Here is a 56706-nt window from a genome sequence, read left to right on the forward strand (position 1 = left end):
GGGCCGCCACCGCAACCGAGCATGCCGGCAATTAGGCAAGCGATCCTCAACCTCTTCGCACGGCCCCCGCCTCTACGATGCCCTCACTGTGACATGCTCTTTACAAAATACGCCAAACAAAAAGTGCCAAAGTAGTGCTAGGGGGGCAGGCCAAATTAATAAGGCATTACTCCTATCTGAAAAGTAGATAGAATTATTTTTACCGCTTCTAGCTATCGGAAGGCACGAATATCGAGCTGATCCTACGAGAAAAAATGAACGCCGCCCAATAACTGGGCGGGTTTTTCTAGGGCCCTTCGGAAGAGAGCGGCTCTCTGGCGGATGGGCGTGCTGTTAGGAATTGGTGCGCCGGCCAGTTGGGAAACTGGGGGGCAACTTCATTTTTTAATATTCGCGAACGAATGGAATGGGCCGGGCGTAGCAATGGCACGCCAATGGTATCGAGTAGGTCGCGGCGCTCGTCACTTGAAAAGCGAACGGACATAAAAAAGTTAAAGTTCGAGTTCTCGCATGGCGGGAAAATGTTCTTTGCTCGATGTGATCTGCTTTCTTGATAACATCGCATGTCACCGAAAACGCGAAAAAATGTTAGTTATCGAAATATTTTATAGATGCCGTCTGGATAGACATCACACACTTATGGTTGGCGTAAATAACAAGAGATTGACAACGCGTGGTTGAAATTTAACACAGCATTAAATTAACGTCGCTCATGGATTGTTAGGAGAATAGGGAGGGTCTAATTTTTGAAACATGTGGCTGGTATTTTTGCGATGTTTTTTTTGGCGCTGACGGCCGTTTCTCCGGCCTTGGCGGCGCCTGCTTATCATGGTGCTCCCGCCCGTGCGGCCGCAGTACGGGCCGGGGCCATGAACCGTCCGGGCGGTTTCAACGCACGTGGCGGGCTTGATAACAGAGGGTTTGCGCAAAATCGCGGTTTCGTCGGAAATCGTGGTTTTGGATACCGTGGTGGCGTCGTCGGCCACGGCTTCGGTGCCGGTCCGCATAGCTATGCATTTCGCGGCCATGATGTGCGTCACTTCGACCACGCCGATCTGGCGCGCTGGCGCGGCGGACACTGGCGGCATACATCCTGGGGCGGCCGCTACGGATGGTGGTGGTACGCGGGCGGAGCTTGGTATTTTTATGACCAGCCGGCCTATCCTTATCCGCAGGCCGTGGGCACCGTCACTTATGAAGAGCCTATGGCCGCGGGCCAGCCGGCTCCTGTGGTTGTCCAGCCGCCGCCGACATTTAGATATTATTGCGCCAATCCTGCTGGTTACTATCCGCAGGTACCGACTTGCAATGGTCCCTTCCAGCGCGTCTCCGGTGGCTGATATTCCCCGTTTTGATCTCAATTAGGAATTGATACGATGTATAAAAAACTTCCTGTCTGTTTAGGGGGTTTTGCGTTGCTGTTGCTCGAAGGTTGCGCAACGACCCCGATGGGGCCGACAGTGCAGGTTTTGCCGGCTGCGAACGAGCCGTTCTCGGTGTTCCAACAGGATCAAGCCGGTTGCGAGCAGTATGCCAAGTCCCAGGTTGCGGGGCAGGCGGACGCCGCCAATCGGCAAGCGATCGGATCGACCCTGATCGGCGCCGCACTGGGAGGCGGGCTGGGCGGTGCGACCGACGGAGGAAGCGGTGCCGGGGTCGGCGCTGCGGCAGGCGGTACCGTGGGGGCCGTCGTCGGGGCGGACGGAACGGCGAACGCGCAACAGTCGATCCAGCAACAATACGACCAGGCTTATGGGACGTGCATGTATTCCAAGGGTGATCAGGTCGTCGGAATACAGTATTCCAATCAGTCTGGCGCGCAGCAGTAACGCAGTTCTGTTAGAGAAACTTAATCTCCAGATCGACAGCGATGTCGGTCTGGAGCGCGAGCGATTTTACGCCTCGACCCGGGCGTTCAAACTAGATAGAGGTCTTTATGCATTCAACCATGTCACGAGGTCGTCGCAAGTTGCTGCAGCGCAGTGCCACAATGGCGGCGACCCTTGGCGCGATCGTCGCCGTTCCGGTCTCCTCTGATGCAGCGGCGTTAACTTCACCAGCGGCCGCCAATCAGCGCCCGTCGGTTGCCGGCATCACGATCGGGATGTCCGTGAATAACGTGCTTTCCGTCATCCATTCCGATGCCGCCGATTTCCCCGGCGCGCAGATTCGCACGGGGCAGTTTCTGAGCGCCGGCGGCAAGGTCTACGTGGGCTACCTGAACGTGAACACGCAACCGGTCGAGGGGCCTGCCGGCGGCAGACGTCACAGAGCTACTTTATGCAGTTCACATCTGACCTCTCGGGAAACACGGTAGTCGGCCTGAATCGGCAAGTCAGCTACCCGGCCTCCTTGGCGCAAATCACCGACGCTCCGACGTTTCGTGACACGCTCGCGGCCCTGATCCAACATTTCGGCTATCCTCAAGGCTTCACGATCAATGAGCCGACCTGGGTGGACCAAAACCCCGATCACACGCCGCTGGACACCGTGCTCGGCGTCACGTCTGGGTGCATCTTGCCCACCGCTGTGCTCGGACTTCCAAGCCAGCTATACAGTGGTGTCAGAGGCTGTCCGGGCACCCTGGCGGTCAATCAATGCGTCCTACCCAAGCCACCCGCAGGGGCTCTCGGAACTGCTCATTGATACCGGTACCATCTACAACGATATCGCGGCGCGGAATTCTCTTGCCGCGGCGAACACCTCGCATCAGGAAACGCTGTCGCAACACACGCAGGCGGCGGCCCCGACACTCTGATTTGGTGGGCCGGAGCAGTTTCACCCCGGACCGTCCCGGTCGACGATCTCGGACAGAGGAAAGTGGCCGCTTTTTAAAAAAAACGCCGCAAAAACTTATTCTCCGCTAAGAAGGTCGACAGACGCGCCGACAAAATCGCCGACGCAATGCGCCGTAAGCCGTAAGGAAAATTTGGAGATTGCCGTTATGCCCGAAAATGGCCTCATCACGCTGCGCAGCGCCCATGATTTTTCGACCACGCTTGAGCGGTTATCGGCAAGTGTGCAAGCGAAAGCGATCACCGTCTTTGCGCGCGTCGATCATGCGGCCGGTGCGGCAAGCATCGGGCTGTCTCTGCGGCCCACGACGCTTCTCATGTTTGGTAACCCCGCTGCGGGGACGCCGTTGATGCAGGACGTGCAGACCGCGGGTATCGATCTCCCGCTCAAGATGCTGGTGTGGCAGGATGCTGATGACGCGGTCATGCTCAGCTACAATGATCCAACTTGGATCGCGGCTCGGCATGAAGCTGGCAATGACGGCCATCGCGCGGCTGCCGCCATGGCTGCAAACCTCGCGGCGCTCGCAATGCATGCGACAGGTGCCTGACACAGGAAGGTTCTCGCTCAGACCCGGCGTGAGTTCAGCCGGTCCAGGCGCAGCCGGTCGCGGTGATCGGTCAATTTGAAAATCACCAGGTAAACAGCGGTGAAAGCGCCCAGGCAGTTGCCGCCGACGATGAGGAACATGAGCAGGATCTGATATTTCGCGGCACTCACCGGGTCCATGCCGGCGAGCAGCTGGCCGGTCATGATGCCGGGCATGGTGATCAGCCCGGCGGCGGTCATGGTGTTGATCGTCGGGATCAGCGCGGTGCGGATCGCCTGCGCGGCGAGGCCGTGCAGCGCGAGGTAGCGGGGCTCGCCCAGGGCCAGGCGCGCCTCGATGGCATTGCGCTCGCGCTTCACGCTGTTGAAGAAGGAATTCAGCGACAGGCTGACGGCGTTCATCACATTGCCGAGGATGATGCCGGTGAGCGGCAATGCCTCGCGCGGATTGTACCAGGGCTCGGGCCGCAAGGTGGTGATCAGCGCGAGAATGGTGATGACCAGTGTGGCGAGCACGGTGGCGCCGCCGCCGGTGGCGTAATGGCTGATCGGCGCCAGGCGTTGCTGTTGGCGCGCGCCGACCTCGTAGGTCGCGGCACCGGCCATCACCGCGGCCACCAGCACCGTCGCCCAAGGATTCATGGTGACGAAGACGAGGCGCAGCACGTAGCCGACCAGCATCAGCTGGACCACCATGCGGACCGCCGACCAGAGCAGCGAGCGGTGCACGCGCAAGGACAGAAACAGCGACAAAGCGGCGCTGAGCAGCACCAGGCCCGAGGCGATCGCGAGATCGAAAACGGTGAGATCGATCGGTTTCACAGGCACGTCTCCAGTTCGGTCAGCGCGCCGAGGGTCATATGCGCGCGCCGCGTGGCGATGCGCTCGGCCTGCTGCTCGTTATGCGAGACCACCACCAGTGCGGTTCCGGCGGCGGCGAGTTCGCTCAGCAGGGTTTCCACGGCCAGCGTGGAGGTCAGGTCGAGGGCCGAGGTCGGCTCGTCGAGCAGCAGCACCGCGGGCTTGCGGATGATGGCGCGAAGCAGCGCCATGCGCTGCCGCTCGCCGGTGGACAGTTGGGCGACCGGAGCATCGAGCAGCTCCGCGCGCAGGCCGAGGCGCGGCGCCAGGGCGGCGGCTTCCGCGGCCGGCTGCATATGCTCGCGCACCGTCTCCGCCCACCAGCCGGATTCCGCGGCGACATACATCACCTGCCGCCGCCAGTTCGGCGCCGGCATGGAGTCCCGCGCCACGCCGTTGAGGCGGATCGTGCCGGTGTTCTCATCGAGATCGGCGATCATGCGCAGCAGCAGGCTTTTGCCGATCCCGGACGGGCCGGAAATGACCAGGCGGTCGCCGGCCTCGAGCGTCAGATTGAACGGCCCGCCGGGAGCCCCGGTCAAGTCACGGATTTCAAGCAACATGATGGTCCTATTCTTTGTCGCGCGGATAGAGGAAGATTTTGTCTCCCGATATAGTCAGTCGGGCTTCAGCGCCGGGTTTTTGCGTCTCACGGCTGCAAATGAGGGAAAGGAGGCCGGCGACGCGCCAATAAGCGAGCCAGGCGCCGGCCTCGAACACACAATGATCCAGAATGGCCGGTAGGCCCGGGCCGGTCGAGCACGCCGGCTGGGAGAGGACATCTTGCGGGCGGAAATAGGCGATACATTCCGGTGCGCAAGCATGGTCCAGGGGGGCGGGAAGAAAAACGTCGCCGAGCCGGACGCCGGTTGTGCTGCCCACCTGGGCCGGGACCGCAGGAAACCCGCCTTGGGCGCCGCTGAAGCGTGCCACATGTGGTGTGGCGGGGCGGGTGAAGAGCGTTTCGGGCGTGGCGAGTTGGATGATGCGTCCGGCCTCCAGCACGGCGACGCGGTCGGCCAGGCGCCAGACATCGGCGGGGTCGTGGCTGACCAGCAGGGAAGCCGTGCCGGTTTCGCGCGCCAGGGCGCGGATGTCGTTGCGCAGCTGGTCGCGGATATGCGGGTCGAGGCTGGAGAATGGCTCGTCGAGCAGCAGCAGATCCGGCCGTGCGACCAAGGCGCGGGCGATGCCGACCCGCTGCTGCTGGCCGCCGGAGAGGCGCGCGGGGCGGCGCTGCGCGAGGGCGCCGATCTGCATCCGCTCCAGCATTTTTTGCGCGCGGTTCAGCCGGTTCGGGGTGCGTGCGGGCAAAGCGGTGGCGACATTGTCCAGGCAGGAGAGATGCGGCCAGAGTGCGTAGTCCTGGAACACCATGCCGAGGCGGCGCTGCGCGGGCGGCACGAACAATGTGGCTTGCGGGTCGTCGACAATGTCCTGGCGGAGGGTGATCCGGCCGGCGGTGACGCGCTCCAGCCCCGCCGCGGCGCGCAGGAGGGTCGTTTTGCCGGAGCCGGAGCCGCCGATCAGGACCAGGAATTCGCCGGCCTCAAGGTGCAGCCCGATATCGTGCAGGGCCGGGGTCTGGTCGTAGCGCTTGCGCACATTTTCGAGGCGGAGAAGGGTCATGAACGCTCCTGCGAGGCCAGGGCCGGGGAGGGATGATCGGCGGCGAGCAGTGCGGCCACGCCGATGGCGGTGAGACAGACGAGAATGCCGCACAAGGCCAGCCGCGCCTCGGTGACGTAATTGAGGCTCTGGTCGAGTTGTAGCAGCTGCACGCCGAGCGGGGTGCGGCCGGCGGGATAGAGCAATTCCGAGACCGGCAGCTCGAACAAGATCTGGCTGAAGGCCAGGCACCAGCCCCACAGCAAAGGTTTGCTCAGCAACGGGACACAAATGCGTTGCAGGCGGCGGGGGAGGCCGAGCCCGTGCACCCTTCCGGCATCGGCGAGGTTGATGTGCAGCTGGCCGAAAGCGGGCTGCAGGAAGCGCACCAGCATCGGCGCATGGGTGGCGACATAGCCGACCACCAGCAGCAGCGGCGTGCCGTAGAGCGGCGCCCAGGCATTGTTGAAGGCGATCACATAGGCGGCGCCGAGCACCAGGCCGGGCACGGCCATGTTGCCGAGGGTGATGACGTCGAGCGCGTGGCGCAGGCGGCCGGAGCGCCCGGCCCGGGCCGCGAGCCCGGTTGCCAGCAGGATGGCGAGCGAGGCGGCGACGCTGGCATAGGCGGCGGAGTTGCCCAGGCTGGTGAGCGTCCCCAGCGGCAGAAAGGCGCCATGAGTGGGCTGCAAGGCCTCGGCCAGCAGGGCGCCGAGGGGCACGGCGAGGCCCAGCGTAATCAGGGCGGCAAGGCCGATGGTCGCGGCCACGGCCTCGGCCCCATGGCAGGAAGGTCGCAGAACTTCGCGCTGCCGGCCATGCACAAGGGCGCTGGTGTAGCGCAGCGAAATCCCCAGGTGCAGCGCCACGGCGAGCCCGGCGAGCAGCACCAGCCACCAGCTGAGCCGCGCCGCGGCGGCGAAATCGATTGGCATGGTCGTGAGCTGCTCATATATAGCGTAGATGATCAGCGGCAGATGGATCTGCGCGCCGAGCGTCGCGGCGATGCCGAAATCCTGCAGCACTTCGACAAAGACGATGACAAAACCGGCGCCGGCGGTGGGGAGCAGCAGGCGCAGCAGCACCCGGCGGTGCCAGGAATCGTTGATGTGGATGCGCGCGGCGTCGCCGATTTCGCCGCCGATCGCGCGCCAGCCAGTGCGCGCCGCCAGCACGCAGAAGGGCAGGCCCTTGAGGGCGAGCAGCAGCACGATGCCAGGCGCGCTGAAGAACAAATGCTGGACCAGGCTGCCGCGCAGGACAGCCCAGCCGAGCAGAATCTGAAAGCCGGTGGCGATGAGATAGCTCGGCAGCACGAAGACCAGCCACAGCGTCATGGCGAGCACGCGGTTGCCGGGCCAGGCGCGGCATTCCAGCAGGAAGGCGAAGAGAATGCCGGCCGGGACGGTGACCGCGGCCGTGACCAGGGCGAGCTGCAGCGTGTCGAGGATGGCGTGCGCCGACAGGAAATTCTCCGGCGCCGCGATGCCGACAGAGCCGAGAGGCCCCAGCGCCGGGACCAGCGGCAGGAGCAGAAAACGCAGCAGCGGATAGACGAACAGCACGCCGAAGACGAGCAGGATCGGCACGCCGGACAGGTTGCGCAGGTGCGCGGCGGGGGCAGAAAAAGTCACTGCAGCGCGGTCAGTCGGTCGAACCAGGCGCCGATTGCCGCCTCCTTGGCGCCCCATGTCGCAGGGGTGAGGATCGTCACGGGCAAGTGGTCGAGCGGGGGCAGGCCAGGCGGGCTGGGGGTGTCGGTGGTGACGGGCCAGTACAATGCGTCCGAGGAGGGGCTGGCCTGGCGCAGTGCCTGGATTTTCGGGGTTATCGCGAAGCGGATGAAGGCCTCGGCCGCTGCGTGCCGGCGGGGCGGCAGGTTGGCGGCGATGGCGATCACGCTGGGCAGGATCGCCGGGCACGGCGGCAGGACCACCGCGAACGCAGGGTCGCGTTTCGCTAACGCGTAGGCAGCGGAGCTTTGTGCCACCGCGAGGTCGATCTGGCGGGTCTGCAAGGCGAGTTCCGTGCTCGGATTGGTGGGGTAGAGCCGCATTCCGTTCCGCTGCAAGGCACGCAGGAAGCCTTGGCCCTGCGGCCAGCCGCCGTGCAGTTCCAGAAGGTTGGCGAGGAGCAGAAAAGCGGGCCCGGAAAGCTGCGGGTTGGACAGGCCGAATTTGCCGGCCTCCGCTTGTGTGAGCAGCGTGTTCCAGTCGAGCCTTTCCGCAGCACGGCTCTTAGGCACCGAGAATACGCCGGCCAGGGTGACGCCGGTCGGGGTATAGGCGCCGTCGGCGGGCAGCAGCGTCTGGCCGAGCCTGGTCCAGGGCAGAGTGGGTGTGGTGTGGTGCGCCAGTAGGCCGCTCTGGTCGAGTGCGGCGGCGGCGGCGGCGCCGTCGAACCAGACCAGCGACCAGTCGGCGCGACTTCCCTCGGCCGAGACGCGGGCCAGCAGCGGGCCGGTCGACATGTTAATAATAGTGACGCGGATTCCGGTCTGCTTCATAAAAGCCCTGACCACTTGGGGCGCGTAGCCGACCGCGGTGTAGAGCACCAGCGTGGAACCGGCAGAGACCGGGCGGAAGGTCCAGACCGTGCCGAAGCCGAGCAGCGCCACGCACAAGGCGAGCACCGCGCGGCGGTAAATCTGCATGAGGCGGAGGGCCGACGGCGCGCCGCGATATTGACATGAGGAATTGAGCATCGTCTATGTAGCGTCTATTACGAATACTTCCGGACCATCCGCAACGCTACGAGGTTGACAGTTTCATGACGCGTTCGCGACTTGCCCCGAAGCCGAAGCTGTCAGGGGGCGCGCAAGAGGTGCCGGCCTCGGCGGCCGATGCCGAGCCTGACGATCGCTTGTCGGCGCAGGTGCACGCGCTGAAGGCGGAGCTGTCGCCGACCGTGTTGCGCGTGGCGCGTTATCTCGACCGCAACCGCGTCGTGGTGCTGACGAACTCGGCGGCGGAGCTGGCCGCGAGCATCGGGACCTCCGATGCGACCGTGGTGCGCACGGTGCAGATGCTGGGGTTCCAGGGACTGGGCGAGCTGCGTCAGGCGATCGCCGCCTCGATCAGCGGCTCGACCACGCCTTTGGACAATATGCGCCGGACTTTGCAGGATTTGAGCGGACCGGCGGAAACGGAGGCGATGAAGGCCGCCGATCTGGTGCTCGACACGCACCGCGAATCGCTGCGCCAGACGCAGACAGCGGGTGGCCGTGCGCCGATCCATCAGGCGATCGCAGCACTGCATCCGGTCGAACGCATCGTTATTTATGCGGCCGGTCCTTCAACCGCGATCGCCGCGTATCTCGAGGTGATGCTGAACCGTCACGGGCGGCGGGCCAAGGTGATCGGGCATGGCGGGCTGGGCCTAGCCGACCAGCTGCTCGATCTGTCGGCGCAAGACGGGCTTCTGATGCTCTCTTATGGCGAGTCCTATCGCGAGGTGCTGCTGACGGCATCGGAAGCGGCGGCGCGGCAGATCCCGATCGTGCTGGTCACCGACAAGCCGGAGACCAAGCTCGCCAAGACGGCCGCCGTGGTGCTGCCGGCGCGGCGTGGCCGGGCGGAGCAGGTGGCGCTGCATGGCGCCACGCTGATCACCTTGGAGGCTCTGCTGATGGGGTTGGCGGTGGCCAACCGCGCGCACACGATCGAAACGCTGGAGCGGCTGGCGGGGCTTCGCGCGGCGCTGGCCAAGCCGAAATAAGATTGTGCGGTTGAAACCTGCTTAAGGAGTGAAGAGGAAGACTTCTTTTTGTGAACAAAAAGAAGCAAAAAACTTTATTAATTCTGGGTCATGGGCGTTGTCGCTGACAATGCCTATGACCCAACGTGGCCAAAAGTTTTTGCGCCGCTTTTTTCAAAAAGCGGCTGCTTTCTTCTGCATAAAACGCAAGACGACTTTCTGCCATAAATCTATCACACCGCGCATCGTGGACTTGCTGTATCGGCCACTCGTAAAGACGGAGGGATACATTTGTCGTACGCTTATATCATTCACCTCGCCGATTATTCGGATGGTGTTCTCTACATCCTTGCGGCGCTGCTGCTGATCGCGCTTGCTGTGATCATTGACCGTTCCTGGTCGTTGCGCAGCACGATCGTGCGCGGCAAGTCTATCATCCATGCGACCGCCGCTCGCGAAACGCTGACGCAGCAGGATCTTGCCGATCTGCTCTCGCACGCCCGCAATCTGCCGGAAGCCGCCCTGCTGGCGATCGCGCAGCGTCATCTGCACGCGGTTTCCGCCGAGGCGATGGCCAACCGCCTGGACGAATCGATCATGCTGATCGCCCCCTCGGTCGATCGTCGCCTGTGGGTCCTCGACACGGTGGTGACCCTGGCGCCGCTGCTCGGCCTGTTCGGCACGATCATCGGCATGTTCCATGCTTTTTCCGTGCTGGCGCAGCCGGGCCATACCCCGGCTGATATCACCGCCGGCGTCGCCGACGCGCTGGTTGCCACGGCGTTCGGCATTTTCATCGCCATGCTTGGCCTGACCGGCTACAACGCGCTGACCAATCAGGTACGGCTGATCATGCACCAGCTGGAGTCCATGAAAACATTGATCATCAACCGCACCGACGCGCCGGCAGCATCCGGGGCGGCGCTGCGCAACCCGGCCATGGCGCGCGTTTGAGACGATGAAAATGCGCTATTTCGAGCATAGGAAGGCACGCATCGAGATCATTCCGATGATCGACGTGATGCTGTTTCTGCTGGTGTTCTTCATCATCATCACGCTGCAGATGATCCCCGACAAGGGCGTGAACTTGCAGCTGCCGGTCTCCAGCCAGACCGATGTGCTGCCGCATCCGAAATTCACCGTGAACGTGCTGGCGGACGGCACGATCAAGGTGAAGGACGACGTGATGACGCCGGATCAGCTGACCGCGATGTTCGCTGCCGATGGCGCGCCGGACAAGACCGAGCTGACCATCGCCACCGACAAGGCGACGGCGTTCCAGCACTTCATCACCGTGATCGATGCGGCGCGGAAGGCGGGGGTGACCGATATCGGCATCGCCGCGCAGCCGGGAACGCCGGCCGACTGACCCGCGCCGGGCGGCCCGCCCGCAGTACCTGACGCCAAGTGAACACGCGGAGAGCGATCTCCGCGTGTTTTTTTGTGCGCTGACGCAAAAAAAGTAGTCATTACTACAAGATTGAATTCAAATGAAAATTCGTAAAAGTCGTTATTTTATGACTTTCGGTTAATATATATTACGAAGTGTGTCATCAAACTTTCTTCGAAATGAAAGAGAATATTTACATGAGTTCAGCTACTTACCTAGAAGTACGCTGAAAAAGTTGTCCTGGCGTCAGGTGAGAACTTCAATCTGGGAGCTTAAATTTCGATGGTCCATCATTTCACGCTGCGCCGCGTTCTTGGGCGTGCGTCGTCGTACCGGGCGCTCGGCCTGGCGATGTCGGGGTTTGGTGTAATGCTTGCTACTACGCCGCTGGCCGTACCGGCGCAGGCGCAGAGCGTCACGCCGCAGAGCGCGCCGACGGTCGGCGCCACCGGCACGACCGTTTCCACGGGCTCGACCAATCTCGATCTCGGCGCTGTGCTCTCGACCGGCTCCGGCAGTGCCGCCGATCTCGCCACCACGCCCGGCACCGCGCCGTATGAAGCGCCGTCGCTGACGCCACTCAACTCGATCCAGCCGACCTCGGTGATCAACCAGAGGACGATCCAGAAGCAGCTGATCGGCTCGGAAAGCTACGCCGATGCCGCCGCTCTTTCGCCCTCGGTCTCGACGATTTCGCCCAACGGTCCGGGCCTGATGGAGAATCAGGGTCTCACGATCCGCGGCTTTCAGGACGGCCAGTTCAACGTCACGTTCGATGGCATTCCCATCGGCGATTCTAACGACTTCACGCATCATACCACCTCGTTCTTTATGAATAACGATATCGGTCAGGTGATCGTCGATCGTGGCCCCGGCACGGCGGAGACGGTCGGTGACGCCACCTTCGGCGGCACGATCTCCGTCCGCACCAAGGATCCGCTCGCAACGCCGACGGTCACCCCCTATGGCGAGTACGGCAGCTACCATACCAATCTCGGCGGTATCGAGCTCGATACGGGCGCGATTCAGTCGGCCAATGGCACTTCCGCGATTATCGATGTTGAACATTTGGGCACCAGCGGTGCGCTTCAGGGCGCATCTCAGGAGCGGAAGAACTTTTTCGGCAAGGTGGTCGTCCCGGTCAACGCCAATACGACCGTGACCGCGCTGGCGATGTACAATGACACTTACCAGAACCCCTCCATCGGCGCGACGCTCGACCAGATGGCGGCCTTTGGTCACAATTTCGCGTATAGTGGCGACCCAAATTCGCAGGCCTTTAACCGCTTCAATAACGACCATATCACCACCGATATGGAATATCTCGATGTGACCTCCAATCTCGGTGACGGTTGGCAGTTCGACGGCAAGCTCTACACTTATGGTTATTACCATCACGACCTGAACGGCATTGATCCCGGCGACCAGCTTCCCGGTGGCGTCACCGCACCCGGCGGTGTACCCAATGAGGTCGTGCTCACGCCGGGCGGCGTGCCGCAGCCTGGCGTACCCGGCAACAATTTCACCAACTCCTATCGCTCGGTCGGTACGATCGACCGGTGGCAGAAGAATTTCTCGGTCGCGAACATGCCGAGCGATTTCAAGTTCGGTGTCTGGTTCGATCATCAAGTAAACACCCGCGCCGTTACCAACGTCGACCTCACCGATGGCAACGTCGTTGACTTTTCGCAGGGAAGTCCGCCCGTCGTCCGTGCGCAGGAGAACCAGCTCTATACGTTTCAGCCTTACGCCCAGCTCGACGTCACGCCGATCCAGAACCTCACGCTTACGGCGGGCGTGAAATACGCGTTCTTCCGGCGTCAGATCAAAGACGCTTTTGCCACCACGTCGCTGCCGAATATCGGCTTTCAGCATAATTGGGATAAGCTGCTGCCCAGCGCCGAAGCCCGCTACAGCTTCTCGCCCAATCTGTCGGCCTATGTGCAGGCGGCAGAAGGCTTTCTGGCGCCGAACGTCAACTTCCTGAACACCGCGAACGACGCCGGCAATTCATTCAACCCGGAGACGACCTGGAATTACCAGACCGGCTTCGCCTATCAGAGCCAGCATCTCGCGCTCGGCGGCGACATCTACCTGATCCACTTCACCAATCTCGTCGCAACCGGACCGACCGTCGACGGTATAACGAATTTCTTCAACGCCGGCGGTGCGATCTATAAGGGCGTCGAGGGCGAGGGCACCTATACATTCGACAACGGCATCAGCGTGTTCGCCAATGGCGCCCTGAACAAGGCGGGTCTCACCGCCAGCAACGATTACATCGCCGAGGTACCGCAGTTCACCTCGAATTTCGGGGTCATCTACAACAAGAACAATATCTACGCCTCAGTCGTCGATCAACTGGTCGGTGGCGAGTATGACGGCAACGGCTCTGGAAACGGCGGCACGCCGCTGAGCAACCCGCGGGCGCCGGGCGCGTGGTACGATCCGTACAACATCGTCAACCTCGTCGGCGGCTACACCTTTGTCCATCCGTTGCCGCATGTGCAAGCTTTGGACGTGAAGCTCAACCTCGACAACATCACCAACCAGCAGCAGATCATCTGGAGCCCCGGTGCGGCCTCGAGCGGGCAGGACCTGTATTACGTCCTACCCGGTATTTCGGCCTTCGTGTCGGTGTCGGTGCCCATCGGCTTCTGATGTTTACCAGGCGGGGTGGCTCGTTCGCCCCGCTGCCTGTGACAATTCGAAGAAAGACAACAGGAGTCCGGCGCGAGCCGGGCTCCGATGCGTTACAAGATCTTGGCTGTGAGGTTGGATTTCATGTCGGTTTCGATGCGTTCTGATGGTTGGATGAAACCCGAGGCTGATGGAAGGCGCTTCGCCGTCGCCCTAGGCATCGGCCTTTTGGTGGAACTGGGCGGGCTCGGCCTGCTGCTGCCGGCAATGTCGCACAGGGAATCGCCGGCCACGACCCCGGCCACGGTGAAACTCTCGATCATCGCGCCGGCGCCCGCGCCAAAACCGCCGCCGGTGACCAAACCGCTGCCCAAGCCGGTGCCGCCCAAGCCGGTGACGCCGCCCCCCGTCCCGGTGCCTCCGCCACCGCCTTTGCCGATGGCGCCGCCCATGCCACCCCCGCCGCCGCGTCCGGCCGAGCACCACATCACCCGCCGTTACGTCGCGCCGCGGCCGAAATATACGCCGCCGGTTCCGCAACCGCCGCGGCCACAGCCGCCGGTGGCGCAGACGCCACCACCTCCACCGGCGCCGCCCGCGCCGACCGGCGGGCAGGTCGACGCGTTCAGCGCCGCGATCAAGCGCGCGCTGCAGGCGCATGCCAACGAGGTCTATCCGCAGGCCGCGCAGATGGCCGACGAGACCGGCGCGCCGCAGCTCACCTTCACCTATCTCAACGGTGTCGTGACCGGCATCACGCTGACGCGCTCATCGGGCTATCCGCTGCTCGACAGAGCGGCGCTGGAGGATGCGCGCATCGCCGCCTACCCGCCGCCACCGCGCGGGTTTCAAGGGCGCACCTACAACATCACCGTCACGGTGACGTTCCAGATGGCAGCGCCGGACGTTGACGGAGATTAAGTAAGCGGCCGCTTTTTAAAAAAAGCGGCGCAAAAATTTTTGTTGTGCTGGGTCATGGGCGTTGTCGCCGATAACGCCCATGACCCAAAGGCGCAAAAGACTACTTTTTGTTCACAAAAAGTAGTCTTCCTTTGGCTCTCCTTATTCTGTGAACAATAAGAACTTTTCTGGGTTAATCACGATATGGCCTGGGCCGGTCGATACCGGCTCCGGCTCAAAAGTGACAAGTGGCTGGGGCAGGCCTGGCACTTTCCATCTCACGCGAAATTTTCCTGCGTCGAAATGTGTCGAAATCGCCTCCGCGGCGATGCCTGTGCCGTCGCCGCTCATGCGGACACCGCCGTCACGCCAGAACAGTTTTCCGCGCGGTGTTGTGATCTTATCTGGAATGCGGATCAACGCGCCGCCGATCTCAAGCGCGCCATCGACGACCGGCACGGAAAGACCGCCGGCAGCGCCGGTGAAACGGGCGATATAGGCAGAGGCCGGGTGCATCCAGAGGTCGCGCGGGGCGCCGTGCTGGCGAATGACACCGCCTTCCAGCACCGCCACATGGTCGGCCAGTTGCCAGCAATCCTCCGGGTCGTGGCTGACGAGGAGCGCAGAGATGCCGGCTTCGCGCACGGTTTCCAGCAATTCGTCGCGCAGCTTGATGCGGGTTTCCATGTCAAGGCTGGAGAGCGGTTCATCGAGCAGGAGCAGATGCGGTTTGGCCGCCAGCGCGCGGGCGATCCCGACGCGCTGCTGCTGGCCGCCGGAGAGCTGAGCCGGCCGGCGCCGCGCGACGGCGGCAACCCCCAACCGGTCCAGCAGGGCCATGGCGGCGGCGTTGCGGTTGGCGGTGTCGGGCGGGGTCGCGAGCGCTACATTCTCCAGGCAGCTGAGATGCGGCCACAGCGCGAAGTCCTGGAACACCATGGCAAGCTTTCGCTTATCCGCAGGCACGAACGCGGCTTTTGCATCATCCACCAGTCTGCCGTGGATGTGGATGCTTCCGGTGTCGGCGCGATCCAGCCCGGAGGCTAGGCGCAGCAAGGTGGTCTTGCCGGAACCGGACTCCCCCGCGAGCACCAGGAACTGGCCTTGTCCCAGCGTCAATGAAATGTCCTTGAGGACAAGACGCTGCCCGAGCTTGCGGCTGACGCCGGTGATGGTGAGGCTGGCGCTCATGGGACGGCCTCTGTTTCCGGCTGTTGGCGGGTGACGAAGTTCAGCGCGACGCTGAGCACAGCCGCGAGCACGCCGAGGCTGAGCAAGCCCAGCAGCGCCAGGCGGGCGGCCTGGCCATATTCCGCCATCATATCCGCCGAAACGATCGCCACACCTAAGGGCGTCGCACCGGGGACGTAGAGCAGCTCAGAGATCGGCAATTCATACATCACCGAAGCGGTGACGAGGAGCCAGGCATAGAGCCCGGGTTTCGCGAGCAAGGCGGCTTCGATATCAATCAGTCGGACGAAGCTGGGCAGCGCGAAGATGCGCGCCGCCTCGTCGAGTTTCTTGTCGAGCTGGCCGATGGCGGTGCCCATCAGGCGGATGGCGATCGGCAGCGCGGCCGCCGTGTAGGCGATGATCAGCAGCAGCACGGTGCCGTAAAGCGGCAAGAAATCATTGTTGAAGGCGATGACATAGCCCGCCCCCAGGATAAGTCCGGGAACCGCCATGTTAGCCGAGAGCAGGACCTGCAGGAGCGCCGGAAACCATCTGGCGCGGCCGGCTTTCAGCTTGAGCACGATGACACCCAGAGCGAGCGCGAGGCTCGCGGCCAACATGCCGTAGCCGAGCGAGCGCGGCACGGAATCGAGCATGTCGGTCGCGCTGATGTCGCCCGACAGGGCGGTGTCGATCAGGGCCAGCATGGGTGCTGCGACGCCGAGGAGCCAGAGCAGCGCGGCACTGCCGCCGAACAACATCGTCTCGGAGGCGGCGCAGTCTCGCGGCGGATTGCGGCGCGCGCGGCCATGGGTAAGTGCTGCCTGGTGGCGCGCCTGCACGCTAAGCTGCATCACTGCCAGCAGGCCCGCCGTGAGGATGAGCCACCAGCAGAGCGCCGCAGCACCCGCGAAATCCGTCGGCGTGGTGTTGAGCCGCTGATAGATGGCATAGGTGATGATGGGAAATTTGGTCGTCACGCCCAGCGTGGCGGGGATGCCGAATTCCTGAATCGTCTCGATAGCAGCGATGGTGAAAGAGGCGGCGATCGCGGGCAGCGCCAGGCGCAATGCCAGCAGGCGGCGGCGCCAGGGGATAACGCCCAGCACGATGGCGGCCTCCGCCAAGGAGGAGCTGGCCTGCGCGAAGGTGGCCCGGGCGACGAAGGCGGCGAACGGAAGGGCCTTGAGGCAATAGAGAAAGATCAAGCCGCCAACGTCAAGAAACGCGTGGCCGAAGGCGCTGTTGCGCGCCACCGGCGATGTGAAAATCACCAGCCAACCGGTGGTTAGAACATAACCAGGGGCCAGGAACAGCACCCAGAGGGCAAAGCCGAGTGCCAGGACGGCGCGGCCTTTCAGCACCTCCAAAGCGTGGGCGAACAGAGCGCCCAGCGGCGCCACGATGAGGCCGACCAGGACGGCAAGCCCCAGCGAGTTGAGATAAGCGTGGCTATCGATTCCCCCTGGCGAGGGCACGAAGAACGGAAGGCTGAGCAGGCGCTCCAGCGGGTAGATGAAGAGGCATGCCAGCAGGGCCAGCAGCATGCCGCGCAGAAGACTCATGAGTCCGTCATGGCCTTTGCGAACCAGCTGTTGATGGCGCTTTCCAGCCCGCCCCAACGCGCCGGGTCCAGCGTGACGGTGTCGAGCGTGCCCAAGCCCGGCAAACCGGGCAGCGGGGCCGGGGCATCGGTGGTGATGGGCCAGTAATCGCCATCGGCTTCGCCATGGGTCTGGCGGAGCTTCTGGATGTCCGGACGCATGACGAAGGCCATGAACTTGGCGGCATCGGCACGCTGCCGGTCTTTCAGGCCCGCAGCTTCGACCATCACGTTGGGCAGCGCGAAAGCCGGGCTGGGGAAGATGACCTTCAGCGCGGGGTGCGCGGCGGCGAAATAAACCGCGGCGGAGGATTGCACGATGGCAAGGCTGATGGCCTGCGATTGCAGGGCGGCCAGGGTGGCGTCGTTTTTATCGAACATGTGCAGGCCGTCGGCCTTGAGGGCCTCTACATAGTTCTGGCCCTGCGGCCAGCCGCCGGCATTGCTCAACATGCCGGCGAGCATGGGGTAGGTGGGGCCGGAGATCGAGGGATCGTTCATGCCGACCTGCCCCTGATAAGCGGGCTGAGTCAGATCGCTCCAGCTGGTGGGCGGCGTCGCCAAGCGTGCGGGATCATAGATGAAAACACCTGCGAGGGTCATGCCGGTCGGGATGTAGGCACCTTGCGAACTGAGCATGGTTTTGCCGGTGGCATTGAGATTGGTCGGAGCCGGCAGGTGGTGCGCGAGCAAACCAGCCTGATCCAGCGACATGGCGGCGGTGGCGCCGTCAAACCAGGCGAGGTCCCAAGCGGGATGGTGGCCTTGCGAGGCGATGCGGGCCAGCAGGCTGCCGGTGGAGAGGCGGACGATATCGACCTTGATGCCGGTTTCCTTGGTGAAGGCGGCAGCGACGGTCGGCCCATAATCAAGCCCTGAATAAACGACGAGTCCAGCATCCGGCGCCGGCCACAACAAGACGGCGCCGATGACGACGATAACGGCCACAACAACACCCGCAAAGAGCCTGCGCATAATTCCCCCGGAATGGATAGGAGGTCGGCATAGAGAGAGAGGCTCAGCGGGGCAATGAAATGCGACAGGTTGCTTTCGCAGTTCATCAAAAATTCAAGGAAATTTACACAAATGTTAAAGAATCTAGCCGCCCTGTTTTGACAACAAGCGCACCGCTCCGTCATTCAAGTCTGTGATGGCGGCAGCCTTCGCCTTCTACCTCAAAGACTAAGTGCTGACCTTAGACCAACCACCACCGAGCGCCTCGTACAGTTCCACAAGGGATTCGAGATAAGCGACCTGTGCCTGAGCCTGGCTTTGCTCAGCGGACAAGACACCGTCCTCTCCGTTCAGGACACTCAAAACCGTTGTTGTTCCGCCCTGAAATGCCTCCTGGGACATCTCATAGCTCGCGCGCGCGCTTTGCACATTCTCATTTTCCGCCTGCTCCTGAGCGGAAAACTGAGTGGTTGCGTCCAGCGCATCCTCGACATCGCCAAAGGCGGAGAGGGCCGTTTTCCGATAGCTCTGGAGCGCCAGCTGGTAGGCGCCCTTGGCATATTCTGACTGCCCTCGCAGATACCCGCCATGAAAGAGCGGCTGTGTTAGGGAGGCCGCGAGCGTGTAAATGCCTAACGGGGGGACCGTAAATTGGCTAAGCGTATAGCTCTCGATCCCGCCGGAAGCGGTCAGATCGATGGACGGAAAGAAATCAGCTTGTGCCACGCGAACATTGGCATTGGCCGCCTTCAGCTTCGCCTCCGCCATTTGCACGTCTGGGCGGCGCAAGAGCAGTCCTGACGGAAGCCCGGCAATAACCGCCGGCATCTTCAGCGCATCGAGACTCTCCGGCTGCAGATGCAGGTTCTCCGGCAGCACGCCCACGAGAATCGCCAGCGCGGTGTGCAAATGTTCAATTTGCTGGACCAGAGGGGGAAGTGTCGCGGCCAGGCTATCGACCGTCTGGCGCTGCTGGGCAACGGCAAGGAACGGGATCGTGCCGGCTTGCTGCATTTCCGTCATGCCCGCGAGCATGTCCTGTTCCCGCTTCAGGTTGGTTTGCAGTATTTCTAACTGATCCTGGAGGCCGAGAAGGCTGATATAGGTGGTCGCCACGCTGGCCGCCGTTGCCAGGCGCACAACCTGCGTATTGAATTTTGCCGCATTCGCGGTGTTTTCGGCGGCCTCAAGCGCCGAACGGTTTTTTCCCCAAAAATCCAGCTCGTAGCTCGCCTGGAGAACACCCTCGTCGAAAATGTGATGGCGCTCATGGCCGAGCATGCTCAGCTGGCGCGTCTCACCGCCGCCGACACCGGCGCCGATGGAGGGAAGGAGCGCCGCACCGGCTTTGCGCGCCTGGCCATTGGCCATCTCGATGCGCGCCATGGCCGCCGCGATATCGAGATTCCCGGCCATCGCCTGCTGCATCAAACCGTCCAGCTGCGCGGAGCCAAAACCTGTCCACCAATCGGAATTCGGCCAGTCATTTGCGGCGTCGAGGGGCATCGCGGCCCATGTCTTTGGCACCGGGGTATCGGGTTGGTGATAGGCCGGACCCACCTGACAACCTGACAGAGCCAGCAAGCCGGCAAAACTTCCGAAGAGAGCCTTCCTCATGGCGCGTGCTCCAATGCCTGCTCCTGTCTCGGCGCCGTCCGTTTTAACATTCTGCTGAATCGATCCATGTAGAGGTAGACCACCGGTGTTGTGAACAAGGTAAGAACCTGGGAGACGGCGAGGCCGCCGACGATGGCAAGTCCCAGAGGCTGGCGCAGTTGCGAGCCAATGCCTTGCGCGAGGATCAGCGGCACACCGCCGAGCATGGCGCAAATTGTCGTCATCAAGATCGGCCGGAAGCGCAACAGGCACGCCGAGCGAATGGCTTCAAGCGGCGTTTTTCCCGCGCGCTCCTCGCTTAGGGCAAAGTCCACCATCATGATCCCGTTTTTCTGAACGATGCCGATGAGGAGAATGATGCCGATGATCCCGATGACATCGAGCGGCATGCCAGCGCCCTTCAAGGCCAGTAACGCGCCGAGACCGGCTGACGGGAGCGTCGAGAGGATGGTGATGGGGTGGACCCAGCTCTGATAAAGCATGCCCAACACCAGGTAGACCGCCACGATCGCCGCCGCGATGAGCGGCAGCTGTCCGGCCAAGGCGGTTTGGTAGGCGTGCGCCGAACCCTGGAAGCCGGCCTGGATGGTCAGCGGGAAATGCATCTGCTTGGCGGCAGCGGTAACATCATTCACCGCGTCGCCGATCGAGTAGCCCGGCTTCAGGTTGAAAGAGATTGTGACAGACGGAAACTGGCTTTGATGATTGATCACCAGAGGCTCAGTGGCCATATGAACCGTCGCAACCTGGCTTAAGGGGATGTCTGTTCCGCTTAAGGCGTGAACGTAGATATGATTCAGCGCATCGGGCCCAAGACGGTATTGCGGTGCGACTTCGACGATCACATCGTACTGCCCGAGATCGGTGAAGATTTTCGTCGCCACACGCTGGCCGAACGCATTGTAGAGCGCATCGTCGATGGCTTTAGGCTCGACCCCCAAGGCCATCGCGGCGGTGCGATTAATCTCAATGTCGAGCGCGGGTCCACCGGAAACCGCGTCGCCGCTGACGTCGGTAAGCGCTTTGATCGTCCGCAATTTGTCCACAAACTTGGTGGACCAATAGGCCAGTTGCGTCGGATTAACGTCCGTCATCGTGTACTGATACTGCGATTTCGCGACCCGCGCGCCAATCGTCAGATCCTGCGCGGCCTGCATGTAAAGATGGATACCCGCGACCGGTTGCACCGCCTTGTCCAGGCGGGCGATGACCTGCTGGGCCCCGGAATCGGGACCACGCTTCGACAAAGCCTTCAAGGCGATGAACATGCGTCCTTGGTTGGGCGCGGCATTCGAGGGGCCCGGCCCGATATAGCTCGCGACACTTTGAACGGCATGGTCGCGCAGGATGATGCCGGTGAGCTCTTGCTGCCGCTGGGCCAATCCGGCGGAGGAGATATCTGGCGCTGCCTGGGTCGTGGCGAGGATCAGTCCCGTGTCCTGCTCGGGGAAAAAGCCTTTTTGGCTGGTCGTGTAGAGCACGCCCGTGAGCGCCATCGTCGTCAGCATGGCGAGCATCGTCAGACGTTGATGGCGGAGCACGATATTGAGGCCTTTGCCGTAGCAGCCGGTCAATCGGTTGAAAGCAGTCTCCATGAACGTATACAGCCTGCCATGCTGCACGCCGCCCTCCGGCTCGTGCTTGAGGAAGCGGGCACACATGACCGGAGTTAAGGTGATGGACACGAAGACCGACATCGCAATGGCAACAACCACGGTGACGGCGAATTCCTGCAGCATTTTACCGACCACGCCGCCCATCATGAAAAGCGGAATGAAGACGGCGCACAACGACACCGAGATGGCAAAGATGGTGAAGGAAATTTCACCGGCGCCGGCCAATGCAGCTTCAAGGGGTGATTTTCTCTCCTCGATATGGCGGGAAATATTTTCGATCATCACAATCGCATCGTCGACGACGAAGCCGACCGCGATCGAGAGCGCCATGAGCGAGAGATTGTCCAGAGAATAACCCAGGACATGCATCACCGTGAAGGTGCAGATGATCGAAAAGGGGACCGACACGCTCGGAATGATCGTCGCCCAAAAGGAGCGAAGGAAGATGAAGATCGTCATGACGACCAGTCCGATGGTGATGAGCAAGGTCTTTTTGACGTCTGTCACCGAAGCGCGGATCGTGGCGGTTCGATCGGAGACGACCGACAGCTTGACCGCGGGTGGAAGCGCTGCGGTCAGTCTCGGCAGCTCGTGCTTGATTTGCGAAATGACGTTGATCGCGTTGGCGCCCGGCGCCAAAAGGATGTTGACAATGATGGCCTGTTTCTTGTCGTACCAGCCTTCCAGAAGCGTATTTGCCGGTCCGATTTGAGCGGAGCCGACGTCGCGGACGCGTATGGGCGCCCCGTTTTTGTAAGCGATCACAAGATTATTATAGGCTGCCGTCGTCGTCAGCTGATCGTTATCCAATATGCCATAGGACGAGTCCCGCCCCTGCAAGACGCCCTTGGCGCCGTCTATGGTTTCATTGATGACCGCGTTGCGGACCTGCTCAATGGTCAGATTCTGGGCCGCGAGCTTCGACGGATTGAGTTCGATGCGCATGGCCGGCGTTTGCTGTCCGCCGATGGTCACCAATCCAACACCGGGCACTTGCGACAGTTTCTGGGCGAGAATCGTGTCGGCGTAATCGCTGACGGTCGTGAGCGGCAGCGTCGGCGAGGTCAAGCCAAGGATCAGGACCGGCGTTTGCGCGGGATTGGTCATGCGGTACACGGGCGGTTGGGCCATCGCCTTGGGAAGGTTGGCGGCGGCCGCGTTGATCGCGGCCTGGACCTCGGTCGCGGCCAGCGCCACCGGCTCCCCTAAGCGAAACTGCACCGTTACCTGCGCATAACTATTGGCGCTGGACGAGGTCATCTGGGTGACACCCGGAATTTGTCCGAGCTGCGCTTCCAATGGTGTCGTGACCGCCGAAGCGTTCGTCGTGGGGTCGGCGCCGGCCATCTCCGCGGTGATCAGGAATGTCGCGACATTGACATTCGGCAGCGAAGCGATGGGCAGGCTGCGATAAGCGAGGATGCCAACGATCAGCAGGCCAATCATCAACATCACGGTGGCGATGGGCGCGCGGATAAAGGGGCCGGACAAGCCGCCGCTCGGGGCCTTTTCGGGGGGGATGGCGGCTTGTGTCATGGCGCGATTCCCACCTGATTCGTGCCCGCGTTTTGCAAGGCCGTGCCGTCCTGCGACGTGGTTCCCGGGGCTAGAATTTGCGTATGAGCACCGTTCACAAGTGCGAACTGGCCATTCGTGACGACGCGCTCGCCGGGTTCAAGCCCCGAACTGATAACCGCCTGTCCATTGGTGCTTTCGGCAACCGCGATCGCCGCCTGGTGTGCCGTGCCATTCGGCGCGACGGTCCAGACATAGGTGCCGTCAGGTCCGCGTTGGATTGCAGCCAACGGCACCGCCACGGCATCGTGCTGAACTCTGAGAATGATTTTCAGATTAATGAATTCACCTGGCCACAATAAGCGGGCCTTGTTGGGAAACACGGCTTTCATCGTGACCATGCCGCTTCCCGGGGAAATCTGATTGTCGATCGCTTCGAGCGTGCCGGTATCAAGCTTGACGTTGCCTGATTGCGACCATGCCTCCACGGTCAGCGGCGACGAGCCCGCTGCCGCCATGGCCTGCTGGACTTGCAGAAGTTGCGGGGCCGGGAAGGGGAAGAGGGCGGAGATCGGCTGTTCCTGCGTAATCGTGACGATGGGCGACGGCTCCTGAGGCGTGACGATGTTCCCTGCCGTGACCTCTTGAAGGCCGGCGATGCCGTTTATGGGAGACGTGATCGTCGTGTAGCCGAGTTCCACGTTGTCGCGGCTGAGCACGGCTTGATCGGCCGCGAGCTTGGCTTGGCCGACGGCCACTTGCGCCCTGTCTGCCTGAAGGGCCTGTGCGGAGACAAGTCCTTTGGAAAAAAGCGGCGCCGCGCGCGTGGCGACCATTTCCTCGTTATCGAGAGAGGCTTTGTCCTGAAGGATGTTGGCCTTCTCCTCCGCCACTTCCGTCTCGAACAGTTGCGGATCGATCCGGGCGATGACCTGCCCCGCCTTGACTTCCTGACCCTCCTGGAAGCCGAACGAGAGCAATTGCCCCGAAACTTGCGGGCGTACTTCAACATTGTTTAGTGCTTCAACATGCCCAATCGCGTCGACTTCAATCGGCAAGTTTTGCGCCGCGAGGGTTTGCACAACGACCGGTACTGATGGGTGATCCGGAGATGTAGCAGCCGAGGCTGTGCCCATTCCAAGGCACGACAGCGCGCAAAACGTTAAAAGACTACTTGCGTATGAAGTCGGCCACCGCATTGATTTATCCTGTTCGACGAAGCTGATGAATGAATAGGAACGTGATCGCCTAACCCTTATGGGCCGACGATTCTTGGATCGGAATTTACAAAGGGTTTTGCCGCCATGGTGGCGATCTTGGCGTCGTGATCCTTATTTGGATCACGGGCTGAAATCTGGCCTCCCGCATTTTTCAGAACGTTGCGACATATCAAAGTCACCGTATCTGTTGCGAAAGAAGCGGACAAAAAATGCGATATCTTAAGACATGCTTTTGAAGTTTTTCATAAGAACGCCTTATGGCATTGGTCGAATCCCTTTCAAAAAATAACGAGATTTGCAAACTATGCTATGGTTCGCGGAACCTGCCAAATGAATCTCCATGAAGCAAATGCATTATCAAGAATGCGCACATGTGTGATTCTGATGATGGTGCTGGTCAAAGGTAATGGAAATGATTTCACTTTTCATCATTGTTTGATGCTCTCATCGGCATCAGCGTTTCCAGGATGAAGCTTTTGTCATCGGGAAGGCAGCGTCGTCCATGTTGTTGGAAGGCCTTTATCGAACCGACGCATGTGGACAATAGCAAGAATGCATTTGCCTTATCAACGGGCCTTTGGCAGTCATCGTACAGCTGACGGTCGTATCAACGACCTGTTTCACATTGGAGTGACTTTGGCCATGCGTAAATTTGTGCCCGTGCTAGCAACCCGTCTATGCCTAGGAGCTTTCGCAATGAGTTCTGTTGCCGCCAGTGCCCATGCGGCGGCGCCCTTGACGACGACATACACGGTCCTGACCAACGCAGGTGCGCAAGCCGCCGTGAAGGCCGCGGAACACATGGCCGCTGAATTGAGTGCGCCTTCCGCGATTGCCGTCGTCGATCCGAGCGGCAATCTTCTGGCTTTCGAACGTCTCGACGGCGTGCGCATCGGCAGCATCGAGCTTGCCATCGGCAAAGCGCGCTCTGCTGCGCTCTTGCAGCGGCCCAGCGAACAGATCGAGGATAACATCAATAAGGGGCGGCTTGCTTTCGCGACCGCCGGCTTCCTGTCGCTGCGCGGCGGCATTCCCATCAGCGTGAATGGCCAGGTTGTCGGTGCGGTCGGCGTTGCCGGCATGAACAAGGACAACGACGTCAAGATCGCCACCGCCGCCGCTCAGCAAGTCGAGGCCGCGTTGGAAGGAACCGCGACGCATTGACGCAAGGAGGGCTGGCCGCCGCCGTCACCTGACAGCGCGCCTAGGCATCCCGTTAGAGCGTTTATCGGTACGATGAATGCTCTAACTTATTTTTGGGCCCGCCAACTTTGCTAAGGTTGATGCCCCTTAAGTCGGTGCCGGTGAGCAGCCTGCTTTGCGCGGTTCCCGCATATCGCCATGCTGCACCAGCGGCGGGCGTGGCCTCGTGTGTGGTCGGCGAAGAGAAGCGTGCAGGCTGGCCCTTCGCAGGCTTTCACGTTTGAGAAATCCTCAGTGCAGACAAGTTGTGCCAATGCCTCCCCGATAGGGAGCAGAAGGGCCTCGGGCGTTCGCCACCGGCGAGCCATTTGAAGCTGGAGAGGTCCGCCGCCGTCGGGCCGCCGAACGATCCGGCGGAACGATTCATCACGCTCCAGTAGACGATTCAGCGGATCCAATTCGGCGAAGGCCTCCGCCGTCAGGGGACGCCCCTTGTGCTGCCGCACGAAGCCTCTGAACCATTCGCGCAAGCTCCTCGCCTGATCCGCCACCTTGTCGAGCTCGCCAGGGAGCGCGCGCGCCCGGATCGTCTCGAGGGCATCGGCCGGCACAGACTGGGCTTGCTCCAGCCAGCTCAACAAGCCCTCGCCGTCATCGATCCAGTCGACTTGCGTATCGACCGGCGTCGCGAGCGAATTGAGAAAATCCAACCCAAGCGCGTCGCCAAGGAAAATCGCAGGAGGCCACCGACCCATCTCAACTCCTATCCCGGCCTCGTGACCTGCTGCCCGAGCGCCATCCATGAACATGAATTTGAAATAACCCCTAAAACTATCATTGACAAGTTACGCTCAGCTGACGTAACCCTGTTGGCATTGACAGCACGGTTATGGCCGCCCAATCCCCCTTGGCAAGGAGAACAAAAATGTCCCCGAACGATGTGAGCGTGGTACTCGTCCATGGCGCCTGGGCTGACGGATCAAGCTGGGCAAAGATCATTGCACCCTTGGCGGCCGAGGGCATCAAGGTCGTGGCCGCGCCGCTGCCGCTGACATCGTTCCGCGATGATGTGGCCGCACTCGACCGAACGCTCGAACGCGTCACCGGGCCGGTCGTCCTGGCGGGCCACGCCTATGCGGGCGCCGTCATCGCGGCGACGCGCAGTGAGAAAGTGAGGGCGCTTGTCTATGTGGCGGCACTCGCTCCGGACGAAAGCGAGACGGTGGCGGATGTCTTCTACCGTACCGCGCCGCATCCGCAGGCCCCCAAGCTGGCCCCCGACGGAAACGGGCTGATCTATCTGCCCGAGGCGGCTTTCGCCGCCGCCTTTGCCCCGAATGCCTCTCAAGAGGAGCTGGTGGTGTTGGCTTCGGTCCAGCGGCCGATTTCGCCGGCCTGCCTCACCGTTGCGATGGAGCGGCCTCTATGGAAGGATCGGCCATCCTGGTTCCTGGTGGCCGAGCAGGATCGCATGATCGTCCAGGAAACTCAGCGGTTCATGGCCGAGCGGATGAAGGCTCGCATGCCGTCGATCACACGCCGCTTGTGACCGCGCCCTCATACGTTCTGGACATCATCCGCGAGGCGATCGCCCAAACCGCCACAGGCTGAGCCAGGACGGGCGAAAGAAACCAATTTTCACGCGCGCCGAATGTAACCGCTATAATAGCACCAATCAAGTTATAAATGTGTGCAATGGACCTCCGAAATACCGCATAAACGGCCACAATTCAGAGAGGAAACATCACCATGACTGCCATCACCTATCGCACCGCCGACGTGGACGGGTTCCGCATCTTCTATCGCGAGGCGGGTGCGCAGGATGCGCCGAAGCTGCTGCTGCTGCACGGCTTCCCAAGCGCCAGCCACATGTTCCGGGACCTTATCCCGTTGCTCACCGACCGCTTCCACATCATCGCCCCCGATCTGCCGGGCTTTGGAAACTCCGACATGCCAGGCCACAGCTGCACCTTTGACCAGCTGGCGGATAGGATCGACCGCTTCACCGAGATCGTCGGCTTCGACCGCTATGCCATCTACGTGTTCGACTACGGCGCGCCGACCGGCTTCCGGCTCGCCGTCAGGCATCCGGACCGGATCACGGCGATCATTTCCCAGAACGGCAACGCATATGAGGAGGGCTTGAGCGACGGCTGGAACCCGATCCGGGCCTATTGGCAGAAGTCCTCGCCGGCCAACCGCGAGGCCCTGCGTGCCTTTCTGAAGCCCGAGGCGACCGTCTGGCAGTACACTCACGGCGTTCCCGACGCGACGCTTGTCTCCCCGGACGGTTCCGCGCTCGACAATTTCTACCTGGCCCGGCCCGGCGTCGACGAAATGCAGCTCGACTTGTTCGGCGATTATAAAAGCAACGTGGCGCTGTACCCGGCCTTCCAGCAATATTTCCGGACCCACAAGCCGCCCTTCCTTGCAGTGTGGGGCAGGAACGATCCGTTTTTCCTGCCGGCGGGCGCCGAGGCGTTCAAGCGCGACATCCCGGATGCGATCGTGCGCTTTTTCGACACCGGGCATTTTGCGCTGGAGACCCATGCCGCCGAGATCGCGGCGGCGATCCGCGACTTCCTTTCCCGCTAACTTTGCAAAAAGGAGACTTCACATGTCCAATTCCGTCGCCATTGTCACGGGCGCCAGCCAGGGCATCGGCCGAGCGACGGCGATCCGGCTTGCGCGGGACTTCTCCGCGCTGGTCCTGGTCGCGCGGAGCCGCACCAATCTGCAACAGACGGCGGACGCCGTGAAAGCCGCCGGCGCGCAAGCTTTGGTCATCGATGCCGACCTGGCGCAGCCCGAAGCCGCGCAGGAAGTGACCGATCAAGCCCTGGCCGCGTTCGGCCGCATCGACGCGCTTCTCAACATCGCGGGCGCGGTGCCGCAGATCGACCTGTTCGAGATGACCGACGCCCAGTGGGAAGGCGGCCTGGCGCTGAAGCTGCATGGTGCGCGGCGCCTCACCATCGCGGCGTGGCCGGCATTGAAAGCGGCGAAGGGCGCCGTGGTGCTGATGTCCGGCAACTCCGCACTTTTCCCGAAGGCGCCTTATGCGGCCGTGGGCACGATCAATGCCGCGATCGTTGCCCTGGCGAAGGCGTTCTCCGATCGCGGCATCGCCGACGGCGTGCAGGTCAATAGCGTTTTGCCTGGCCCGGTGATGACCGGCCGGCGCCGGTCGTATCTCCAGCATTGGGCGCCGCTGCACGACATGACGGTGGAGGAGGCGACGGCCAGCTTCCCGAAGGAGGCAGGCATCGCCCGATACGGCGAGCCCGAGGAGATCGCCGAACTGATGGCCTTCCTGGTATCGCCGGGCGCGCGCTGGATGACCGGCTCGACGCTACGCATGGATGGCGGCGAAGTGAAAACGATCTGACGTATAAGGAAAGCGGCCGCTTTTTAAAAAAAGCGGCGCAAAAATTTTTGTTCCCCTGGGCCATGGGCGTTGTCGCTGACACCGCCCATGGCCCAGCATTAACAAAGTTTTTTTGCTTCTTTTTGTTCACAAAAAGAAGTCTTCCCTGCGCTTGCTTAACTGCGCTCAATCGCGATCGCTGCGCTATCGAGCGCCTCGGCAATCACGTTGATCTGCACCTGGGTCAGCGGGCCGCGTGCCTGCCGCAGGCGCAGCGCGAGTTTCAGGTTTTCAATGGCCCGAACGATTTGCGGCGCCGGACCGCCGCCATGAACCGCGCGCACTTCGCTCATGCGCGCCAACGCGGCATCGACGGTCGCTTGGTTGGCCGCAAGAAATGCTGTGCCTTCCTCGGTGATGGCATAGCATTTCTTGCCATCGCTCTCGGTTACTTCGGCATGCCCAAGTTCCTCGAGCAGGGTCAGCGTCGGATAGACGACGCCGGGGCTCGGGCTGTAGCTGCCGGCGAGGCGATCCTCGATCTCTTTGATGATTTCGTAGCCATGCCGCGGCTTCTCCGCGATCAGGCCGAGCACGACGAAGCGCAGTTCGCCATGGTCGAAAATCCTGCCGGACCGTCGGCCGCCGCGACTGCGCCGTTGATGCCGGAGGTCCTCCCCGTGTTCGTCTCCCGGCCTGCCATGGTCGAACCCATCGCGGGCGAACCGCCGGTCTGGGCCTCGACTTGAACGTCTATGATGCATGTCTGCTCCTGATACAGTTTAGATATAACTAAATTACAGATATATCTAAATCATATCTTTTGCAAGATGTTTCTGATGCTCACCTAAATTTTTTGCCGGAGCCCAGGGGAGGCACAATTTCAAGGCTGTGCGCTTGCGCCGCCCGGTCCGAGAGCGGGCTGGGCATGTTCGCAGGATGGCGAGCTTCCGGACAGATGGTTGGCGCCAAGCGCGCTGAGTTGCGCTTAGCTTGGCAGAGGTCGTAGCCTTGGCCCAGGACTACGAGGCACCCGCGCAGGGTGCGACGATCGCTCGACCTAGGCAGAGTCAGACACCCATTGGGACGAAATAAAAATGCCAAAATTGCCCTCTCGATGGCGGTCAAATCCATCAACGATTTCGCGCTATGTCATTGCAGGGCTCTTTGTTGCCGTAACATTCTTGGCAATAAAATTTCTGTTTTCCTATGTGCATACGGAACCGTTTGTATCTTTATTTGTTTGTTCGCTCATGTTCGTTGCATTGCGCTACGGCATCGGTCCGGCACTGTTCGCAACCATCCTCTCCATCGCGGCGTTTTATTATTATTTAGTTACCCCGATCAATTCGTTTACGCTCAAGCCTGACTTATTCACTCTGGATCCTGATCAGCTACCGCGCATCATCCTGTTCGCGGTTACAGCCCTCTTTGTGGTTTTTTTGAGCGCATCACAGCGAAGATCTGCAGAATCTCTGAGGCGATCCCGCAATGACCTTCGGCGCAGCAAGGCCTTCCTGGCCGAAGGGCAGAGAATAAGTCACACCGGCAGTTGGAGCTGGAACATTTCTTCGGGAAAACTCATCTGGTCCGATGAGCATTTTCGAATCTTCGGTGTCGACCCGCAGCAGACGGAGCCAACGTTCGAATTATTCCAAAGCAGGGTCCATCTGGAGGAACGCGCTCTGGTACAGCGAACCTTCGACAGAGCAATTCTCGAGGGAAGCTCCTTTTCACTGGATTATCGAATCATCCTTCCCGATGGGTCCGTTAAGCATGTCCACGCCGAAGGCCGCCCCGTTTTAACGGAAGCAGGTAATATCGATGATTTTGTTGGAACGACGATGGACATCACCGAGCGTAAGCGGAGCGAGGAATTGCTACGCAACGCCCAAGCGGATCTGGCACGGATGACGCGACTGACAACGATCGGCGAGCTCGCAGCATCCATCACCCACGAGATCAACCAGCCGCTCAACGCCATCGTTGCCGGAAGCGGCGCCTGCTTGCGCTGGCTTGCAAGGGACAAACCGCAACTCGATGAGGCTCGACGGTCCGCGGAGCGAGTCATCAGGGATGCCCATCGTGCGGGCGACATTATCAAGAGCGTCCGAGCCATGGCCGGGAGTTCCCCACCGGAGATAACGGAACTCGACATCAATGCCACGATTCACGAGGTTCTCAACCTCATCAGCAGCGAACTGCACGAACATCGAATTGAGCTCGAAATCGAACTATCTACCGGGATGCCCCCGGTCATGGGTGACCGGATCCAGCTGCAGCAGGTCATCGTGAATTTGCTTATGAACGCCGTTGAGGCGATGGACACGAACACAAACGAACCTCAAACGTTGTGCATCCGATCTCGGCGCGACGGCCCGGGAACGGTACTGATTGCGGTTGAGGATTCCGGTCCGGGAGTGGCACCTGAGATCATGGATCGTCTGTTCGAAACCCTTTTCACGACGAAGCCCACTGGCATGGGCATGGGACTTTCGATCTGCCGCTCGATCGTCAACGCCCATGGCGGTCGTCTCTGGGTCTCGCCGGCATCACCCCGGGGCGCCGTCTTCCAATTCACCGTGCCAACCGCCGCCCAAAAAGGGGCTTCTGATTAAGATCGCCGGGATGGCCCAGGCCGGGTTCTGACCGACCTTCAGACGGGATGTTCCGCGAAGTACAGCCGGCAAGGTCCCCGCAGATCCGCACCGTCCCCTGTCAGAATAAGTCGCGCATTGCTGCCGGCTTCCCATTCGGAAACGGCCTGGCCGCGAACGTGAATCTCTTTGATCCGCAAATCAGTGGATCTTCTCCCCTCTTCGGCCCACATGGAAGATCCCGCGACTTTAGCGACCATGGCCATCTCGTTGAACTGGTCGCCTACGCGTAAATTGACCATGCATTGGCCTGCGACATGCCATGTGTCTCCGATTTTCACGGGCGCTTCCGTCACTGTAAATACCAGCTTCACACCCGCAGCTGCGTCACGATCATGCTGCACAGTCACCTCCTGGGCGTCCACCATTCCGATCGAAGTTCCATGCCCCAAAGTAGCCTCAAATGCAGAGATCACCCGAGCAATCGCTTTCGAATCGATAACCCCGCGCAGAACGTCGCGATTGAATGCCAGCCCCTCGAAGTTCACCGTGGCGGTATCGAGGGCTTTACCCGCGACCACCGCTGTGGCTGACGAAATCTCGCCGGTTCTCGACTTGACCTCTACGAAATAGGTGTGAGTGGCTTTGTGGGTAATCCGGTAGAGCGTCTTGATGGTCTCGGCCGGCGCCGTGGATGTGGAACGCAGCGACATGATGGTGAGTGTCTCCGGTGTTATTGTGTCTTGGCCGTTTCGAGCTTCTGGTCTTGCCAAGGGAGCTAGACGTCTCGAGCCAGACTCTTTACCGCAGAAACAATAAGATCAACAGCGTGACAGCAAGCGAGGGAAGGCTACTTTTTGTGAACAAAAAGTAGCAAAAAAACTTTATGAATCTGGGCCATGGGCTTTGTCGCCGACACTGCCCAGGGCCCAGCACAGCGAAAGTTTTTGCGCCGCTTTTGATCGAAAAAGCGGCCTCTTCCTGGAGCATGACACCTATAACCAGGTGTTACATCTCCCCCGAGCCCTTCGTTGACCGCGCGGCCGTCAGATCAGCCTCCAACTCAGCCTCGCGACGGCGCACCACTGCGGCGGCGATCCGCCAGTCGAGGAACCGCGCCGCATCTGTGTAAAAATGCTTCTCCTGCCCGTCGGCGTGATGCATGACCACGTGGACGTGATCGTGTTCTTTCCAGGCATTCAGGGCCAGTTGGGCACGCAGGGCGCGCAGCTGCTTTTCGGTTGCGGTATGGCTGATTTCGATCACGTTCTGGCTCCTTTCGGGTTCGGCTCACGCGGTGAGTTTCAAGGCGTGTTTTGCAGTGGGCTTTGCCCATAAGGATGTTCTGTACCGCTTCAGGAACGGTCTGTGTGATAACGTTCCTGATACCGAGGGTTGTAAGCCAGAGTTTTGTGTTGAAATTACGGCTTGCGCATCAATCATTAAGATAAATGCATCAAACATTTTGAATTCGGAAATGTTGATCAGTGCGCCCTGTGAACAGAAGGAAGGCTTCTTTTTGTGAACAAAAAAAAGCAAAAAACTTCATGAATCTGGGCTATGGGCGTTACCGCCGACACCGCCCGTGGCCCAGCATAATAAAAGTTTTTGCGCCGCTTTTTTCAAAAAGCGGCCGCTTTCTTCTTTTCATGCCACGGCGTCCCTCAGCGCCATGGCATCGAAGCCGCTCTGCTGTTTCTGCAACCCAGGATCGAATAAATGAAAGGGGAAAGCGCCCCCATACTCCTCTTTGTGCAGTTGCAAAAAGGGAGGGGATGCCTTATCTGTTGCACCGCAGCATGAGCATGGCTCTGCTGCAGGACGTTTCCTCCCTAAACTTGGCGGTGCTTAGGCACCGCCTTTTTTTATTTGCGCCCAAAATTTTCAAAAAGGCAATGCGAGTCGTGGTGGGGGTCGGCTCGAAAGCTGGCCCAAAAATTCGTGAAGGAAATGGCCGCGATGCCTGCCTATTTCGGCGCATGATTGCGGCTGAAAAGTCATAAATGCCAATTGAATACCGGCGCGGTCCGATCATTTCCCCACCTCCTATTCAGGAGGAGGGCGTTTCCCCAGCCCCTCCGCAGGGGTTTACGTGAAAAATTGATCCGCACTATGAGACCACATCGCAATAAGGATCCTGTCTCATCGTGTCCCTTCCCATTAAAAAAACCCTGGACCGGCTGCCCGGCGGGATGATGATTGTTCCGCTGGTCATCGGCTCGGTGATCGTAACGCTGGCCCCGCATACGGCAAATTTCTTCGGATCCTTCACGGGCGCCCTGTTCACTGGCGCCCTGCCGATTCTCGCGGTCTTCTACGTCTGCATGGGGTCGACGATTTCGGTCGGCATGCTGCCCAACGTGGCGCGCAAAGGCGGGGTTCTGCTGGCCGCCAAAATCCTGCTCGGCATCGTGGTCGGCGTGGTCCTGGGGCATTTCCTCGGCGAGGCGCCGATCAGCAAAGGCTGGTTTGCCGGTATCTCCACGCTGGCGATCGTCGCCGCGATCAATGACACCAATGGCGGCCTCTATATGGCGCTGATGGGGCAGTACGGCACGGCGGACGAAGCGGCAGCCTATTCGGTCATGACGCTGGAATCCGGGCCGTTCCTGACCATGGTCACGCTGGGCGTCGCCGGCCTGGCGGCCTTTCCCTGGGAGACTTTGGTTGGCGCGATCCTGCCGCTGGCCTGCGGCATCCTGATCGGCAATCTCGACCGCCAGATGCGCGATTTTCTCGGCCGCGCCGCACCGGTGATGATCCCGTTCTTCGCGTTCGCCCTCGGCACGACGCTTAATCTGCATCTGGTGTGGCGTGCCGGCCTGCTGGGTCTCGTGCTGGGGCTGGTGATCGTGCTCGTTTCCGGCATCGTCATGGTGATCGCCGACAAGTTCACGGGCGGCAACGGCACGGCGGGCGTCGCGGCGGCCACCACGGCGGGCAACGCCGCGGCGGTTCCGGCCCTGGTGGCGAGCGCCAACCACGCCTACGCGGCGGCGGCGGCGCCGGCGACGGTGCTGGTGGCGGCTTGCGTGATCATTTCCAGCATCGCCGCACCGCTTCTCACGGCCTGGTGGTCGAAGATGGTGAAGAAACCGGCAACAGGCGCGGTCTGACGGATGCCGACAACGCCTGAAATTCTGATCGTCGCCGACGATCTTTCGGGGGCCGCCGATTGCGCGATCGCCTGTTTTGCCGCCGGGATCGACAGTTTCGTCGCCCTCGACGGCAATCAACCCGTCCCGGCGGCGGGGGCGGTCGCGGTCGATACGGATAGCCGCCGCTTGCCCGCAGAGGCGGCGGCGGCGGTGACCGCGCGCATGCTGCGCCGCCATGTCGGCCCGCAAACAAGGCTGATCTACAAAAAGATGGATTCGACGGCCCGCGGCAATTTTGCCGCGGAAATCGCCGCCAGCCTGGCGGTGGTCCGCAACGAGCTGAACGCGCCGGAAGCGGTGGCGATTCTGGCACCGGCCTATCCTCGGAACGGCCGCACCACCAAAGGCGGTCACCAATATCTGCGCGATGTGCCGCTTGAAGAGACGGAAACCTGGCGCCATGACGGCATTTCCGGCCGTGCCCATCTGCCGGAAATCATGGCGCGAACCGGCCTGCGGGTCGGCCTGGTCGAGCTTGCGATGCACGGCGCCACTTTGCCCGAAACGCTGCGTGACATGAGCCGCCGCTTCGACGTGCTGGTGTGCGACGCCGCCGTGGAGGAAGATCTGCGGTCGATCGCCGAGGCGGGGCAGGCGCTCGGGCCGATGACCGTGTGGGCGGGCTCCGCGGGCCTCGCCCGCTATCTGCCGCAAGCCGCGGGCTTGGCGCGCACGATGGCAGCGCCCGCGCATCGGGCGGCCCATGCCGGCCCGGTGATCTGCGCGGTGGGCAGCCTGTCCGAGGTCTCACGCGGACAATTCGAAACGCTCCGGGCGGCCGATGGCGTCGCCGGCTTTGTCGTGCCGCCGGTGCTTCTGCGCCTGGGCGAGGGGACGGACGATTGGCACGCACTCAGCGCGTCGATTGCAGCTTCGGTCGCCGCGGGGCAGGATATCGCCGTGCGCATCGGCGACTCCGATCATCTGGATACCAGCGAGGCGCTGAAACTCGCCACGGTTCTGGCGATGCTCCTGCAGCCGTTTCTGGCGCAGGCGCGGGGGATCATCGGCACCGGCGGGGAGACGGCGCGCGCCTTGCTGCGAACGCTGGACGTCGCGGCGCTGCAACTCGCCACCGAAGTCGAACCCGGTGTGCCGCTTTCGGTCGTCGGCCACGGCCCTGCCGCCGGCTTGCGCGTGATCACCAAGGCGGGCGCGTTCGGCACGCCGGAGACGCTGCTACGCTGCCGGGACCATTTGAAATCGTCTCTTTTCTCTTGAAGGTGAAACCGATGAGCTTACCCCGTATTGCGATTACCATGGGCGATGCCGCCGGCGTCGGCCCGGAAGTGATCGTCAAGAGCCTTGCCCACGCCGAGCTGTATGACACCTGCCGCCCAGTGGTGATCGGCGACGCCGCGCGCCTGCAAAAGGCGCTGAACGTCACCGGGGTGAAGCTGACGATCAACGCGCTGACCCGGGAGACGATCGGCGCGGCGCGCTATACGCCCGGCACCGTTGACGTCGTGGACCTCAAGCTGATCCCCGCCGACTTGCCGTTCGGCCAACTCTCGGCCGTCGCCGGCGATGGCGCCTACCAGTTCATCAAGGTGGCGACCGAGCTGGCGATGGAAGGGCAGGTGGAGGCCATCTGCACCGCGCCGCTGAACAAGGAAGCGCTCCATGCCGGCGGCCATATCTATCCCGGCCATACGGAAATGCTCGCGGCCCTGACCGGCACCGAGGAAGTCTCGATGATGCTGACCGCGCCCGGATTGCGCGTCATTCACGTCACCACCCATATCGGCCTGATGGATGCGATCCGCAAAATCGAGCCGGGCCTGGTGGAACGGACCATCGCGCGCGGCCATCAGGTGCTGGTGAAGGCGGGGCTGAAGCGCCAGAAAATCGGCGTCTGCGCCATCAACCCGCATGCCGGCGAGCACGGCCTGTTCGGCCAGGGTGAGGAAGAGCAGAAAATCACCCCCGCCATCGAAGCCTGCCGCGCCAAGGGCTGGGACGTCGAAGGCCCGCTGCCGGCGGACACCTTGTTCTTCCGCGCCGGTCGCGGCGATTTCGACCTGGTGGTGGCGATGTATCACGATCAGGGCCACGGCCCGGTGAAGGTGCTGGGCATCGAAGCCGGCGTGAACATCACCGTCGGTCTGCCGGTGATCCGCACCTCCGTCGATCACGGCACCGCCTTCGACATCGCCGGCACCGGCAAGGCTGATGAGCGCAGCCTGCTGGAAGCGCTGCGTCAGGGCATCGAGCTAGCCCCGCGGCCGAATTAAGGAAGTAGCCGCTTTTTAAAAAAAGCGGCGCAAAAATTTTTGGCTATGCTGGGCCTGGGGCGTTGTCACCGACAACGCCCCAGGCCCAGCATTAATAAAGTTTTTTTGCTTCTTTTTGTTCACAAAAAGAAGTCTTCCCTTCGCTTTTACGAAAGCGCGTAACGCCATGGCGCGGCCTTGCCGGCCGGCCTCGTCACGGGTTTGGCCTTATCCTCATCCTGCAGGCTCCGTTCGGAAGCGGAGATTTCCCCACCGGTGCCTTTGGTTGAGACCCCACGCGCCGGGCCGCCGCGGTGAAACCGCGGAATGGCCCAGAGCACAAAGCTATAGGGTTTCTGACGCTTCTGACTCATGCCTCTCTTGTCTCCGCTGCCTCTGAGTTGAACCCCGGACATGGTGACCTTCTAGCGTCGATCACAGCCGTTTATCGTTATGTTCTTATTAAAAGAACTTATCATACGGCTGTGTAAGTAAATCATTTTTTACGGGTTCGTCAGAACCGTCAGCGCCGGATCAGGTCTGCAGCGGCTTCCCGGGCACACGGGAAAACAGCTGCTTCGGCAGCAGATTCCCGAACCAGGCGAGGGAAGCGAGCCAGTGTGGGAAGGTGATGCTCCGCTGCCCCCGGGCGATGCCGGTGGCGATGATCTTGGCCGCCTGCTCGGACTCCATCAGCCCCGGCATGGCGTAGGGATTCTTGGCCGTCAGCGGCGTACGGATGAAGCCCGGACGCACGATGGTCAGAGTGATCCCCTCCCGGGCCGCGCGCGGCGCCACCCCCCGCACCCAGAAATCCAGTGCCGCTTTCGCCGCGGAATAAGCCGGGGAGGTGGGCAGGGCGATCAGCCCGGCGATCGAGCCGATGATGACGATATGCCGGCACCGCCGCTCCAGTGCCGGGAGCACGGTGTTGAACACGCCGTCCACATTGGTCGCGAACACGGCGCGGGTTTGCCCGCTGCCCTCGAAATGCCCCTGTCCCGGCCCGGCGGAGATCCCGGCATTGGCGATCACCAGATCCAGCCCGGGAATGCCTTGCACCCAGGCTGCCATGGCGTCACGGTCGGTGACATCGAGCAGCATTTCCGTCGTCCCGGCCCCCCGGGCCTGCACCTCGGCCGCGACGGCGCTCAGGCGGGCGGCATCGCGGCCGCTCAAATGCAGGGTGACGCCGGGGGTGGCGAGCTCAAGCGCCAGCGCCCTGCCCAACCCACTCGAGGCGCCGGTCAACACGATGTTTCTGTATGACATATGGGCAGCCTAGCAGCCTCCTGCTAAGAGGCCAGCCTATGAGCGAGAAAATTCTATTGGCCTCCATGACCGGCTTCGCCCGCTGTCAGGGCGAGGTGGGCGCGGTCTCCTGGACCTGGGAACTGCGCAGCGTGAACGGCCGCGGCCTCGACATCAAATTGCGTCTGCCCAACGGGCTGGACGCGCTGGAACTGCCGCTGCGCGACCTCGCCGCCAAGCGGCTCAAGCGCGGCAACGTCTCGGGCACACTCACGATCAAGCGCGAGGCCGCTTCCGGCCTCACCGCCGATCTCGTGGCCCTCGAGCAGATCAAAGACCTGGCCATCGACCTCGCCGACAACATTCCCGGCGCGCTGCCGCCGCGGGCCGAGCTTTTGCTGGCGCTGCCCGGCGTGATGCGCAGCGTCTCCGCGCAGGACGATACCGAAGAGATGCAGGCCGCCTTGCAGGAGGATGTCCGCGCCGGTTTCGCCGCGGCGCTCGAAGACCTCGTGGCGGCGCGGGCCGGGGAGGGGGCGCGCCTCGCCGGCATCGCCGCCGTGCTCCTCACCGAGATCGAAGCCCTGCACGAGGCCGCCACGGCCGAAGCCGCGACCCAGCCGGCTCTGCACAAAGCCCGGCTCCAGGCGCAGCTTGCGGAAATCCTCGGTAGCACGCCGGCTTTGCCGGAGGAAAAAATCGCCCAGGAGATCGCGCTGCTGGCCACCAAGTCCGACGTGCGCGAAGAGCTCGACCGGCTGAACGCCCATATCGGCGCGGCCCGCGCGCTGCTGGCGGAAGGTGTGGCGGTCGGCCGCAAGCTCGATTTCCTGATGCAGGAATTCAACCGCGAGGCCAACACGCTGTGCAGCAAATCGGTGTCGCTGCCGCTCACCTCCATCGGCCTGTCGCTGAAGGCGACCATCGAGCAATTGCGTGAACAGGTGCAGAACATTGAATAGGCGCGGCCTTTGCCTGGTCCTGGCGGCCCCGTCCGGCGCCGGCAAGACGTCCCTGTCACGCGCCTTGCTGGCGTCGGACCCGCATTTGCATCTTTCGATCAGCGTCACCACAAGGGCGCCGCGCGCCGGCGAGGTGGACGGCCAGCACTATCATTTCATCGACCAGCCGGCTTTCGACGCCATGGTGGAGGCCGGCGCGTTTCTGGAATACGCGCAGGTGTTCGGCCGCTCCTACGGCACGCCGCGCAGCCCGGTCGAGAGCGAACTGGCCGCTTCACGGGACATCCTGTTCGACATCGACTGGCAGGGCTTCCGCCAGCTGCGCGCTGCACTGACGAGGGATGTCGTCGGCGTGTTCATCAAGCCGCCCTCGCTCGCCGAACTGCGCCAGCGCCTGATCGCGCGCGGCGATGATGCCGAGCAGGTCGCACGCCGTATGTCGCATGCCGAGGCCGAACTCTCCCATGCCGGAGAGTTCGACTACATCGTGGAAAACGCCGATTTCGAGACGGCACTGGCGGATCTGCGCGCGATCCTGCGGGCCGGGCGCCTCGCCACGTTCCGGCAGTAAGGAAGCAGCCGCTTTTTAAAAAAAGCGGCGCAAAAATTTTTGCTCCGCTGGGCCATGGGCGTTGTCGCTGATAACGCCCATGACCCAGCATAAATAAAGTTTTTTTGCTACTTTTTGTTCACAAAAAGTAGCCTTCTTCTTCGCGTGTGCGCACCGGCCGCGGCGATTTGGAAGAAACCGTGATTTATGCTATCAAATCGCGTGAACTTAAGGCAAAACTCTTTATGATTTCAGCGTCTTATTTCGTGCGGCACGACTCTGTCGCGGCCCGCGCCGATGCTCCCCTGATCTGACATGAACGATATCACCGACGAGCCCGGCGGCGCCGCTCTGACGCCCCGCGGGATGGAGCCTGTCTCGATCGAGCAGGAGATGCGGAAATCGTATCTCGATTATGCCATGTCCGTCATCGTCAGCCGCGCGCTGCCCGATGTGCGTGACGGGCTGAAGCCGGTGCACCGGCGTATCCTGTACGCGATGAACGTGGCCGGTAACACGCCCGAAAAGCCGTACCGCAAGTCCGCGCGCATGACCGGTGACGTGATGGGTGCCTACCATCCGCATGGCGACAGCGCGATCTATCTCGCGGCGGTGCGCATGGCGCAGGAGTTCTCGATGCGCCTGCCGCTGATCGACGGTCAGGGCAATTTCGGCTCGATCGACGGCGATATGCCGGCGGCGATGCGTTACACCGAAATGCGCCTCGATCCGGCGGCCATGCTGCTGCTCGCCGATATCGACAAGGACACCGTCGATTTCCAGCCGAACTATGACGAGAGCGAGCGTGAGCCGACGGTTCTGCCTGCATCTTTTCCGAATCTCCTGATCAACGGCTCGAACGGCATCGCCGTCGGCATGGCCACCAACATCCCGCCGCATAACCCGTCCGAGATCGTGGACGCGGCGCTGGCGCTGATCGCCGATCCGGACATTTCGCTCGAGGCGCTGATGCAGATCGTACCCGGTCCGGATTTCCCGACCGCCGGCATCATCCTCGGCCGCTCCGGCATCCGCAACGCCTTCGAGACCGGGCGCGGCTCCATCACCGTGCGGGCGCGCGCGCGCGTCGAGCAGATCCGCAAGGACCGTGACGCCATCATCGTCACGGAAATTCCCTATCAGGTGAACAAGAGCACGCTGCTGGAGCGCATCGCCGAGCTGGTGCGCGCCAAGGAGATCGAGGGCATCGCGGATTTGCGTGATGAGAGCGATCGCGAGGGCTTGCGCATTGTCATCGAGCTGCGGCGCGACGCCACGCCGGAAGTGGTGTTGAACAAGCTCTACCGCTTCACCAACCTGCAGACCACGTTCGGCATCAACATGCTGGCGCTCGATAAGGGCCGGCCGCGGCAGATGGGCATCAAGGACATGCTCAGCTGCTTCGTGGCCTTCCGCGAGGAGGTCATTCTCCGCCGCGCCCGCTTCGAATTGTCGAAGGCCCGCGACCGCGCGCATCTGCTCATCGGCCTCGCCACCGCGGTGGCGAATATCGACGAGGTCATCCGCATCATCCGCGGCAGCCCGGATTCCAACACCGCCCGCGCGGCGCTGATGTCGCGCGACTGGCCGGCGGAGGATGTCGCGCCGCTACTGGCGCTGATCGACGATGTCGGCAACACAATTTCCGCCGAGAACACCATGCGCCTCACCGAGGCGCAGGCGCGCGGCATCCTGGAATTGCGCCTGGCCCGGCTCACCGGACTCGAGCGTGACAAAATCCAGGCCGAGCTGACTGAAGTTGCCGAGAAAATCGCGGAACTGCTCGACATCATCGGCTCGCGCATCCGCCGCCTGGAAGTCATGCGCGAGGAACTGCTCGCCGCGCGTGTCAAAATTGACTCCGTGCGTCGTTCCACCATCGAGGATCTGGAAACCGACCAGGACGACGAAGCCCTGATCGAGCCCGGCCAGATGGTCGTCACACTCACCCGCGACGGTTTCATCAAGCGCACGTCGCTGGAAACCTTCAGGGCGCAGAATCGCGGCGGCCGCGGCCGCTCCGCGACGTCTACGCGCGGCGATGACGTTGTTACGCGCAGCTTCAACGCGCACACCCATCAGTTCGTGCTGTTCTTCTCCTCCGGCGGGAAGGCGTTCCGCGAAAAAGTCTGGAAACTGCCCGAGGCGACGACGACCGCGAAAGGCCGCGCGCTGATCAATCTGCTGCCGGAACTGGGCACGGACGAAATCACCACCGTGCTGCCGCTGCCGCAGGATGAAAGCCTGTGGGAGAACCTGCATCTGGTGTTCGCCACCGCGAGCGGCGGCGTGCGCCGTAACAAGTTGTCGGATTTCAAGAATGTCCGCGCTGCCGGGCTGATCGCCATGAAGCTCGACGAGGGCGACCGCCTGATCGGCGTCGCCACCTGCCGCGACGGCGACGACGTGTTCCTCGCGACGAAACACGGCCGCTGCATCCGCTTCCAGATCACCGACGACACTCTGCGCGTATTCTCCGGCCGTGATTCGTCCGGCGTGCGCGGCGTCAAGCTCGGCGCGGATGATGAGGTGATGAGCCTCTCGGTGCTGCAGCATGTCGAGGCGACACCCGAGGAGCGCGCGGCCTATCTCAAATACGCCGCGGCGCAGCGCCGCAACGGCGATGACGAGGCCACCGAGACAGTTGAGGCCGGGGAAGAGCCGGTCTCCGACATCGCGCTCTCCGAGGCGCGCATCGCCGAACTCGCGGCGGCCGAGGAAATCCTCCTCACCGTCACCGATTCGGGCTTCGGGAAGCGCTCCTCTGCCTATGAGTACCGCGTCACCGGCCGCGGCGGGCAGGGCGTCGCCAACATCATCTTGAATGCCAGGCGCAACGGCAAGGCCGTCGCCGCCAGCTTCCAGGTGCGCGAGGGCGACGACGTGATGCTGGTCACCGATGGCGGGCGCCTCATCCGCGTGCCGGTCGACCAGGTGCGCATCACCGGCCGCTCGGTCATGGGCGTCACCTTGTTCCGTCTCGACGATGATGAGCGCGTCACCAGCGTCTTCCCCGTACTGGAGCAGGAAACCGAGGATGCCTAAATCCCGAATCGTTCTCTATCCCGGCACGTTCGACCCGATCACCAACGGCCATCTCGACATCATTGCGCGCGCCGCAAAGCTGGCGGACCGGCTGGTGGTGGGTATTGCGATGAATGCGGGGAAGGGGCCGATTTTCACGCTCGAGGAGCGGGCCGAACTGGTGCGGGCGGAGACCGATGTCATCGCCGCACGGACCGGAACCAAGATCGAGGTGCGGCCGTTCTCTTCGCTGCTGATCGCCTTCGCCCGCGAGGTCGGGGCGGGAATGATCGTGCGGGGCTTACGCGCGGTCTCGGATTTCGACTACGAATTCCAGATGGCGGGGATGAACTACCGGCTTGATCCGGAGATCGAGACAGTGTTCCTGATGGCCAGCGAACATCACCAGTTCATCTCGTCGCGCTTTGTGAAGGACATCGCCGCTCTGGGCGGTGACATCTCTTCCTTCGTGCCGAAGCTGACCGGTGAGCGAACACTCGCCAAACTGAGGAGCTGAAATGCTGAAACGCCGCACTTTTTGTTCAGCCGCCGCTGCAACCCCCTTTGTGACTGGATTGATGATGACCGAGCCCGCGATTGCCGACACCACCTCGAACACCGTGCTGATGGAGCTGAAATACGGCAACGTCACCATCGTGCTGCGCCCGGACCTGGCGCCGCTAGCCGCCGAGCGCATCAAGACGCTGACCGCCCAGGGCTTCTATGACGGCTGCAAGTTCTTCCGCGTCATTCCCGGCTTCGTGGCGCAGACCGGCGATCGGACCAATACCGGCATGCACGGCTCGGACCTGCCGAACCTGCCCGCCGAATTCACCAACGACGCCAGCTTCCTGACCGGCGCGGTCGGCATGGCCCGCACCTCGGACCCGAACTCCGCCAACAGCCAGTTCTTCATCTGCCTGGCCCCGGCCACGTTCCTCGACGGCAACTACACGCTGGTCGGCCAGGTCACCGCGGGCATGGAAGCCGTGCAGCAGATCAAGCCTGGCGCCGGCCAGAGCGGCTCGGTCACCGACCCGGATTCGATCATCAAAATGACCCTCGCGGCATAAAAACCACCTCCCTCTATTGACGGCGGGTGGCAAAATCTGGTTCACCCGCCGTCAAGCGAGACCGGCTCCGGTCTCGCAGGCGAGCCTGTAGCTCAGTGGTAGAGCATCCGACTTTTAATCGGACGGCCGTGGGTTCGACCCCCACCGGGCTCACCAATTTCCTTTAAGGAAAGCGGTCGCTTTTTGAAAAAAGCGACGCAAAAACTTTTTTTATGCTGGGCCTTGGGCGTTGTTGGGAACACAGCCTCGGGTTCATACGGGGGCTCAGGTGAAATCCTCCTCACCTTGCTTTTGTGTGTTGCGCAAGGGCAACACGAGTCCCTATAAACGCTCTCTCGGATGGAGGCGTTCATGTCGTTGGATGACACCTTGACCCGCGTTGCTCGTCTTCCCACCGCCTTAAGGGGCGATCGCGTAACGCGCTTGGCTGACCGGGATACCGCTGTTTACGTTGAGGACGGATGGATCTTCCGGGTTAAGCCCGGCGCGCCGATCGTCTGCGTGCGCGTTACAAAGGGCGCGGAAGCGCCGTTTCCGGATGGCGCTCAGCATCATAACTCCCAGAGTTAGAGCGCGCTTGCGCAGTAAGCGAAGACCTTTATGAACGCTGGTCCATGGGCGGTGTCACCGACAACGCCCATGGACCAGCATAACCAAAGTTTTTGCGCCGCTTTTTTCAAAAAGCGGCCGCTTCCTTCAGAGGGCGGCGTTCGTGGTGCGCAGGCGATGCGCCAGTTCGCCCATGACGTACCAGCAGAACATCGGCATCTCCTCGATCATGAAGCGGAATTTCTTGCGGTCGATGACCGCCAGTTGGGTGGCGCCGCTGGCGCGCGCGGTGACCGTGCGTGGCTGGTTGTCCAGAAGCGACAGGATGCCAAGCGCCTTGCCGGCGCCGATTTGATCGAGCCTCTTGTTCTGGGCAGTGATGTCGACCGCGCCACGCAGCACCACATACATGAAGGCCGGTTTATCGCCCTCGTGGAAGACCGCATCGCCGTCTTCGTAGTCCATGATGGTGCCGACGCTGCCGGCAAACTCCCTGAAATCGATTTCCGAGGTCATGGACATGGCATTCCCCCTTGCACGCATGTGTCAATTTGATGACAGCATTTGCCGCGTCCGGGAGTCAATTCATTTCGTGTGACGTCTGATCATGCTCCTGACCGGTCAACCGGTCGGTGAGGGCAAGCAGCAGCCCCAGCACCGCGAAGACGAGCACGATCACCACCTGCCAGAGCAGGTCGCGGTCTTTCTGGTTGTTGATTTCCAGAAAACTCCCCAGCAGATGTACCGCGGCGATGACCGTAATGGTCGCCAGCAATCTCAGTTTCAAACCACTGAAATTGATCCGCACCAGCCACGCCGGTCGCGTGTCGTTTTCCTTGAAGCTGACGCGGCGCACGAAATTCTCATAACCCGAGAGGATCACCAACATCACCAGATTGGCCGTCAGGGACAAATCGATGAGCGAAATGGTGAGAATGATGAGATCTTTTTCGGTCATCCCTGGCAGGGACGGCACGGCATGGATCAGTTCGCTGACGAAATACACCACCAGCATCGCCAGCAACGCCAACATGGCAAGGTAGATCGGCACCAGCAGCATCCGGCCGCTGAACAGCACCGCCTCGATCCCGCGTGACAGAGAGCTCATGCCGGGCGCGCCGCGCGCGGGGTACGGATTATTATGGGCAGCTTGGAAACACAGGCCATGCAGAACTCCGATCGCGTCAGCGGCTTAGAGGAAAGCGGCGTAAAAACTTCTGTTATGCTGGGCCATAGGCATTGTCACTGACAACGCCCATGGCCCAGATTAATAAAGTTTTTTTGCTTCTTTTTGTTCACAAAAAGAAGTCCTTCCTTCTCATGCATCCGCCGCGCATCAGATGTAAAAACCGTCGCGTTTCATTTCATGGCATTGAATGGAATAAGCGCTCAAAATTGAGAGAACCCTGATGACCCAGATGACCTTCCACGCTCCTCGCCTGATCGAAATCGGTGGCGGCACGGTTGCCGGCGCAGCGGCGCTGCTGGCCCGGCTCGGCCTGTCCCGCCCGCTGATCGTCACTGACCCGTTCATGGTCTCATCCGGCCTGCTCGAGCGGCTGACGCAGCCGCTGAGTGCGGCCGGGATCACGTTCGACGTGTTCTCCGAGACCATTCCGGAGCCCACTGACACCGTCGTCGAAGCGGGCGTGAAACACATTGCGCCGCATCATGACTGCCTGCTGGCCTTCGGCGGCGGCTCGCCGATCGACACCGCCAAGGCCATGACCATTCTCAAAGCCGGTGGCGGCAAGATGCGCGACTACAAGACCCCCGCCGTGGCCGACCAGGCGGCCCTGCCGTTGATCGCCATCCCGACCACTGCGGGCACCGGATCGGAGGCAACGCGCTTCACCATCGTCACCGATTCCGAGCGCGACGAGAAAATGCTCATCGCCGGCCTTGGCGCCATGCCGCTCGCCGCCATCGTCGATTACGAGCTCACCTTCTCCGTGCCGCCGCGCATCACCGCCGACACCGGGGTCGACAGTTTCACCCATGCGCTAGAGGCCTTTGTCTCCCGCCGCGCCAACGCCTTCTCCGATCCGCTGGCGATTTCCGCCATGCGGCTGATCGGCGCCAATCTGCGCACCGCCTTTCATGAGCCGAAGAACGTAGAGGCACGGGCGGCGATGATGCTCGGCGCCACCCAGGCGGGCATGGCCTTCTGCAACGCCTCGGTTGCTCTGGTGCACGGCATGTCGCGTCCGATCGGCGCGCATTTTCATGTGCCGCATGGCCTGTCCAACGCCATGCTGCTGCCGGCGGTCACCCGCTTTTCCCTCGACGCTTCTCTGCCGCGTTATGCCGAGGCGGCGCGCCTGGCCGGTTTTGCAGCACAGGACGATGCCGACCAGGTGGCCGGCGCCAAGCTGCTGGAAGGGCTGAGGGCGCTGAATGCGGAGCTCGGTGTGCCGACGCCGAAGCAGTTCGGCATTTCCGCGGCAGACTGGCACGCCAAAAAAGCGTTGATGGCCGAGCAGGCGCTCGCCTCCGGCAGCCCGGCCAACAATCCGCGCGTGCCGGATGCGGCAGAGATCATCGCGCTGTATGAAGGCATGTATGAATAGTTTTCTGCTCCATCGCCGATGACAGCTCCTGTCATCGGCTTTGTCACCGGCCTCACCGCCGAGGCCAAGCTTCTGGATAAATCCGGGTTTCTGGTCGAAGCCGGTGGCGGCTGGCCGGATGGCGCCTACCGGGCCGCCGAGCGGCTGATCGGGCAGGGAGCTACGGCGCTCGTCAGCTTCGGCCTGGCGGGCGGCCTGGCTCCCGGTATGCGGCCGGGAAGGCTGCTCGTGCCCGCTGCCGTGGTCGAGGGAGAGGAGCGCTATACGTGCGATCCCGCGCTGATGACCTTCCTGGGCGGGTCGAACGGCGCAAAAATCCTCGCCGGCACCGACATCGCGGCCACCGTCACGCAGAAAGCAGAACTTTATCGCGCGATGCGAATCGACGCGGTCGATCTCGAGTCGGGCGCCGTGGCCCGCGCGGCGCAGGCGCATGGGCTGCCTTTCGCGGTCCTGCGCGCCATCGCCGACCCAGCCACCCGCACCCTGCCGCCGGCGGCCTTGGTGCCCCTCAAATCCTCAGGCGCCATCGACCTGCCGCGCATCCTGCGCTCCGTCCTCGCGACTCCGGCACAAATTCCGGCCCTCATCGGCCTCGCCCGCGATGCCGGGAAAGCAAGGGCCGCCCTGGTCGCCCGCGTTAGGGCTCTCCAACGCGCTTAAGGTAAGGGAAGGGGAAGTCTACTTTTTGTGAACAAAAAGTAGCAAAAAAACTTTATGAATCTGGGCCATGGGCTGTGTCGCTGACACAGCCCATGGCCCAGCATAGCAAGAAGTTTTTGCGCCGCTTTTTTTAAAAAGCGGCCGCTTTCTTACTCGGCCGGGACGGCCGGGGCCGCCTTCTTGGCGTGGATCTCGGCCATCTTCGCCTGCACATGCTTGGAGAACACGAACTCGGCCTTGCGCGCCTTGTCCAGCGGGATCTCCTTGGCCATCGCGCCTTCGGTCTTGATGCCCTTCAGCGCCAGCGCCGCCATCTTCCAGGGGCGCTTCACCGAATCGACCACGGCAGTCGCCTCGAAGCCGGAATGCACCATGCAGTCGGCACATTTCTCGTAATTGCCGACGCCGTATTTATCCCAGTCGGTGCTGTCCATCAGCTCCTTGTAGGTCTTGGCGTAGCCTTCGCCGAGCAGGTAGCACGGGCGCTGCCAGCCGAACACGTTGCGCGTCGGGTTGCCCCAGGGCGTGCAGGCATAGGTCTGGTTGCCGGCGAGGAAGTCCAGAAACAGCGGGCTCTGGTTGAACTTCCAGTCCTTGCCGCGCTTCTTGCTCTCTTTGCCGTGGCGGAAGATCGCCCGGAACAGCTCCTTGGTGCGCTGCCGGTTCAGGAAGTGCTCCTGGTCCGGGGCGCGCTCATAGGCGTAGCCGGGGGAGGTCATCACGCCGTCGATGCCGAGATCGGAAACGGTGTCGAAGAACTTGGCCACCCGTTCCGGGTCCGCGCCGTCGAACAGCGTGCAGTTGATGGAGACGCGGAAGCCCTTGGACTTCGCCAGCTTGATCGCATCGACGGCGCGCTCGAACACGCCTTCCTGCGAGACCGCCGCGTCATGCATCTGCTTGTCGCCATCCAGATGGATGTCCCAGCAGAAATTCTTGTGCGGCGTGTACTGGTCGATCTTCTTTTCCAGCAGCAGCGCGTTGGTGCACAGGTAGATGAACTTGCCCTTGTCGAGGAGGCGGCGGGTGATCTCCGGCAGCTCCTTGTGCAGCAGCGGCTCGCCGCCGGCGATGGCGACGATCGGCGCGCCGCATTCATCCGACGCGAGCACGGCGTCTTCCACGGAAATGCGCTGGTTCAGGATTTCCGAGGGGTAGTCGATCTTGCCGCAGCCGGCGCAGGCCAGGTTGCAGCGGAACAGCGGCTCCAGCATCAGCACCAGCGGGTAGCGCTTGTTGCCCTTGAGGTGCTGCTTCATCACATAGGCGCCGACTCGCAACGCCTGGGTCAATGGCACGGCCATATTGCTTTTTACCTTTATACGTCGGCCACTTCGGCCGGAAGCTTGAATTTCACATCCTCGGGCGTTCCGGCCAGCAGTTCAATGTCGACCTGGCCGAAGCGGCGCAGCCCCTCGATCACGCCCTGGACCAGCACTTCCGGGGCCGAGGCGCCGGCGGTCAGGCCCACGATCCGCACATTCTCAAACCAGGACGGCTGCAGCGCCGTGGCGTCGTCGATCAGGTAGCTCGGCCGGCCCAGCTCCGCGCCGATTTCCCGCAACCGGTTGGAATTGGAGGAGTTCTTGCTCCCCACCACGAGGATCAGGTCGACCAGTTCGGCCAGGTGGTGCACCGCTTCCTGGCGGTTCTGCGTAGCGTAGCAGATATCGCGCACATCCGGCCCGGTGATGGCCGGGAAGCGCACCTGCAGTGCGGCGATGATCCCGCGCGTGTCGTCCACCGACAGCGTGGTCTGGGTGATGTAGGACAGCTTCTCGGGGTTCGCGACGACCAGGGCGTTCGCGTCCTCGACCGTCTGCACCAGATAGACCTGGCCATCGATCTGGCCGATCGTACCCTCGACTTCCGCATGGCCGGCATGTCCGATCAGCACGATCTCGCGGCCCTGGCTGGCATAGCGCCGGCCCTCGGCATGCACTTTCGCCACCAGAGGGCAGGTCGCGTCGATCACCGGCAGCGACCGACTCGATGCGGCGTTTTCCACCTTGCGGGCGACGCCATGCGCGGAGAACACGGTCATGGCGCCCTCCGGCACCTCGTCCAGCTCGTCGACGAACACGGCGCCGCGGGCGCGCAGATCCTCGACCACGTGGCGGTTATGCACGATTTCATGGCGCACATAGATCGGCGGGCCGAATTTGATGAGGGCGCGCTCCACAATGTCGATGGCGCGCTCCACGCCGGCGCAAAAGCCGCGTGGCTGCGCCAGGATCACACGAATCGATTTCGGTAGTTGAGAGCCATCCATAATATCAGAGTTCCTGTTGCCAGTCGGTCACGCTGTCCGTCTTTCTGGTACACGCAATAAGTCATTGCCTCCACAATTCGCAAGCTTGAGCGTAAGGATAACCGTCAGGCTACACGAGCGGATGGCCAACATGGCTGACTTGCAACAAAGAGCGGGGCGCTGGCAATTGGTTTTACAGTCCCTTATGTACTTTTGGATATGAGTGTTGCGCCGCCGCCCAGGCGGAGCTGCTCAAAAGGCTTCAACGAAGGACAAAGACGAGTATGCGGATAATAGTGGCGCGGCGTATCGGAGGATTGAACTAATGCCGCCGCGGACGCCGCTTCTGGACCGGGTGACATATCCGTCCGACCTCCGGAATTTTTCCAATGACCAGCTGAAGCAACTGGCCGATGAGCTGCGGGCCGAAACGGTCGATACCGTCTCGGTCACCGGCGGCCATCTGGGCTCTTCGCTGGGTGTGGTGGAGCTGACCGTCGCCATTCATGCCGTGTTCGAGACGCCGCGCGACCGCTTGATCTGGGATGTCGGTCACCAGACCTACCCGCACAAAATCCTCACCGGCCGGCGCGACCGGATTCGCACCCTGCGCCAGCCGGGCGGCCTGTCCGGCTTCACCCGCCGTTCCGAGAGCGAGTTCGATCCGTTCGGCGCGGCGCATTCCAGCACCTCCATCTCCGCCGGTCTCGGCATGGCGGTGGCGCGTGACCTCAAGGAAGAGCAGGACCCGCGCCAGGTCATCGCCGTCATCGGCGACGGCTCGATGAGTGCCGGCATGGCCTATGAGGCGATGAACAATGCCGGGGCGATGAAATCCCGCCTGATCGTCATCCTCAACGACAACGACATGTCCATCGCCCCGCCGGTGGGCGCGATGAGCGCCTATCTGTCGCGGCTGATCTCGTCGCGCAGCTTCATGTCCCTGCGCGACTTCGCCGCGAAAATGGCCAAGCGCTTCCCCCGCCAGCTCGAGCGCACGGCGCGCCGGGCGGAGGAATATGCGCGCGGCATCCTCACCGGCGGCACGCTGTTCGAGGAGCTGGGCTTCTATTATGTCGGGCCGATCGACGGCCATAACCTCGACCATCTGCTCCCCGTGCTGCGCAACATCCGCGATTTGGACAGCAACGAGCCGGTGCTGCTGCATGTCGTCACGCAAAAGGGCAAGGGCTACGCGCCGGCCGAAGAGGCGGGCGACAAGCTGCACGCCACCGCCAAGTTCAACGTCGTCACCGGCGAGCAGAGCAAGGCCCCACCCGGCCCGCCGAGCTATACCAATGTCTTCGCGAAGGCCCTGATCGCGGAAGCCGAGGCCAACCCGCGGCTCGTCACCGTCACCGCGGCCATGCCGGGCGGTACCGGGCTGGACAAATTCGTCCAGAAATTCCCTAGCCGGATGTTCGATGTCGGCATCGCCGAGCAGCACGCGGTCACCTTCGCCGCGGGCATGGCGGCCGAGGGCATGGCGCCGTTCTGCGCGATCTATTCGACCTTCCTGCAGCGCGGCTACGACCAGGTCGTGCATGACGTGGTGCTGCAATCCCTGCCGGTGCGTTTCGCCATGGACCGTGCCGGTCTGGTCGGCGCCGACGGCGCGACCCATGCCGGCGCCTATGACCTCTGCTATCTCGGGGCGATGCCGAACATGGTCATCATGGCGCCTTCCGACGAGGTGGAGCTGATGCACGCCGTCGCCACCGCCGCGGCGATCGACGACCGGCCTTCCGCGTTCCGTTACCCGCGCGGCGAGGGGCTGGGCTTGGCGCTGCCGGAGCGCGGCACCCCGTGGGAGATCGGCAAAGGCCGCATCCTGCGCGAAGGTTCCAAGGTGGCGCTCCTGGCGCTGGGGCCCCGCCTGGCTAACTGCCTCAGCGCCGCCGACGAGCTGGCGGCGCGCGGTTTCCCGACCACGGTCGCCGATGCCCGCTTCATGAAGCCGCTGGATACCGACCTCATTAACCAGCTGGCGCGCCATCACGAGGTGCTTGTCACCATCGAGGATGGCGCGGCCGGCGGTTTCGGTGCGGCCGTGGCGCATCACCTGGCCTGGACCGGCTCCTTCGATCGCGGGCTGAAATTCCGGCCGATGACGCTGCCGGACCGCCTCATCGACCACAATACCCCAGCGGGCCAGTTGATCGATGCCGGTCTGACCACGCAGGACATCGTCCAGCATGTGGTGATGGCTCTGGGTTCAGAATCTCTTAATGATCTGGTCGCAATTCCCGCCCAGTGATCACCTAAGTAACCTATACCATGAAAAATTTGCTCCGTTCCACGATCCTGGCGGCTGGCGTACTGCTTCCGTTCGCCGCGACGGCGGCTTCCCCGGAAGCTGCTCCGGTCCAGGCGCTCGACGACGCCCTGATTGCCACCATGAAGGCCGGCTCCGCCGGCCAAGGCTTCGACGCGCGCGTCGCAGCCTTGGGCCCGGTGGTGGAGTCCAGCTACAACCTGGCCGAGGTTGAGAAGAACTCGGTCGGTTTCCTTTGGTCGACCATTCCGGCGGCTCAGCAGCAGGAATTGGCGGCGCAATTCGAGAAATTCACCGTCGCCAGCTATGTCGCCGAGTTCGCCAAATATGGCGGCGAGAAGATCGAATTGCTGCCGACGGAAAAGACGGTCGGCGCCGACAAGATCGTCGAGACGCAGATCGTCCCGGCCGACGGCTCCGCGCCGACGCGTCTCGATTATGTCGTCTCCGACGGTCCGATGGGCTGGCAGATCACCGACGTGCTGCTCAACGGCACGATCAGCCAGGTGGCCATCCATTCCTCCGACTTCAGCTCGCTGGTGACATCCGGCGATGCCACGCAGCTGATCGACGCTCTGAAGAAAAAGACCGCGACACTGGCCAGCAGTTCGGGCAGCCTCTGACATGTTCGCGCCTTGCGAACCGTGTGCCCGCTGCGACGCACACGGTTGCCATTTTCAGACCCTAAGAGCCTGACATGGTCCTCATCGCCTGGCTCGCTGGGTTGTTCGCGCTGATCGGCGTGATCCAGCAATATATAGGCATGCTCCTGGTCCAGCGCTTCTATGCGGCGCCGGCACGGGTCCTGACCGAGCATCCGCCCGTTTCGCTGCTCAAACCGCTCTGCGGCGTCGAACCGCTCACGGAGCTCGCGCTCGAATCGTTCTTTCTCATCGACTACCCGGTCTATCAGCTGGTGTTCGGGGTCCAGAACTCGCAGGACCCGGTGCTGGAAATCGTCGAACGGCTGCGCGCCCGCTATCCGGAACGCGACGTAACCGTGATCGTCGACCCGACCCTGCACGGCACGAATCGGAAGATTTCCAACCTCATCAACATGTACCAGGCGGCGGCGTACGAGACGCTGGTGATGTCGGACGCCGATATCCATGTGCCGCCCTATTTCCTGCACCGCGTGGTCGCGGCCTTGGGCGTGCCGGGGGTCGGGCTCGTCACCACGCTCTATACTGCCCTGCCGGGCACGCCGCATCTGGCCACGCTGATGGGCGCCAACCAGATCAACTACACCTTCCTCCCCGGCGCGCTGCTGGCGCGCAAGCTCGGCCGCCAGGACTGCCTGGGCGTCACCATGGCGCTGACCAAGACCGTGCTTTCCGAGGTCGGCGGGCTGCAGGCCGTGTCCAACCACCTGGCCGACGACCAGGTGCTCGGGCGCCTCGTCCGGGCCAAGGGCTATCACCTCACCTTGGCGCAGGTGATTCCCGCCACGACCGTGCCGGAGCATGATTTCCGTGCGCTGTTCCGGCATGAATTGCGCTGGGCGCGCACCATCCGGGCCCTGGTGCCCATCCCCTACGCGGCCTCGGTGCTGCAGATCTCGCTGTTCTGGGCGCTGCTCGCCGTCATCACCAGCGGCTGCTCGCTGTGGGCCTGGGCGCTGTTCTTCTTCGTGCTGCTGACGCGCTATGCCGCGGCGCGGCGGATCGACGCAGCACTCGGCCTTGCCAAGGCCGGCGATGCGTGGCTTTTCCTGGTGCGGGATTTCTGTTCCGCGCTCATATATATCCTCAGCTACACTGGAGATAAGGTAGATTGGCGGGGCCAGATCATGCATGCCGATTCGGGTAAACCGCGGCAGGCGCCGAAAATTTGAACCGATCAGAATTTGAACCGATCAGAAAAAAAGAGTGATGCCATGTTGAAGACCCTGTTTTTGCAACCTCCTTCCTTTGACGGGTTCGACGGCGGCGCCGGTTCACGCTACCAGGCGCGTCGCGAGATCAAGTCGTTCTGGTTCCCCACCTGGTTGGCCCAGCCCGCCGCCCTGCTGCCGGACAGCACGCTGATCGACGCCCCGCCCGCGCGCCTGACCATGGCCGACGTGCTCCCGCACGCGAAGACCCATGACCTGCTGATCATCCACACCTCCACCCCCTCCTTCGGCAATGACGTGAAGGTGGCGGAGGCGTTCAAGGCCGAGAATCCGAACCTCATGATCGGCTTCATCGGCGCCAAGGTGGCAGTGCAGCCGGAGGAATCGCTCTCCCGCGCCGCCGTGCTCGACTTCGTCGCCGGCAACGAGTTCGATTTCACCATTAAGGAAATCGCCGAAGGCAAGCCCTTCGCCGAGGTTGACGGCATCATGTACCGCGACGCCAGCGGCCAGCTGATCAAGAACAAGGACCGCGCGATCCTGCACGACATGGATCAGCTGCCCTTCGTCACCGAGGTCTACAAGAAGCACCTGCGCCTCGAAGACTATTTCATCGGCTACCTGATGCACCCGTATGTCTCGATCTATACGGGCCGCGGCTGCAAATCCCGCTGCACCTTCTGCCTCTGGCCGCAGACCGTGGGCGGCCACACCTACCGCACCCGCTCGGTCGAGAACGTGGTGGCGGAGATCCGCCGGGCCAAGGAACTCTTCCCGCAGGTGAAGGAGTTCATGTTCGACGACGACACCTTCACCGACAACCTGCCGCGCGCCGAGGAGATCGCCCGCGAGCTCGGCAAGATGGGCATCATCTGGTCCTGCAACGCCAAAGCCAACGTGCCCTACAGCACGCTGAAAATACTCAAGGAAAACGGCCTGCGCCTGCTCCTCGTCGGCTATGAGAGCGGCAACCAGCAGATCCTGCACAACATCAAGAAGGGCATGCGCATCGAAGTCGCGAAGCAGTTCACCAAGGACTGCCATGCCCTCGGCATCAAGATCCACGGTACCTTCATCGTCGGCCTGCCCGGCGAAACGCAGGAGACGCTGAAGGAAACCATCGAGTTCGCCAAGGAAATCAACCCGCACACCATCCAGGTGTCGCTGGCAGCACCCTATCCCGGCACCTTCCTGTACAATCAGGCGGTCAAGGAAGGCTGGCTCGACATCGAGCACGCCGAACTGATCGACGAGCACGGCGTGCAGATCGCGCCGCTGCACTACCCGCACCTGACGCATACCGAGATCTTCAAGTCGGTGGAGACGATCTACCGCAGCTTCTACTTCCGGCCGTCAAAGATCTTCTCGATCCTGAACGAAATGATCCGCAGCCCGCAAATGATGAAGCGCCGCCTGCGCGAGGGCTTGGAGTTCTTTGCCTTCCTTAAGGAACGTAAGACGGCCTAAGGATAAAAGGCCAGGGGCGCTGCCCCTGGACCCCGCTGGGGCCGTAAGGCCCCAGACCCCTTGAGATAAGCCATGCCCCCCATTTTTTCGGCTGATGATTTTGGCCTGACTGTCTCGGTGAATGAGGCGGTGGAGCGGGCGCATCTTGAGGGTGTGCTCGGCCAAGCGAGCCTGATGGTCGCCGCTCCGGCGGCGGAAGACGCGGTTCGGCGCGCCAAAACCCTGCCGAACCTCAAAACCGGCTTGCATCTGGTGCTGGTCGACGGTGATTCCCGCCTCGGCCACCAGCTTCTGCCCACCATCACCGGTCCGGACGGGCGCTTCTCCACCGACCAGGCGGCGCTCGGCGTCAGATATTTCTTCTCCCCCGCCGCGCGGCGCGAACTGCGTGCCGAAATCCGCGCCCAGTTCGCCGCCTATACCGCCACGGGTCTGACGCTGCACCATGCGGACGCGCATAAGCACATGCATCTGCACCCCACCGTGGCACGCATGATGATCGAGGTGGGGCGGGAATACGGCCTGACCCGCATCCGCGTCCCCGCAGAACCGCCCGCCATCATGGCTCGATGCGGCGAAAAGATCACCGCCGGCGACCGCGCGCTCCACGCCTGGAGCCGCGTGCTGCGCCGCCAGGCCAAGCAAGCCGGCCTGGCCACCACCGACCACGTCTTCGGCCTCAAATGGTCCGGCCACATGACCGAGGAAAAGGTCAGAAATCTGCTCCAGCACCTGCCTGAAGGGACGGCGGAAATCTATTTCCACCCGGCGACCTACCGGGACGACGCCCTGACGCGCCTGATGCCCGGCTACGAGCATGAAGCCGAACTAGCGGCCCTGCTGGCGCTAAGGAAGGCTACTTTTTGTGAACAAAAAGTAGCAAAAACACTTTATTAATCTGGGCCATAGGCGTTGTCGCTGACACCGCCCATGACCCAGAGGAACAAAAATTTTTGCGCCGCTTTTTTTAAAAAGCGGCCGCTTACTTCGATTAATGATGCCAAGCAGCGCCGGTGTAGAAGAACTGGCCCAGTCCGATGGTGAACACCAGGCAGCCATAGAGCGCGTGTTCCATGCAGGCGAGGTAGAGCGACCGTTCCCGCGCATAATTTCGCGCGAACATGGCGCCGCCGGCGGTGGTCAGCGCTACCGCGACCGGGTTCAGAAAAATCACATGTGCGAAGCCGAAAGCCAATGCCGAGGCCACCACCACCCCGTTCTCGCCGAAGAGCGGCGCGTAGCGGTGGAACAGGAAGCGCCGGTAGATCACCTCCTGCGGCCAGACCGACAGCACCGGGTAGAGCACCATGATCAGCAGCCAGAAGAAGGGATGCTCGCGGGGCAGGGAGAGAAAGAGGTGCGGGACGATCAGCCAGGTGGCCAGGGTCAGCGCCGCGCCGCAGATGGAAAAGCGTAGGATCAGCTGCGAAATTCGGCGTGCCGCCGCTTGTTCCCCCGGGGAAGGCGGGCCGAGCAGCCGCCGCACGATAATTTGCACTTTCAGGGGCAAAAACCAGGAAGCGTTCCGCAAACGGCGGCGCCAGTCGGGCGGGGAGGGTGGCCGCGCCATTCGGCTGGCCTGATAGGTGATCGCCCCGCCGATCCACAGCGCCAGGAACAG

General features: G+C 62.2%; 54 protein-coding genes and 1 tRNA gene (1 of these 55 only partly in view). 33 read left to right on the forward strand and 22 right to left on the reverse strand.

All coding sequences use genetic code 11. The features are described 5' to 3' along the window. Positions 1-746 precede the first annotated feature (746 nt). From VGG47_RS01715 to VGG47_RS01735, 5 genes are all read left to right on the forward strand, one after another. Entirely contained in the window at positions 747-1340 is a 594-nt protein-coding gene (locus VGG47_RS01715; RefSeq protein WP_331535137.1) for a hypothetical protein, read from the forward strand. A gap of 36 nt (positions 1341-1376) precedes the next feature. Next, a complete protein-coding gene (locus VGG47_RS01720) occupies positions 1377-1829 on the forward strand; it encodes a glycine zipper family protein (protein ID WP_331535138.1) in 453 nt (150 codons plus the stop codon). 119 nt (positions 1830-1948) lie between these two features. Beyond that, complete coding sequence (locus VGG47_RS01725; RefSeq protein WP_331535139.1) at positions 1949-2317, forward strand: hypothetical protein; 369 nt, start codon at positions 1949-1951, stop codon at positions 2315-2317. A gap of 243 nt (positions 2318-2560) precedes the next feature. Further along, positions 2561-2758, forward strand: coding sequence for a hypothetical protein (locus VGG47_RS01730; protein WP_331535140.1), 198 nt, complete (start codon positions 2561-2563; stop codon positions 2756-2758). Between the two features lie 171 nt (positions 2759-2929). Beyond that, entirely contained in the window at positions 2930-3346 is a 417-nt protein-coding gene (locus VGG47_RS01735) for a DUF302 domain-containing protein (RefSeq protein WP_331535141.1), read from the forward strand. Positions 3347-3363: 17 nt separating this feature from the next. On the opposite strand, the gene VGG47_RS01740 is transcribed toward VGG47_RS01735, so the two are convergent. From VGG47_RS01740 to VGG47_RS01760, 5 genes are read right to left on the reverse strand one after another with little or no spacing between them, the layout of a single operon-like run. Continuing rightward, positions 3364-4167 (reverse strand): ABC transporter permease, encoded by an 804-nt coding sequence (locus VGG47_RS01740; protein WP_331535142.1) that lies wholly within the window; start codon positions 4165-4167, stop codon positions 3364-3366. Further along, the gene (locus VGG47_RS01745; RefSeq protein ID WP_331535143.1) at positions 4164-4769 is read right to left on the reverse strand and encodes an ABC transporter ATP-binding protein; all 606 of its coding nucleotides are present in this window, start codon (positions 4767-4769) and stop codon (positions 4164-4166) included. The genes VGG47_RS01740 and VGG47_RS01745 overlap by 4 nt, the downstream gene beginning before the upstream one ends. A 7-nt stretch (positions 4770-4776) precedes the next feature. Next, the gene (locus tag VGG47_RS01750; RefSeq protein WP_331535144.1) at positions 4777-5835 is read right to left on the reverse strand and encodes an ABC transporter ATP-binding protein; all 1059 of its coding nucleotides are present in this window, start codon (positions 5833-5835) and stop codon (positions 4777-4779) included. Further along, entirely contained in the window at positions 5832-7448 is a 1617-nt protein-coding gene (locus tag VGG47_RS01755; RefSeq protein ID WP_331535145.1) for an ABC transporter permease, read from the reverse strand. Before VGG47_RS01755 ends, VGG47_RS01750 begins: the two co-directional genes overlap by 4 nt. Then, a complete protein-coding gene (locus VGG47_RS01760) occupies positions 7445-8518 on the reverse strand; it encodes an ABC transporter substrate-binding protein (RefSeq protein ID WP_331535146.1) in 1074 nt (357 codons plus the stop codon). The genes VGG47_RS01755 and VGG47_RS01760 overlap by 4 nt, the downstream gene beginning before the upstream one ends. Positions 8519-8583: 65 nt before the next feature. Between VGG47_RS01760 and VGG47_RS01765 the strand changes: the two genes are divergently transcribed. The 5 genes from VGG47_RS01765 (at position 8584) to VGG47_RS01785 (ending at position 14461) form a co-directional block, all read left to right on the forward strand. Beyond that, entirely contained in the window at positions 8584-9531 is a 948-nt protein-coding gene (locus tag VGG47_RS01765; protein WP_331535147.1) for a MurR/RpiR family transcriptional regulator, read from the forward strand. 270 nt (positions 9532-9801) lie between these two features. Then, positions 9802-10464 (forward strand): MotA/TolQ/ExbB proton channel family protein, encoded by a 663-nt coding sequence (locus tag VGG47_RS01770; protein ID WP_331535148.1) that lies wholly within the window; start codon positions 9802-9804, stop codon positions 10462-10464. A 4-nt stretch (positions 10465-10468) separates the two neighbouring features. Next, positions 10469-10879, forward strand: coding sequence for an ExbD/TolR family protein (locus VGG47_RS01775; protein ID WP_331535149.1), 411 nt, complete (start codon positions 10469-10471; stop codon positions 10877-10879). 303 nt (positions 10880-11182) lie between these two features. Continuing rightward, positions 11183-13561, forward strand: coding sequence for a TonB-dependent receptor (locus VGG47_RS01780; protein ID WP_331535150.1), 2379 nt, complete (start codon positions 11183-11185; stop codon positions 13559-13561). A 153-nt stretch (positions 13562-13714) separates the two neighbouring features. Next, entirely contained in the window at positions 13715-14461 is a 747-nt protein-coding gene (locus VGG47_RS01785) for an energy transducer TonB (protein WP_331535151.1), read from the forward strand. 141 nt (positions 14462-14602) lie between these two features. On the opposite strand, the gene VGG47_RS01790 is transcribed toward VGG47_RS01785, so the two are convergent. The 6 genes from VGG47_RS01790 to VGG47_RS01815 all read right to left on the reverse strand — a co-directional run bounded on the left by VGG47_RS01790 (position 14603) and on the right by VGG47_RS01815 (position 24117). After that, complete coding sequence (locus VGG47_RS01790) at positions 14603-15631, reverse strand: ABC transporter ATP-binding protein (protein WP_331535152.1); 1029 nt, start codon at positions 15629-15631, stop codon at positions 14603-14605. Continuing rightward, complete coding sequence (locus VGG47_RS01795; RefSeq protein ID WP_331535153.1) at positions 15628-17178, reverse strand: ABC transporter permease; 1551 nt, start codon at positions 17176-17178, stop codon at positions 15628-15630. Before VGG47_RS01795 ends, VGG47_RS01790 begins: the two co-directional genes overlap by 4 nt. Next, entirely contained in the window at positions 17175-18164 is a 990-nt protein-coding gene (locus VGG47_RS01800; protein WP_331535154.1) for an ABC transporter substrate-binding protein, read from the reverse strand. Before VGG47_RS01800 ends, VGG47_RS01795 begins: the two co-directional genes overlap by 4 nt. Positions 18165-18398: 234 nt before the next feature. Next, positions 18399-19787, reverse strand: coding sequence for an efflux transporter outer membrane subunit (locus VGG47_RS01805; RefSeq protein WP_331535155.1), 1389 nt, complete (start codon positions 19785-19787; stop codon positions 18399-18401). Then, positions 19784-22939 carry an efflux RND transporter permease subunit gene (locus VGG47_RS01810; protein ID WP_331535156.1) on the reverse strand — a complete coding sequence of 1052 codons (3156 nt, stop codon included), beginning with the start codon at positions 22937-22939 and terminating at the stop codon, positions 19784-19786. The genes VGG47_RS01805 and VGG47_RS01810 overlap by 4 nt, the downstream gene beginning before the upstream one ends. Next, positions 22936-24117 (reverse strand): efflux RND transporter periplasmic adaptor subunit, encoded by a 1182-nt coding sequence (locus VGG47_RS01815; protein WP_331535157.1) that lies wholly within the window; start codon positions 24115-24117, stop codon positions 22936-22938. The genes VGG47_RS01810 and VGG47_RS01815 overlap by 4 nt, the downstream gene beginning before the upstream one ends. Positions 24118-24834: 717 nt before the next feature. On the opposite strand from VGG47_RS01815, the gene VGG47_RS01820 reads away from it, so the two are divergent. Beyond that, positions 24835-25302 (forward strand): GlcG/HbpS family heme-binding protein, encoded by a 468-nt coding sequence (locus VGG47_RS01820; RefSeq protein WP_331535158.1) that lies wholly within the window; start codon positions 24835-24837, stop codon positions 25300-25302. Between the two features lie 110 nt (positions 25303-25412). Here VGG47_RS01820 and VGG47_RS01825 read toward each other — a convergent pair whose 3' ends face one another. Next, positions 25413-26036: a CGNR zinc finger domain-containing protein gene (locus VGG47_RS01825; RefSeq protein ID WP_331535159.1), complete on the reverse strand. Its 624-nt coding sequence runs from the start codon at positions 26034-26036 to the stop codon at positions 25413-25415. A gap of 170 nt (positions 26037-26206) precedes the next feature. Here VGG47_RS01825 and VGG47_RS01830 point away from each other — a divergent pair, with 170 nt between their 5' ends. The 3 genes from VGG47_RS01830 (at position 26207) to VGG47_RS01840 (ending at position 28669) form a co-directional block, all read left to right on the forward strand. Then, a complete protein-coding gene (locus VGG47_RS01830; RefSeq protein WP_331535160.1) occupies positions 26207-26830 on the forward strand; it encodes an alpha/beta hydrolase in 624 nt (207 codons plus the stop codon). 200 nt (positions 26831-27030) lie between these two features. Next, entirely contained in the window at positions 27031-27876 is an 846-nt protein-coding gene (locus VGG47_RS01835) for an alpha/beta fold hydrolase (RefSeq protein WP_331535161.1), read from the forward strand. 22 nt (positions 27877-27898) lie between these two features. Next, on the forward strand, positions 27899-28669 hold the full coding sequence (locus tag VGG47_RS01840) for an SDR family oxidoreductase (RefSeq protein WP_331535162.1): 771 nt from the start codon (positions 27899-27901) through the stop codon (positions 28667-28669). A 155-nt stretch (positions 28670-28824) separates the two neighbouring features. Here VGG47_RS01840 and VGG47_RS01845 read toward each other — a convergent pair whose 3' ends face one another. Continuing rightward, complete coding sequence (locus VGG47_RS01845) at positions 28825-29244, reverse strand: PadR family transcriptional regulator (protein WP_331535163.1); 420 nt, start codon at positions 29242-29244, stop codon at positions 28825-28827. 18 nt (positions 29245-29262) lie between these two features. Between VGG47_RS01845 and VGG47_RS01850 the strand changes: the two genes are divergently transcribed. Together VGG47_RS01850 and VGG47_RS01855 are read left to right on the forward strand one after the other, a co-directional pair. Beyond that, entirely contained in the window at positions 29263-29397 is a 135-nt protein-coding gene (locus tag VGG47_RS01850; RefSeq protein WP_331535164.1) for a hypothetical protein, read from the forward strand. 348 nt (positions 29398-29745) lie between these two features. Next, positions 29746-31266 (forward strand): ATP-binding protein, encoded by a 1521-nt coding sequence (locus tag VGG47_RS01855; RefSeq protein WP_331535165.1) that lies wholly within the window; start codon positions 29746-29748, stop codon positions 31264-31266. 38 nt (positions 31267-31304) lie between these two features. On the opposite strand, the gene VGG47_RS01860 is transcribed toward VGG47_RS01855, so the two are convergent. Both VGG47_RS01860 and VGG47_RS01865 read right to left on the reverse strand, forming a co-directional pair. After that, positions 31305-31958, reverse strand: a complete 654-nt coding sequence (locus VGG47_RS01860) for a hypothetical protein (RefSeq protein WP_331535166.1) — start codon at positions 31956-31958, stop codon at positions 31305-31307. A 295-nt stretch (positions 31959-32253) separates the two neighbouring features. Then, entirely contained in the window at positions 32254-32511 is a 258-nt protein-coding gene (locus VGG47_RS01865) for a hypothetical protein (protein WP_331535167.1), read from the reverse strand. Between the two features lie 230 nt (positions 32512-32741). On the opposite strand from VGG47_RS01865, the gene VGG47_RS01870 reads away from it, so the two are divergent. The 4 genes from VGG47_RS01870 to pdxA all read left to right on the forward strand — a co-directional run bounded on the left by VGG47_RS01870 (position 32742) and on the right by pdxA (position 36637). After that, positions 32742-33248, forward strand: coding sequence for a hypothetical protein (locus tag VGG47_RS01870; protein WP_331535168.1), 507 nt, complete (start codon positions 32742-32744; stop codon positions 33246-33248). Positions 33249-33392: 144 nt separating this feature from the next. Then, a complete protein-coding gene (locus VGG47_RS01875; RefSeq protein WP_331535169.1) occupies positions 33393-34361 on the forward strand; it encodes a 2-keto-3-deoxygluconate permease in 969 nt (322 codons plus the stop codon). A 3-nt stretch (positions 34362-34364) separates the two neighbouring features. Further along, on the forward strand, positions 34365-35624 hold the full coding sequence (locus VGG47_RS01880) for a four-carbon acid sugar kinase family protein (protein WP_331535170.1): 1260 nt from the start codon (positions 34365-34367) through the stop codon (positions 35622-35624). 11 nt (positions 35625-35635) lie between these two features. Further along, a complete protein-coding gene (gene pdxA / locus VGG47_RS01885; protein ID WP_331535171.1) occupies positions 35636-36637 on the forward strand; it encodes a 4-hydroxythreonine-4-phosphate dehydrogenase PdxA in 1002 nt (333 codons plus the stop codon). A 146-nt stretch (positions 36638-36783) separates the two neighbouring features. Here the strand turns inward: pdxA and VGG47_RS01890 are convergent, their stop codons facing one another. Next, the gene (locus tag VGG47_RS01890; protein ID WP_331535172.1) at positions 36784-36990 is read right to left on the reverse strand and encodes a hypothetical protein; all 207 of its coding nucleotides are present in this window, start codon (positions 36988-36990) and stop codon (positions 36784-36786) included. Between the two features lie 160 nt (positions 36991-37150). Further along, positions 37151-37888 (reverse strand): SDR family NAD(P)-dependent oxidoreductase, encoded by a 738-nt coding sequence (locus VGG47_RS01895; protein ID WP_331535173.1) that lies wholly within the window; start codon positions 37886-37888, stop codon positions 37151-37153. Between the two features lie 38 nt (positions 37889-37926). Here VGG47_RS01895 and VGG47_RS01900 point away from each other — a divergent pair, with 38 nt between their 5' ends. The 6 genes from VGG47_RS01900 (at position 37927) to VGG47_RS01925 (ending at position 43632) form a co-directional block, all read left to right on the forward strand. Further along, positions 37927-38829: a YicC/YloC family endoribonuclease gene (locus tag VGG47_RS01900; protein ID WP_331535174.1), complete on the forward strand. Its 903-nt coding sequence runs from the start codon at positions 37927-37929 to the stop codon at positions 38827-38829. Further along, positions 38822-39400 (forward strand): guanylate kinase, encoded by a 579-nt coding sequence (gene gmk, locus VGG47_RS01905; protein ID WP_331535175.1) that lies wholly within the window; start codon positions 38822-38824, stop codon positions 39398-39400. The genes VGG47_RS01900 and gmk overlap by 8 nt, the downstream gene beginning before the upstream one ends. Positions 39401-39694: 294 nt before the next feature. After that, positions 39695-42424: a DNA gyrase subunit A gene (gyrA, locus tag VGG47_RS01910; RefSeq protein WP_331535176.1), complete on the forward strand. Its 2730-nt coding sequence runs from the start codon at positions 39695-39697 to the stop codon at positions 42422-42424. Then, positions 42417-42920, forward strand: coding sequence for a pantetheine-phosphate adenylyltransferase (gene coaD, locus VGG47_RS01915; RefSeq protein ID WP_331535177.1), 504 nt, complete (start codon positions 42417-42419; stop codon positions 42918-42920). The genes gyrA and coaD overlap by 8 nt, the downstream gene beginning before the upstream one ends. 64 nt (positions 42921-42984) lie before the next feature. Next, the gene (locus VGG47_RS01920; protein WP_408841334.1) at positions 42985-43476 is read left to right on the forward strand and encodes a peptidylprolyl isomerase; all 492 of its coding nucleotides are present in this window, start codon (positions 42985-42987) and stop codon (positions 43474-43476) included. A gap of 81 nt (positions 43477-43557) precedes the next feature. Next, positions 43558-43632, forward strand: a tRNA-Lys gene (locus tag VGG47_RS01925). A gap of 540 nt (positions 43633-44172) precedes the next feature. Here the strand turns inward: VGG47_RS01925 and VGG47_RS01930 are convergent. Further along, entirely contained in the window at positions 44173-44547 is a 375-nt protein-coding gene (locus VGG47_RS01930) for a Crp/Fnr family transcriptional regulator (RefSeq protein WP_331535179.1), read from the reverse strand. A gap of 58 nt (positions 44548-44605) precedes the next feature. Beyond that, a complete protein-coding gene (locus VGG47_RS01935) occupies positions 44606-45133 on the reverse strand; it encodes a YqhA family protein (protein ID WP_331535180.1) in 528 nt (175 codons plus the stop codon). Between the two features lie 301 nt (positions 45134-45434). Between VGG47_RS01935 and VGG47_RS01940 the strand changes: the two genes are divergently transcribed. Then, positions 45435-46595 (forward strand): iron-containing alcohol dehydrogenase, encoded by a 1161-nt coding sequence (locus tag VGG47_RS01940; RefSeq protein WP_331535181.1) that lies wholly within the window; start codon positions 45435-45437, stop codon positions 46593-46595. Between the two features lie 18 nt (positions 46596-46613). Continuing rightward, complete coding sequence (locus VGG47_RS01945) at positions 46614-47258, forward strand: hypothetical protein (RefSeq protein ID WP_331535182.1); 645 nt, start codon at positions 46614-46616, stop codon at positions 47256-47258. A 149-nt stretch (positions 47259-47407) separates the two neighbouring features. Here the strand turns inward: VGG47_RS01945 and hpnH are convergent, their stop codons facing one another. Further along, a complete protein-coding gene (hpnH, locus tag VGG47_RS01950; protein WP_331535183.1) occupies positions 47408-48562 on the reverse strand; it encodes an adenosyl-hopene transferase HpnH in 1155 nt (384 codons plus the stop codon). 14 nt (positions 48563-48576) lie between these two features. After that, on the reverse strand, positions 48577-49530 hold the full coding sequence (gene ispH / locus VGG47_RS01955; RefSeq protein ID WP_408841320.1) for a 4-hydroxy-3-methylbut-2-enyl diphosphate reductase: 954 nt from the start codon (positions 49528-49530) through the stop codon (positions 48577-48579). 304 nt (positions 49531-49834) lie between these two features. Here ispH and dxs point away from each other — a divergent pair, with 304 nt between their 5' ends. From dxs to hpnK, 5 genes are all read left to right on the forward strand, one after another. Next, positions 49835-51766, forward strand: coding sequence for a 1-deoxy-D-xylulose-5-phosphate synthase (dxs, locus tag VGG47_RS01960; RefSeq protein WP_331535184.1), 1932 nt, complete (start codon positions 49835-49837; stop codon positions 51764-51766). A gap of 20 nt (positions 51767-51786) precedes the next feature. Next, positions 51787-52407 carry an ABC transporter substrate-binding protein gene (locus VGG47_RS01965; protein WP_331535185.1) on the forward strand — a complete coding sequence of 207 codons (621 nt, stop codon included), beginning with the start codon at positions 51787-51789 and terminating at the stop codon, positions 52405-52407. Positions 52408-52481: 74 nt separating this feature from the next. Continuing rightward, positions 52482-53618 carry a bacteriohopanetetrol glucosamine biosynthesis glycosyltransferase HpnI gene (hpnI, locus tag VGG47_RS01970; protein ID WP_331535186.1) on the forward strand — a complete coding sequence of 379 codons (1137 nt, stop codon included), beginning with the start codon at positions 52482-52484 and terminating at the stop codon, positions 53616-53618. A 42-nt stretch (positions 53619-53660) separates the two neighbouring features. Then, positions 53661-55085 (forward strand): hopanoid biosynthesis associated radical SAM protein HpnJ, encoded by a 1425-nt coding sequence (gene hpnJ, locus VGG47_RS01975; RefSeq protein ID WP_331535187.1) that lies wholly within the window; start codon positions 53661-53663, stop codon positions 55083-55085. Between the two features lie 72 nt (positions 55086-55157). Next, complete coding sequence (gene hpnK, locus VGG47_RS01980; protein ID WP_331535188.1) at positions 55158-55982, forward strand: hopanoid biosynthesis-associated protein HpnK; 825 nt, start codon at positions 55158-55160, stop codon at positions 55980-55982. Positions 55983-56076: 94 nt separating this feature from the next. Here the strand turns inward: hpnK and VGG47_RS01985 are convergent, their stop codons facing one another. Beyond that, positions 56077-56706 carry the 3' portion of a CPBP family intramembrane glutamic endopeptidase gene (locus VGG47_RS01985; RefSeq protein WP_331535189.1) on the reverse strand. Its footprint extends 111 nt past the window's final position, so 630 of the gene's 741 nt are visible here — the last part of the coding sequence; its start codon lies beyond the right edge, outside the window; the stop codon is at positions 56077-56079.

Origin of the sequence: Acidocella sp. (assembly GCF_036489515.1) — a bacterium.
Classification (GTDB): domain Bacteria; phylum Pseudomonadota; class Alphaproteobacteria; order Acetobacterales; family Acetobacteraceae; genus Acidocella.

Bases quoted from the DNA above. Each gene is read 5' to 3' on its own strand.
- VGG47_RS01855 (WP_331535165.1), top strand. From the start codon at position 29,746: ATGCCAAAATTGCCCTCTCGATGGCGGTCAAATCCATCAACGATTTCG.
- VGG47_RS01810 (WP_331535156.1), bottom strand. From the start codon at position 22,939: ATGACACAAGCCGCCATCCCCCCCGAAAAGGCCCCGAGCGGCGGCTTG.
- VGG47_RS01825 (WP_331535159.1), bottom strand. From the start codon at position 26,036: ATGGGTCGGTGGCCTCCTGCGATTTTCCTTGGCGACGCGCTTGGGTTG.
- VGG47_RS01895 (WP_331535173.1), bottom strand. From the start codon at position 37,888: ATGTCATACAGAAACATCGTGTTGACCGGCGCCTCGAGTGGGTTGGGC.
- VGG47_RS01765 (WP_331535147.1), top strand. From the start codon at position 8,584: ATGACGCGTTCGCGACTTGCCCCGAAGCCGAAGCTGTCAGGGGGCGCG.
- VGG47_RS01965 (WP_331535185.1), top strand. From the start codon at position 51,787: ATGAAAAATTTGCTCCGTTCCACGATCCTGGCGGCTGGCGTACTGCTT.
- hpnJ (WP_331535187.1), top strand. From the start codon at position 53,661: ATGTTGAAGACCCTGTTTTTGCAACCTCCTTCCTTTGACGGGTTCGAC.
- VGG47_RS01935 (WP_331535180.1), bottom strand. From the start codon at position 45,133: ATGAGCTCTCTGTCACGCGGGATCGAGGCGGTGCTGTTCAGCGGCCGG.
- pdxA (WP_331535171.1), top strand. From the start codon at position 35,636: ATGAGCTTACCCCGTATTGCGATTACCATGGGCGATGCCGCCGGCGTC.
- VGG47_RS01760 (WP_331535146.1), bottom strand. From the start codon at position 8,518: ATGCTCAATTCCTCATGTCAATATCGCGGCGCGCCGTCGGCCCTCCGC.
- VGG47_RS01930 (WP_331535179.1), bottom strand. From the start codon at position 44,547: ATGTCCATGACCTCGGAAATCGATTTCAGGGAGTTTGCCGGCAGCGTC.
- hpnI (WP_331535186.1), top strand. From the start codon at position 52,482: ATGGTCCTCATCGCCTGGCTCGCTGGGTTGTTCGCGCTGATCGGCGTG.
- VGG47_RS01920 (WP_408841334.1), top strand. From the start codon at position 42,985: ATGACCGAGCCCGCGATTGCCGACACCACCTCGAACACCGTGCTGATG.
- hpnK (WP_331535188.1), top strand. From the start codon at position 55,158: ATGCCCCCCATTTTTTCGGCTGATGATTTTGGCCTGACTGTCTCGGTG.
- dxs (WP_331535184.1), top strand. From the start codon at position 49,835: ATGCCGCCGCGGACGCCGCTTCTGGACCGGGTGACATATCCGTCCGAC.
- VGG47_RS01820 (WP_331535158.1), top strand. From the start codon at position 24,835: ATGAGTTCTGTTGCCGCCAGTGCCCATGCGGCGGCGCCCTTGACGACG.
- VGG47_RS01900 (WP_331535174.1), top strand. From the start codon at position 37,927: ATGAGCGAGAAAATTCTATTGGCCTCCATGACCGGCTTCGCCCGCTGT.
- VGG47_RS01880 (WP_331535170.1), top strand. From the start codon at position 34,365: ATGCCGACAACGCCTGAAATTCTGATCGTCGCCGACGATCTTTCGGGG.
- VGG47_RS01940 (WP_331535181.1), top strand. From the start codon at position 45,435: ATGACCCAGATGACCTTCCACGCTCCTCGCCTGATCGAAATCGGTGGC.
- VGG47_RS01790 (WP_331535152.1), bottom strand. From the start codon at position 15,631: ATGAGCGCCAGCCTCACCATCACCGGCGTCAGCCGCAAGCTCGGGCAG.
- VGG47_RS01835 (WP_331535161.1), top strand. From the start codon at position 27,031: ATGACTGCCATCACCTATCGCACCGCCGACGTGGACGGGTTCCGCATC.
- VGG47_RS01840 (WP_331535162.1), top strand. From the start codon at position 27,899: ATGTCCAATTCCGTCGCCATTGTCACGGGCGCCAGCCAGGGCATCGGC.
- VGG47_RS01775 (WP_331535149.1), top strand. From the start codon at position 10,469: ATGAAAATGCGCTATTTCGAGCATAGGAAGGCACGCATCGAGATCATT.
- VGG47_RS01945 (WP_331535182.1), top strand. From the start codon at position 46,614: ATGACAGCTCCTGTCATCGGCTTTGTCACCGGCCTCACCGCCGAGGCC.
- VGG47_RS01745 (WP_331535143.1), bottom strand. From the start codon at position 4,769: ATGTTGCTTGAAATCCGTGACTTGACCGGGGCTCCCGGCGGGCCGTTC.
- VGG47_RS01785 (WP_331535151.1), top strand. From the start codon at position 13,715: ATGAAACCCGAGGCTGATGGAAGGCGCTTCGCCGTCGCCCTAGGCATC.
- hpnH (WP_331535183.1), bottom strand. From the start codon at position 48,562: ATGGCCGTGCCATTGACCCAGGCGTTGCGAGTCGGCGCCTATGTGATG.
- ispH (WP_408841320.1), bottom strand. From the start codon at position 49,530: ATGGATGGCTCTCAACTACCGAAATCGATTCGTGTGATCCTGGCGCAG.
- VGG47_RS01725 (WP_331535139.1), top strand. From the start codon at position 1,949: ATGTCACGAGGTCGTCGCAAGTTGCTGCAGCGCAGTGCCACAATGGCG.
- VGG47_RS01720 (WP_331535138.1), top strand. From the start codon at position 1,377: ATGTATAAAAAACTTCCTGTCTGTTTAGGGGGTTTTGCGTTGCTGTTG.
- VGG47_RS01795 (WP_331535153.1), bottom strand. From the start codon at position 17,178: ATGAGTCTTCTGCGCGGCATGCTGCTGGCCCTGCTGGCATGCCTCTTC.
- VGG47_RS01890 (WP_331535172.1), bottom strand. From the start codon at position 36,990: ATGAGTCAGAAGCGTCAGAAACCCTATAGCTTTGTGCTCTGGGCCATT.
- gyrA (WP_331535176.1), top strand. From the start codon at position 39,695: ATGAACGATATCACCGACGAGCCCGGCGGCGCCGCTCTGACGCCCCGC.
- VGG47_RS01830 (WP_331535160.1), top strand. From the start codon at position 26,207: ATGTCCCCGAACGATGTGAGCGTGGTACTCGTCCATGGCGCCTGGGCT.
- VGG47_RS01815 (WP_331535157.1), bottom strand. From the start codon at position 24,117: ATGCGGTGGCCGACTTCATACGCAAGTAGTCTTTTAACGTTTTGCGCG.
- VGG47_RS01850 (WP_331535164.1), top strand. From the start codon at position 29,263: ATGGTCGAAAATCCTGCCGGACCGTCGGCCGCCGCGACTGCGCCGTTG.
- VGG47_RS01780 (WP_331535150.1), top strand. From the start codon at position 11,183: ATGGTCCATCATTTCACGCTGCGCCGCGTTCTTGGGCGTGCGTCGTCG.
- coaD (WP_331535177.1), top strand. From the start codon at position 42,417: ATGCCTAAATCCCGAATCGTTCTCTATCCCGGCACGTTCGACCCGATC.
- VGG47_RS01860 (WP_331535166.1), bottom strand. From the start codon at position 31,958: ATGTCGCTGCGTTCCACATCCACGGCGCCGGCCGAGACCATCAAGACG.
- VGG47_RS01805 (WP_331535155.1), bottom strand. From the start codon at position 19,787: ATGAGGAAGGCTCTCTTCGGAAGTTTTGCCGGCTTGCTGGCTCTGTCA.
- VGG47_RS01750 (WP_331535144.1), bottom strand. From the start codon at position 5,835: ATGACCCTTCTCCGCCTCGAAAATGTGCGCAAGCGCTACGACCAGACC.